Origin of the sequence: Ralstonia sp. ASV6, assembly GCF_016429285.1 — a bacterium.
In the GTDB taxonomy this organism is placed as follows: Bacteria; Pseudomonadota; Gammaproteobacteria; order Burkholderiales; family Burkholderiaceae; genus Ralstonia; species Ralstonia flaminis.
Genome location: NZ_JAELUI010000029.1, coordinates 1 through 46,452, shown reverse-complemented (window position 1 = coordinate 46,452; position 46,452 = coordinate 1). Strand labels below are relative to the sequence as shown.

The 46,452-nt window shown below is 63.5% G+C and carries 45 protein-coding genes and 1 tRNA gene; 22 read left to right on the top strand and 24 right to left on the bottom strand.

Annotation, left to right across the window (positions count from 1 at the left end; all coding sequences use genetic code 11):
* Nucleotides 1–1,348 (bottom strand): leucyl aminopeptidase (locus JHD73_RS07955; protein ID WP_199029492.1); only part of this gene is annotated, 1,348 nt, incomplete at its 3' end.
* Between the two features lie 136 nt (nucleotides 1,349–1,484).
* On the opposite strand from JHD73_RS07955, the gene lptF reads away from it, so the two are divergent.
* Genes lptF through JHD73_RS07940 form a run of 3 tightly spaced genes read left to right on the top strand, consistent with a single transcriptional unit; the run spans nucleotide 1,485 to nucleotide 4,188 of the window.
* Nucleotides 1,485–2,612: an LPS export ABC transporter permease LptF gene (gene lptF / locus JHD73_RS07950; RefSeq protein ID WP_199029490.1), complete on the top strand. Its 1,128-nt coding sequence runs from the start codon at nucleotides 1,485–1,487 to the stop codon at nucleotides 2,610–2,612.
* Nucleotides 2,612–3,808 (top strand): LPS export ABC transporter permease LptG, encoded by a 1,197-nt coding sequence (gene lptG, locus JHD73_RS07945; protein ID WP_199029502.1) that lies wholly within the window; start codon nucleotides 2,612–2,614, stop codon nucleotides 3,806–3,808. Before lptF ends, lptG begins: the two co-directional genes overlap by 1 nt.
* The gene (locus JHD73_RS07940; RefSeq protein WP_199029488.1) at nucleotides 3,808–4,188 is read left to right on the top strand and encodes a sirohydrochlorin chelatase; all 381 of its coding nucleotides are present in this window, start codon (nucleotides 3,808–3,810) and stop codon (nucleotides 4,186–4,188) included. The genes lptG and JHD73_RS07940 overlap by 1 nt, the downstream gene beginning before the upstream one ends.
* Before the next feature lie 31 nt (nucleotides 4,189–4,219).
* Here JHD73_RS07940 and JHD73_RS07935 read toward each other — a convergent pair whose 3' ends face one another.
* From JHD73_RS07935 to JHD73_RS07925, 3 genes are all read right to left on the bottom strand, one after another.
* Nucleotides 4,220–5,041, bottom strand: a complete 822-nt coding sequence (locus JHD73_RS07935) for a hypothetical protein (RefSeq protein ID WP_199029486.1) — start codon at nucleotides 5,039–5,041, stop codon at nucleotides 4,220–4,222.
* Between the two features lie 146 nt (nucleotides 5,042–5,187).
* Nucleotides 5,188–5,592, bottom strand: a complete 405-nt coding sequence (locus JHD73_RS07930; protein WP_199029484.1) for a 5-carboxymethyl-2-hydroxymuconate Delta-isomerase — start codon at nucleotides 5,590–5,592, stop codon at nucleotides 5,188–5,190.
* A 29-nt stretch (nucleotides 5,593–5,621) separates the two neighbouring features.
* Nucleotides 5,622–6,518, bottom strand: coding sequence for a LysR family transcriptional regulator (locus JHD73_RS07925; RefSeq protein WP_199029482.1), 897 nt, complete (start codon nucleotides 6,516–6,518; stop codon nucleotides 5,622–5,624).
* A gap of 125 nt (nucleotides 6,519–6,643) precedes the next feature.
* Between JHD73_RS07925 and JHD73_RS07920 the strand changes: the two genes are divergently transcribed.
* Nucleotides 6,644–7,660: an NAD(P)-dependent alcohol dehydrogenase gene (locus JHD73_RS07920; RefSeq protein WP_199029480.1), complete on the top strand. Its 1,017-nt coding sequence runs from the start codon at nucleotides 6,644–6,646 to the stop codon at nucleotides 7,658–7,660.
* Nucleotides 7,661–7,667: 7 nt separating this feature from the next.
* Here the strand turns inward: JHD73_RS07920 and cobA are convergent, their stop codons facing one another.
* The 7 genes from cobA to JHD73_RS07885 form a co-directional block, all read right to left on the bottom strand.
* Nucleotides 7,668–8,474 carry a uroporphyrinogen-III C-methyltransferase gene (cobA, locus tag JHD73_RS07915; RefSeq protein ID WP_199029478.1) on the bottom strand — a complete coding sequence of 269 codons (807 nt, stop codon included), beginning with the start codon at nucleotides 8,472–8,474 and terminating at the stop codon, nucleotides 7,668–7,670.
* Between the two features lie 56 nt (nucleotides 8,475–8,530).
* Complete coding sequence (locus tag JHD73_RS07910) at nucleotides 8,531–9,838, bottom strand: sulfate adenylyltransferase subunit 1 (protein WP_199029476.1); 1,308 nt, start codon at nucleotides 9,836–9,838, stop codon at nucleotides 8,531–8,533.
* A gap of 2 nt (nucleotides 9,839–9,840) precedes the next feature.
* Entirely contained in the window at nucleotides 9,841–10,800 is a 960-nt protein-coding gene (cysD, locus tag JHD73_RS07905) for a sulfate adenylyltransferase subunit CysD (protein ID WP_199029474.1), read from the bottom strand.
* Nucleotides 10,801–10,820: 20 nt separating this feature from the next.
* Nucleotides 10,821–11,636 (bottom strand): phosphoadenylyl-sulfate reductase, encoded by an 816-nt coding sequence (locus JHD73_RS07900; protein WP_199029472.1) that lies wholly within the window; start codon nucleotides 11,634–11,636, stop codon nucleotides 10,821–10,823.
* Nucleotides 11,633–12,181 (bottom strand): DUF934 domain-containing protein, encoded by a 549-nt coding sequence (locus JHD73_RS07895; RefSeq protein ID WP_199029470.1) that lies wholly within the window; start codon nucleotides 12,179–12,181, stop codon nucleotides 11,633–11,635. The genes JHD73_RS07900 and JHD73_RS07895 overlap by 4 nt, the downstream gene beginning before the upstream one ends.
* A 17-nt stretch (nucleotides 12,182–12,198) precedes the next feature.
* Nucleotides 12,199–13,860 carry a nitrite/sulfite reductase gene (locus JHD73_RS07890; RefSeq protein ID WP_199029468.1) on the bottom strand — a complete coding sequence of 554 codons (1,662 nt, stop codon included), beginning with the start codon at nucleotides 13,858–13,860 and terminating at the stop codon, nucleotides 12,199–12,201.
* A gap of 157 nt (nucleotides 13,861–14,017) precedes the next feature.
* The gene (locus JHD73_RS07885; RefSeq protein WP_199029500.1) at nucleotides 14,018–14,791 is read right to left on the bottom strand and encodes a sulfite exporter TauE/SafE family protein; all 774 of its coding nucleotides are present in this window, start codon (nucleotides 14,789–14,791) and stop codon (nucleotides 14,018–14,020) included.
* A 150-nt stretch (nucleotides 14,792–14,941) separates the two neighbouring features.
* On the opposite strand from JHD73_RS07885, the gene JHD73_RS07880 reads away from it, so the two are divergent.
* From JHD73_RS07880 to JHD73_RS07840, 9 genes are all read left to right on the top strand, one after another.
* Nucleotides 14,942–15,883, top strand: coding sequence for a CysB family HTH-type transcriptional regulator (locus tag JHD73_RS07880; RefSeq protein WP_199029466.1), 942 nt, complete (start codon nucleotides 14,942–14,944; stop codon nucleotides 15,881–15,883).
* A gap of 37 nt (nucleotides 15,884–15,920) precedes the next feature.
* Complete coding sequence (locus JHD73_RS07875) at nucleotides 15,921–17,090, top strand: ABC transporter substrate-binding protein (protein ID WP_199029464.1); 1,170 nt, start codon at nucleotides 15,921–15,923, stop codon at nucleotides 17,088–17,090.
* A gap of 21 nt (nucleotides 17,091–17,111) precedes the next feature.
* On the top strand, nucleotides 17,112–17,996 hold the full coding sequence (locus tag JHD73_RS07870) for an NAD(P)-dependent oxidoreductase (protein ID WP_199029462.1): 885 nt from the start codon (nucleotides 17,112–17,114) through the stop codon (nucleotides 17,994–17,996).
* 70 nt (nucleotides 17,997–18,066) lie between these two features.
* Nucleotides 18,067–18,151 (top strand) — tRNA-Leu (locus tag JHD73_RS07865).
* Nucleotides 18,152–18,334: 183 nt separating this feature from the next.
* The gene (locus JHD73_RS07860) at nucleotides 18,335–19,108 is read left to right on the top strand and encodes an AraC family transcriptional regulator (protein ID WP_233176839.1); all 774 of its coding nucleotides are present in this window, start codon (nucleotides 18,335–18,337) and stop codon (nucleotides 19,106–19,108) included.
* 71 nt (nucleotides 19,109–19,179) lie between these two features.
* Entirely contained in the window at nucleotides 19,180–19,827 is a 648-nt protein-coding gene (locus JHD73_RS07855; RefSeq protein ID WP_306663027.1) for a LysE family translocator, read from the top strand.
* A gap of 180 nt (nucleotides 19,828–20,007) precedes the next feature.
* Entirely contained in the window at nucleotides 20,008–21,867 is a 1,860-nt protein-coding gene (ilvD, locus tag JHD73_RS07850; RefSeq protein WP_199029459.1) for a dihydroxy-acid dehydratase, read from the top strand.
* 167 nt (nucleotides 21,868–22,034) lie between these two features.
* Nucleotides 22,035–22,844, top strand: a complete 810-nt coding sequence (locus JHD73_RS07845) for a TlpA disulfide reductase family protein (RefSeq protein ID WP_199029457.1) — start codon at nucleotides 22,035–22,037, stop codon at nucleotides 22,842–22,844.
* An 84-nt stretch (nucleotides 22,845–22,928) separates the two neighbouring features.
* Nucleotides 22,929–23,792 (top strand): ion transporter, encoded by an 864-nt coding sequence (locus JHD73_RS07840; RefSeq protein ID WP_199029455.1) that lies wholly within the window; start codon nucleotides 22,929–22,931, stop codon nucleotides 23,790–23,792.
* A 75-nt stretch (nucleotides 23,793–23,867) separates the two neighbouring features.
* Here JHD73_RS07840 and dkgB read toward each other — a convergent pair whose 3' ends face one another.
* On the bottom strand, nucleotides 23,868–24,674 hold the full coding sequence (gene dkgB, locus JHD73_RS07835; protein ID WP_199029453.1) for a 2,5-didehydrogluconate reductase DkgB: 807 nt from the start codon (nucleotides 24,672–24,674) through the stop codon (nucleotides 23,868–23,870).
* A 21-nt stretch (nucleotides 24,675–24,695) separates the two neighbouring features.
* Nucleotides 24,696–25,898 carry an MFS transporter gene (locus JHD73_RS07830; RefSeq protein WP_199029451.1) on the bottom strand — a complete coding sequence of 401 codons (1,203 nt, stop codon included), beginning with the start codon at nucleotides 25,896–25,898 and terminating at the stop codon, nucleotides 24,696–24,698.
* 238 nt (nucleotides 25,899–26,136) lie between these two features.
* On the opposite strand from JHD73_RS07830, the gene JHD73_RS07825 reads away from it, so the two are divergent.
* The gene (locus JHD73_RS07825; RefSeq protein WP_199029496.1) at nucleotides 26,137–26,568 is read left to right on the top strand and encodes a MarR family winged helix-turn-helix transcriptional regulator; all 432 of its coding nucleotides are present in this window, start codon (nucleotides 26,137–26,139) and stop codon (nucleotides 26,566–26,568) included.
* A gap of 4 nt (nucleotides 26,569–26,572) precedes the next feature.
* On the top strand, nucleotides 26,573–28,384 hold the full coding sequence (locus tag JHD73_RS07820; RefSeq protein ID WP_199029449.1) for a chloride channel protein: 1,812 nt from the start codon (nucleotides 26,573–26,575) through the stop codon (nucleotides 28,382–28,384).
* Between the two features lie 11 nt (nucleotides 28,385–28,395).
* On the opposite strand, the gene JHD73_RS07815 is transcribed toward JHD73_RS07820, so the two are convergent.
* The 3 genes from JHD73_RS07815 to JHD73_RS07805 form a co-directional block, all read right to left on the bottom strand.
* Entirely contained in the window at nucleotides 28,396–29,352 is a 957-nt protein-coding gene (locus tag JHD73_RS07815; RefSeq protein WP_233176837.1) for an OmpA family protein, read from the bottom strand.
* Between the two features lie 95 nt (nucleotides 29,353–29,447).
* Complete coding sequence (locus JHD73_RS07810) at nucleotides 29,448–31,127, bottom strand: diguanylate cyclase (protein WP_199029445.1); 1,680 nt, start codon at nucleotides 31,125–31,127, stop codon at nucleotides 29,448–29,450.
* Nucleotide 31,128: 1 nt separating this feature from the next.
* On the bottom strand, nucleotides 31,129–32,094 hold the full coding sequence (locus JHD73_RS07805; RefSeq protein ID WP_233176836.1) for an NAD-dependent epimerase/dehydratase family protein: 966 nt from the start codon (nucleotides 32,092–32,094) through the stop codon (nucleotides 31,129–31,131).
* Between the two features lie 92 nt (nucleotides 32,095–32,186).
* On the opposite strand from JHD73_RS07805, the gene JHD73_RS07800 reads away from it, so the two are divergent.
* The 3 genes from JHD73_RS07800 (at nucleotide 32,187) to JHD73_RS07790 (ending at nucleotide 35,279) form a co-directional block, all read left to right on the top strand.
* The gene (locus JHD73_RS07800; RefSeq protein WP_199029441.1) at nucleotides 32,187–33,236 is read left to right on the top strand and encodes a CDP-6-deoxy-delta-3,4-glucoseen reductase; all 1,050 of its coding nucleotides are present in this window, start codon (nucleotides 32,187–32,189) and stop codon (nucleotides 33,234–33,236) included.
* A gap of 287 nt (nucleotides 33,237–33,523) precedes the next feature.
* Nucleotides 33,524–34,711: an acetylornithine transaminase gene (locus JHD73_RS07795; protein ID WP_199029439.1), complete on the top strand. Its 1,188-nt coding sequence runs from the start codon at nucleotides 33,524–33,526 to the stop codon at nucleotides 34,709–34,711.
* A gap of 91 nt (nucleotides 34,712–34,802) precedes the next feature.
* Nucleotides 34,803–35,279, top strand: a complete 477-nt coding sequence (locus JHD73_RS07790) for a GNAT family N-acetyltransferase (RefSeq protein WP_199029437.1) — start codon at nucleotides 34,803–34,805, stop codon at nucleotides 35,277–35,279.
* Nucleotides 35,280–35,332: 53 nt separating this feature from the next.
* On the opposite strand, the gene JHD73_RS07785 is transcribed toward JHD73_RS07790, so the two are convergent.
* From JHD73_RS07785 to JHD73_RS07755, 7 genes are all read right to left on the bottom strand, one after another.
* Nucleotides 35,333–36,049 carry an ABC transporter ATP-binding protein gene (locus JHD73_RS07785; protein ID WP_199029435.1) on the bottom strand — a complete coding sequence of 239 codons (717 nt, stop codon included), beginning with the start codon at nucleotides 36,047–36,049 and terminating at the stop codon, nucleotides 35,333–35,335.
* 16 nt (nucleotides 36,050–36,065) lie between these two features.
* Nucleotides 36,066–36,842: an ABC transporter ATP-binding protein gene (locus JHD73_RS07780; RefSeq protein WP_199029432.1), complete on the bottom strand. Its 777-nt coding sequence runs from the start codon at nucleotides 36,840–36,842 to the stop codon at nucleotides 36,066–36,068.
* A 13-nt stretch (nucleotides 36,843–36,855) separates the two neighbouring features.
* Nucleotides 36,856–37,992 carry an ABC transporter ATP-binding protein gene (locus JHD73_RS07775; RefSeq protein WP_199029430.1) on the bottom strand — a complete coding sequence of 379 codons (1,137 nt, stop codon included), beginning with the start codon at nucleotides 37,990–37,992 and terminating at the stop codon, nucleotides 36,856–36,858.
* 13 nt (nucleotides 37,993–38,005) lie between these two features.
* Nucleotides 38,006–38,941, bottom strand: a complete 936-nt coding sequence (locus JHD73_RS07770) for a branched-chain amino acid ABC transporter permease (protein ID WP_048934552.1) — start codon at nucleotides 38,939–38,941, stop codon at nucleotides 38,006–38,008.
* A 231-nt stretch (nucleotides 38,942–39,172) separates the two neighbouring features.
* A complete protein-coding gene (locus tag JHD73_RS07765; RefSeq protein WP_199029428.1) occupies nucleotides 39,173–40,381 on the bottom strand; it encodes a branched-chain amino acid ABC transporter substrate-binding protein in 1,209 nt (402 codons plus the stop codon).
* A gap of 454 nt (nucleotides 40,382–40,835) precedes the next feature.
* A complete protein-coding gene (gene ispH / locus JHD73_RS07760; protein WP_199029426.1) occupies nucleotides 40,836–41,810 on the bottom strand; it encodes a 4-hydroxy-3-methylbut-2-enyl diphosphate reductase in 975 nt (324 codons plus the stop codon).
* Complete coding sequence (locus JHD73_RS07755; protein WP_064804675.1) at nucleotides 41,810–42,289, bottom strand: peptidylprolyl isomerase; 480 nt, start codon at nucleotides 42,287–42,289, stop codon at nucleotides 41,810–41,812. Before JHD73_RS07755 ends, ispH begins: the two co-directional genes overlap by 1 nt.
* Nucleotides 42,290–42,413: 124 nt before the next feature.
* Here JHD73_RS07755 and radC point away from each other — a divergent pair, with 124 nt between their 5' ends.
* The 4 genes from radC (at nucleotide 42,414) to nadB (ending at nucleotide 45,466) form a co-directional block, all read left to right on the top strand.
* Nucleotides 42,414–43,088, top strand: a complete 675-nt coding sequence (gene radC, locus JHD73_RS07750) for a DNA repair protein RadC (RefSeq protein WP_199029494.1) — start codon at nucleotides 42,414–42,416, stop codon at nucleotides 43,086–43,088.
* 180 nt (nucleotides 43,089–43,268) lie between these two features.
* Nucleotides 43,269–43,502 carry a 50S ribosomal protein L28 gene (gene rpmB, locus JHD73_RS07745; protein ID WP_004631999.1) on the top strand — a complete coding sequence of 78 codons (234 nt, stop codon included), beginning with the start codon at nucleotides 43,269–43,271 and terminating at the stop codon, nucleotides 43,500–43,502.
* 14 nt (nucleotides 43,503–43,516) lie between these two features.
* Entirely contained in the window at nucleotides 43,517–43,687 is a 171-nt protein-coding gene (rpmG, locus tag JHD73_RS07740) for a 50S ribosomal protein L33 (protein WP_003262397.1), read from the top strand.
* Nucleotides 43,688–43,864: 177 nt separating this feature from the next.
* A complete protein-coding gene (gene nadB / locus JHD73_RS07735) occupies nucleotides 43,865–45,466 on the top strand; it encodes an L-aspartate oxidase (protein ID WP_199029424.1) in 1,602 nt (533 codons plus the stop codon).
* Between the two features lie 30 nt (nucleotides 45,467–45,496).
* Here nadB and nadC read toward each other — a convergent pair whose 3' ends face one another.
* A complete protein-coding gene (nadC, locus tag JHD73_RS07730) occupies nucleotides 45,497–46,384 on the bottom strand; it encodes a carboxylating nicotinate-nucleotide diphosphorylase (RefSeq protein WP_199029422.1) in 888 nt (295 codons plus the stop codon).
* Between the last annotated feature and the right edge of the window lie 68 nt (nucleotides 46,385–46,452).

The following is a 46,452-nucleotide window of genomic DNA, read 5'->3' as shown; positions in this document are numbered from 1 at the left end:
CCGGGCGGCCACCGATGTTGCCCATGTCGGCAAAGTTGGACTTGAGCTGCTCCTGGTATTCCTCATCCAGCGGCATGCGCCAGGCGGTGTCGAGCGACTGCTTGCCCGCCGCGATCAGCGAATCCGCCAGCGCATCGCTGCGGGCGTACATGCCGGTGTTGATGTGGCCGAGCGCGATGATGCACGCGCCAGTCAACGTTGCCACGTCAATCACCACGGCTGGCTTGAAGCGCTCCACGTAGGTCAACGCATCGCACAGGATCAGGCGGCCTTCGGCGTCGGTATTGAGGATTTCGATGGTCTGGCCCGACATGCTGGTGACCACGTCGCCCGGCTTGGTGGCGATACCGCTGGGCATGTTCTCGCAGGTCGGCACCACGGCGATGACGTTCTGCTTAAGACCCATCTCGGCCACAGCGCGCAACGTGCCCAGCACCGAGGCGGCGCCACACATGTCGTACTTCATCTCGTCCATGCCCTCGCCCGGCTTGAGCGAGATGCCACCCGTATCAAACGTGATGCCCTTGCCGACCAGCACCACCGGTGCCTGCTTGGCGGGGCCGCCCTCGTAGCGCAGCACGATGAACTGCGGCGGCTCTTCGCTGCCCTTGGTCACGGCCAGGAAAGCGCCCATCTTCAGGGCCTCGATCTGCTTGCGGCCAAGCACTTCGACCTTGAGCTTGAATTCCTTGGCAATCTGGCGCGCGGTGTTGGCCAGGTACGTTGGCGTGCAGATGTTGGACGGCAGGTTGCCCAGATCACGCGTCAGATCCATGCCGTTGGCGATGGCGGTACCGCGTGCGGCGGCCACGCTGGCGGCCTTGGCATCGGCGGCCGGCACGGCCAGCACGACCTTGCGCAGGCTGGTGCCGCTCTTGTCGCCCTTGCTCTTGAGCGCCGGATGGCGCGCAATGAAGCGGTAGCTCGTTTCGCGGATGAGCGTGACGGCAGTCAGTACGGCCCAGGCGGAGTCCTTGTCGCGGGCCGTGTGCTCGGTGAGCGTCCACGTCACGTTGGCGGCCTTGGTGCTGGCCAGCGCGCGCAGCGCGGTGCGCACGGCTTCAGCGTAGGCGCGGTCGGTGAAATCGGCTTCCTTGCCCAGGCCGACCAGCAGCACGCGGGCGGCGCCCACGCCGGCCACCTCGTGCAGTAGCAGCGACGTGCCGCGCTTGCCTTCAAAGTCGCCCAATTTGATCAAGCGGCCGACCAGGCCCTTGGTCGCCACGTCCAGCGCCTTGGCGGCGCCCGCCAGGGTCTGCGACTCGAACAGACCGATCACGAGGCAATCGCTCTTGGCAGCCAGGGCGCCCGCTTTGGCCCAGTCCAGGGCTTTTGTGCTAAATTCCATCGCGCTTCTCTCTATGGGGCGAGTCAACGAAAGCCCACATTATCCGCGATTTTGCGCGGGGGCTCCGATGGAACCCTGATGGGGCGTGCATCGTCCCAACCATGGCCAAGACCTCGCCCTCCCTTCCCGCATCCGCATGATTTTCGAACAAGCCCTGCGACGCGAGCTGTCCTTTACCGCCGGCGCCGTCTTCCTCGTGCTGCTGACGTTCATGCTGACCACCCTGGTGATCCGCATTCTCGGCATGGCCGCCAATGGTGAAGCCAACCCGAACGACGTCCTGCTCCTCATCGGCCTGGCTACGCTGGGCTACTTGGCGATTCTGCTGTGCGCCACCCTCTTCATCTCGGTGCTGCTGGTGCTCACGCGCTGGTACAAGGATTCCGAGATGGTGGTGTGGTTCACCTCGGGCATCAGCCTGACCGATTTCATCCGCCCGGTGTTGCGCTTCTCAGCGCCGTTCATCGTGCTGGTGGCATTGCTGGCACTGTTCGGCTGGCCGTGGGCCAACCAGCAGAGCGCACTGTTCCGCGACCGTTTCGAGCAGCGCGACGTGCTCTCGATGATCTCCGCCGGCCGCTTCATCGAGCCCGCGCACGGCAACTACGTGCTCTTCATCGAAGGCGTGGACTCCGGCATGAAACACGCCCGCAACCTGTTCGTGGCGAATGCCGCGCAGGACAAGATCGGTGTGGCGCTGGCCAAGACCGGCGAATTCAAGACCATGCCCAACGGCGACCGCTACGTCGTGCTCGACAAGGGCCGCCGCTATGAGGGCACGCCCGGCAAGCTCGACTACCGCATCGTTGAATTCGACAAGTACGGCGTGAAGGTGGCCAACAAGCCGCCCCAAGCCGATGCTAACTTGCCGACCAAGAGCCGCTCCACGCAGGATCTGCTCGCCAACCCGACGCCCGAGAACCTGGGCGAGCTGGTCTGGCGCATCGGCCTGCCACTGCTGGCGCTGAACTTCGTGCTGATTGCCATTCCGCTGGCCTACGTCAACCCGCGCCTGGGCCGCTACACGCCGATGATCTTTGCCGTGCTGATCTACCTGACGTACTCCAACCTGCTGAACTTGTCGCAGGCATGGGTGGCGCAGGGCAAAATCAACGCAATGCTCGCCTGGTGGCCGCTCCACGTCATCGCATTCATCTGCGCGGTACTGCTGTTCCGCTTCCGCCACTACAGCTCCGCTGGCCTGAAGGGCATCTCTGCCCTGCTCGGCTTCGCGCCGAAAACCGCACCGAAGGCGGGGGCATGATGCTGAAGATGCCTGTCTACGAAAAATACTTCGCGCGCCAGATCTACGGCGTGTTCGTCTTCATCCTGTTTGCGGTGCTGGCGCTGTTCATCTTCTTCGACATGCTGGGCGAGCTAGGCTCGGTCATGGGGCGCTACACCACGCTCATCGCGTTCTTCCACGTGATGCTGCAAGCGCCGACGCGCGTGTATGAAGTGATTCCGGTGGCCGCGCTCATCAGTGCCATCTACGTGTTCTCCCAGATGGCGAGCCAGTCGGAGTTCACGATCTTCCGCGTGGCCGGACTGGATACGCGGCGTGCGCTGATGTCGCTGTTCAAGATTGCGCTGCCGCTGGCGCTGGTGACGTACATCTTCGGCGAGTTCATCGGCCCGAAGGCGGAGCAATACGCGCAGAAGGTGCGGCTCGAGGCGCTGGGCGCCACGGTATCGGCGGGCTTTCGCTCGGGCGTGTGGGTCAAGGACCGCGGCCCTGCCAAGCCGGATGGCAGTGGCGGCGAAGTGACACGCTTCATCAACGTGGGTGCACTGCAGGCAGACCAGTCCATCCAGGGCCTGCGCATCTATGAATTCGATTCAGACTACCGTCTGAGCACGATTCGCGTGGCGCAACAGGCGCGGTATGAAGGTCACCAGAGCTGGCAGTTGAGCAACGTGACCGAGACACGCTTCATTGAATTCCCGCGCAAGGCTGCTGCCGCTACGCCGCAGGACAACGTGCAGGCCGCACCCGGCGCACCCGATGCGCTGGCGCCGGATTTCCGTGGCGAACAGCTCACGGTACCGCAACAGGAGATGCGCTCGGAACTCACGCCGCAGCTCCTGTCGGTGCTGATGGTCACGCCCGACCGCATGGCCACGCTGGACCTGTTCCAGTACATCCGCCATCTGCGTGACAACAAACAGGATGCGCAACGCTACGAGATCGCGTTGTGGAAGAAGGTCGTCTACCCGTTCACCGTGCTGGTGATGATGGCGCTGGCTCTGCCCTTCGCCTACCTGCACGCACGCGCCGGAGCCGTCGGCCTGAAGGTGTTCGGTGGGATCATGCTTGGCCTGTCGTTCCAGTTGGTGAACAACCTGTTCTCGCACGTGGGCTTGCTCAATACCTGGCCGGCGATCTTCACGGCCATCGTGCCTGGTGCGCTATATCTGGCACTGGCGCTGGTGGCACTACGCTGGGTGGAACGTCACTGATGACCGCGCGTGCACTCGTGCTGTTTGCGCATGGTGCGCGCGACGCTCGCTGGCGCGAGCCGTTCGACCGTTTGCAGAAGCGCCTGGCGGCCCAGCAACCCGACGTTGATGTCCGCCTCGCCTTTCTTGAGCTGATGACGCCCGATCTGCCGGGCACGATCGACGAACTGACCACGGCCGGCACACAGCACATCACCGTCGTGCCCGTGTTCTTCGGCCAGGGCGGCCACTTGCGGCGAGATCTGCCCGCGCTGGTCGAACGCTGCGCACAGGCGCACCCCACCCTCTCCATCCGCTGCGCCGATGCCGTCGGCGAAGACGACGCTGTGCTCGATGCGATTGCCGGCTATTGCGTGCGGCAACTCGCCTCGCCAACCTGATCGGCCTGATCGACCATTCGCCGGCAAGCATTCAGAACGGCAGAGGAGCGCCCCCGCCGTTGCCGCAAACACCCTGCGGGGCGACCCTCCCAGTACTCGGTATCACCGAGGCCAGATCCACCACGGTGCGACCGAAATCGACGCGCGTCGCATATGTTGGCGTCGCGCCGCCTTGGCAGGTCATATACGGGAGCAGTTGCCCGACAATCGAGCCCTTCGTCGGCGCCACCTGCCTCAAGATGTCCGCGAAAATGCCCTTGGGCTGCGGCGCGGTCAGGTACGGCTGATGAATGGGGTTGTACGACGCGGCATTCTCGCCAGCGGCAGCAAGAATCGGCGCAAGTTGACTGTTCAGCCGCGCAATGGTGGCGTTGACGCTGATTGGTGTTACGCGCCGGGTCAACACCTGCGGCGCCCCCAGCGCAGCAGGATCTTCGTCTTCACTCAGTTCTGCCACCAGGGCCGACGTCATGATCGATACGTTCACAATCGCCTCGTCGTCATGGGTCGGTAGTTCGGGCAGCACCGAATAGAGCGTGGGATCATCCCCGCTGGCGTCGTCTGCGGTGACCAACAGCGGGGCGGTCAACCCGGCAAGCGGGATATCGTAGTGGCCCGTGCTGTCGGAAACCGTGCTGAGCGTCTTGCCCTGGGCGTCGGTCACCCTCACCTGCGCACCATGCAGGAGATCACCCATCGCCACCATGCCGCTCATGGTGCGCGGAGCTGATGCGGCGCTCGCACTGTCGTCGCCACCGCCGCAAGCAGCCAGCGAGGCGAGCACGGCAACAACAGGCACCCAAGCCCCGAGGTGCGCAGCAGAACGTGGAATGGACGATAGGGTGGCAGGCATGGCATGGGGCTGGAGATCCCGCACTCAGGCGGTGGCGGCCGGGATACTCCCATGGCAGCCATGCTGGCTCAAGCATGCAACCGCGTGATGAATGCGATTGGTGCGGGTGTCTCATCAAGCTTTCGCCGCGTCTCACACACCCCCTGCTAACCACCCTCTGCTTCGAGTTGCGCAAAGCGTGCGTGCACGTTGTTTTCGACGTGAAAGCCATGGGTGTCGAACTCCACCAACTCCAACGTCAACCCGAGATTGCGGCGTGCAAACACGTGGGCTAGATGCGTACGCAAAGCGGCGAACAATTCTGCGCAGATCGGCCCGGTCACAGCCTTGGGCCGACCCGCCTTGATGCGGAATACCACGTGGACGAAGGCGTCGTCCTCGGCGCCATCTGCCATGCAGTACTGGTCCAGACGCAGCGCACGCGTGCGGATACCACCGGTAGGAAACACATCCGCATGGCCGATCAGGACGCCGTTGAGCAGGCGCATCAGTTCGGGAATGCGCGCGTCGGCTTCAACATTGGCGGTGTACTCGATGATGACGTGCGGCATCGCAGGCATCCGAAAGAAGGGTTCAATGATTAACGCGCCGCTGCAGCCTCGGTGGACAGCGCCAGTTCGAGGGCATCCACTACCCGCGCCAGTCGCCCAAGCGAGGGTGCACGCTGCACACACACATCCCACTCGGACGGCGCGGACGCCAACTTGTGCACGGACAGCAAACCCTCTGCGATCTGCTGTCCAATCAGCCTCACAGGCGCAAAGCCAAGACCGAAACCCTCCGCCACCAGCGCATGCTGCAGCGGCACGGACTGCACCTCGGCGGCCACGTTCGGGGTTAGCCGATCCGCCTCGTAGCGGCCCAGCAACCACGCCCGCATCTCGCAGCCGGCCGGGTTCAGTACCCAGGCCTCATCAGTGACTTGCACCATCGACAACGTCGGCGGCAACTTGCGCGATGGCGCGGCAATCAGGCTGACGGGTTCGGTGCCAATCACGCGGATATCCGCATCGGCGTGATGGCCACGCGCGTTGGACGGCACCAGCCACAACGCGGCGTCCAGCTCGGCCCGCTTCAGGCGCTCGCGCAGCACGCCGCCCCACTCGCAGCTCAGGCGGAACGACACCCCCGGATAGCGCACCCGCAACCCCGACAGCAGGCGCGCAAACCGCGCATCACCTACCGCGTGGCTCACGCCAACACGCAGCACGCCCTCGGGCTCGCCGGTAGCACGCACGGCGCCACGCAGCGCCTCGAATTCACCGACGATGGTGCGGCAGCGCGCCAGTACCGCCTCGCCCTCGGCGGTGAGCCGGAACGGCTTGACGCGCCGATCGAACAGCACGGTATCGAGCGCGCGCTCCAGCCGCTGGATCTGCTTGGTGACGGCCGGCTGCGTGAGCGGCAGGTGCTCGGCCACTCGCGCAATCGACCCGGTCTGTGCCAGCAGCACGAACGTGCGCATTTCCTCGAGCATGACAACATTCCCAATCGTTATGTTCTTTCTGAACAAATTGAATTGGATTCATCTTAGGTGACGCGCCACAGTATCGCCAGACGCGCTTTTGCGTTGCTTTCCTCCACAGCCACCACGAGGACACCATGAAAGCCCTGGCACTGACCGACGGTTACGGCATCCACGCCCTGCGCCCCATCGAGCGCGACGACCCGACACCCGCACCCGACGAAATCATCGTGCGCACGCGCGCCGCCTCGCTCAACTATCGCGACCTGGAAATCGTCTCCGGCACATTCTTCACACGCTTTCCGCTGCCGCTGATCCCGCTCTCCGATGGCGTGGGCGAAGTGGTCGCCATCGGCAACAACGTGACGCGCGTGCGCCCGGGTGACCGTGTCGCCGGCACGTTCTGGCAGCGCTGGGACGGCGGCGACTTCCGCAACGCCGACACGCGCCGCATACTCGGCGGCCCGATCGACGGCTGGCTGGCCGACACCATCCGCCTGGATGCGGGCGGCGCAGTGGTGGTGCCGCCGCACCTGAGCGATACCGAAGCCGCCACCCTGCCCTGCGCCGGCCTCACCGCATGGCATTGCCTGATCGAAGCGGGCAACCTGCAGCCCGGCGAAACCGTGCTCGTGCAAGGCACGGGCGGTGTGTCGATGTTCGCGGTGCAATTCGCGTTGATGGCGGGTGCACGGCCCATCGTGCTGTCGAGCAGCGACGCGAAGCTCGAACGTGTGCAGACCTTGGGCGTGCCCGAATCTGACACGATCAACTACCGCACGACGCCCGAGTGGCATGAAGCGGTGCTCGCGTGCACGAACGGCCGTGGCGTCGATCACGTCATCGAAGTGGGCGGCGGAGGTACGCTGCAACGCTCACTGAAAGCGCTGCGGGTGGGTGGACAGATTCACCTTGTCGGCTACTTGGCCGGGCGCGAGGGTGGCGTGAGCCCGTTGGAAATCTTTGCGCGCAAAGCGCTGATCCGGCCAGCGTCGGTCGGCTCGCGGGCGTCGTTTGAGGCGATGAACCGGGCGCTGGCACTGCATGGCCTGCACCCAATCGTCGACCAGGTGCTGCCGTGGCAAGACGCTTCGGAGGCGTTCCGGCTGACGGAAGCCGGGAAAGTCTTTGGAAAGATCGCGCTGGCGTTCTGAGCGATGCTCAGGCTGCCAGGACGTGGGGCGCGCTGGAAAAGACTTCCGGCGCAGCGTTGGTTGCACGCGCGGCAAACGCGTCGCCAATCATCAGCAGGCTGGGGTGCTCCGGATTGATCCACGCAGCCGCAGCGCCATCGGCCATCTGCTGCAGCGTGAAGCACGCCGAGCGCTGCTCGGGCGTGGTAGCGGCCTCGACCACCCATGCGGGCGTCGATGGTGCGCGGCCACGGGCGATCAAGTCCGCCGCGATACCAGCGGCCTGGTCGCGGCCCATGTAGTAGACGAGCGAATCCGCTTGCGCAGCCGGTTCAGGCGTAATGCTCTCGGACTGCGGCGTGTCCGGATCAGCGGCCTTGGCCTGCGTGACGAACGCCACGCTGCGAGCCACGCCGCGCTTGGTCAGCGGCTGGCGAATGGCCGAAGCCGCTGCCAGGGCCGCCGTGATGCCGGGTACGACTTCGTAGTCGATACCGGCCTGCTCCAGGGCCTGCAACTCCTCATCGGCACGGCCGAACAGCATCGGATCGCCGCCTTTCAGGCGCACCACGCGCTGGTATTTGGTCGCCAAGTCGACGAGTTGGCGGTTGATGAAGCGCTGCGCGGTCGAGCGCTTGCCGCAGCGCTTGCCGACGGCAATCAGCACGGCCTGCGGGCAGTACTGGAAGACCTCGGGCGAGACCAATGCGTCGTGGAGTACGACCTCGGCTTCGCTCAACAAGCGTGCACCACGCACCGTGATGAGATCCGCAGCGCCGGGGCCCGCACCAATCAGGCTCACGCGGCCGAGTGTCTTGGGGGTCTTCGCTTCCATTTGCCTAGCTTCCTTTGCTTTTCCCTGCGGGGCGCAATGACTGCGCCCCTTTTTTATTAGGAAAACGCACGGATCATGCCAGCCGCCACCGTATGGTGCGTGGCTTCGTCCACCAGAATGAATGCGCCGGTGGCGGGGTTATCGCCATACGCATCGCACACGATCGGCTTCTGCAGGCTGATGTTGACCGTGCCGATATCGTTCAGCGCGATCTGCTTGCGACCGGTTTCATGCGACAGCGTGTGCACATCCAGCACGCGCTCGACTTCCGACACGCGGGCGAACACGGTGGCCGTGGTGTGCTTGAGCACGTACTTGCGGGCCGGGTTCAGTTCGTGTTCGTCAAACCAGCACAGATCGGCGTGCAGCTTCTTGACGGCGTTGGCAGCCGTAGTAGGTGTGGCGACGATGGTGTCGCCGCGCGAGATGTCCACGTCGTCGGCCAAGCGGACGGTGATGGTCTCGCCGGGGCCTGCGGAATCGGCGGCGCCATTGGGCGTCAGCACTTCGGCCACCGTGGTCTCGCGGTTGGCAGGCAGCACGCGCACGGCTTGGCCGACGCGCACGGTACCGGCTTCCACACGGCCCATGTAACCACGGAAGTCATCGGCCTGCGAGCCGTCTTGGCGCGCCACGAGCTGCACCGGGAAGCGCAACGCATCGTCGCCCACCGGGGCGGCCTCTTCCACCTTCAGGTCCTCAAGCAGCGCCAGCAGGGGCTCGCCCTGGTACCACGGCATGGCTTCAGACGCGTGCACGATGTTGTCGCCGCGCAAGGCCGACACCGGCACGTAGCGCACGTCCTTCAAACCCAGTTGCGCAGCCAGCGCGTCGTAGGCGGCGCGGATTTCGTTGAAGCGCGCTTCGCTGTAGTCGACCAGGTCCATCTTGTTGACGGCCACGATCACGTGCTGCAGTTCGAGCAGCTTGACGATGGCCGAATGGCGCTTGGTCTGGGCCAGCAATTCAGCCTTGCCATCAACGGTCGTCACACGGGTGACGTCGATCAGGATGATGGCGGCGTGCGCAGTCGAGGCGCCCGTCACCATGTTGCGCGTGTACTGCTCGTGGCCCGGTGTGTCCGCAATGATGAACTTGCGGCGCGCGGTCGAGAAATAGCGGTACGCCACATCAATCGTGATGCCCTGCTCACGCTCGGCTTCCAGGCCGTCGGTCAGCAGCGAGAAGTCGATCTGCTCCCCTGCGGTGCGCTTGTTCTTGGCGCGGGCCAGCGCTTGCAGCTGGTCGGTCAGCACGGCCTTGCTGTCGTACAGCAGACGGCCGATCAGCGTGCTCTTGCCGTCGTCGACGGAACCGGCAGTGATGAAGCGCAGCAGGCCTTGGTGCGATGTTTGATTGCCCATGATCAGAAATATCCTTCCTTCTTGCGCTTTTCCATCGAGGCTTCGCTCGTCTGGTCGTCCATGCGCGTGGCGCCGCGTTCAGTGATCTCGGTGATGGCCGTCTCGGCGATGATCTCGGCCGGCGTAGCGGCAGTACTCGCCACCGGGCACGTGCAGCTGATGTCACCCACGGTGCGGAAGCGCACCGACAGGACTTCGCTCTCGTCGCCATCGGCCTTGGGGGTGATCGGCGTGACCGGCACCAGCAGACCGTTCTTGCGCACGACTTCGCGCTCGTGCGCGTAGTAGATCGGCGGCAGGGCGAGGTTTTCGCGGGCAATGTACTGCCACACGTCGAGCTCCGTCCAGTTGGAGATCGGGAACACGCGCATCTGCTCGCCTTGCGACATGCGGGCGTTGTACAGGCTCCAGAGCTCCGGGCGCTGAGCCTTCGGGTCCCATTGGCCGAATTCGTCGCGGAACGAGAAGATGCGCTCCTTGGCGCGGGCCTTCTCTTCGTCGCGGCGGGCGCCGCCCATCAGGGCATCGAAGCCGTGCGATTCAATGGTTTCCAGCAGTGTGACGGCCTGTGCGGCGTTCCGCGAATCGGTCTCTTTGCGCAGACGAACCGTGCCGCGCTTGATGGAATCTTCCACATGCCCAACCACCAGGCGTGCGCCCAACTCAGCAACGCGCTGGTCGCGGAACTGGATCACTTCCGGGTAGTTGTGTCCCGTGTCGATGTGCACCAACGGGAACGGCAGTTCGATCTTGCGATCACCCAGGCGGAAGGCCTTGAGCGCCAGGTGCAGCATGACGATCGAATCCTTGCCGCCGGAGAACAGCAGCGCCGGGTTGCGGCACTCGGCCACCACCTCGCGGATGATGTAGATCGACTCGGCTTCCAGCCAGTCGAGGTGCTCGTTCTGCACGGGCTCAATGTTGAATGCTGCCGTGCCGGGGATCTCGCTCATCACTCCCATGATTCTTCCTTCGCTTTCGCTCAATTCTTTTGCGACAAGTTCGTCGCCGAATTTGTCACATGCAGACCGCATTCCTTGCTGTCGCGCGATTCCCACCACCAGCGGCCGGCGCGTACGTCTTCACCGGCGCGCACCGCACGCGTGCAGGGTTCGCAGCCGATGCTGGGATAGCCCTTGGCGTGCAGCGCATTGGTGGGCACGTTGTGCTGTTCAAGGTAGGCCCAGACTTCGGGCTCGGACCAGTCGAACAGCGGGTTGTACTTGGCGATGCCGCGAGCGACGTCGTCCTCAGCAAACGGCAGGTCGGCACGGGTGACAGCCTGCTCGCGGCGCTGGCCGGTCAGCCACGCATCCGCATCTTTCAGCGCTCGGTTCAGCGGCACCACCTTGCGAATATTGCAGCAGGCCTTGCGCAGCTCGATGCTGTCGTAGAACGCGTTCAGGCCGTGGTCGCGCACGTAGGCTTCCACTGCGCGGGCGTCTGGTGCGTACTGCTCGATCGCAACGCCGTAGTGCTCGCGGATACGGTCGAGCATCGCCAGCGTTTCGGCATGCAGGCGACCCGTCTGCAGCGTGAAGATCGGCAGGTGCACGCGCACAGCCTCAGGGCTGCGCAGAATGGCATCCGTCACGACCATGTCTTCGGCGGCCAGGCTCGTGGCGAACTTTGCCACGCCGTGCTTGGCGGCAATCTCGGCCAGGCACGCGAACAGCGCAGCTTCCTTGGCGGCCAGTGCTTCGGCGGTCCCGGTGTAGACGGGGCGCGTCCACAGCACCGGGCGCCCGATTGCGGACACCGGCACTTCGGACACAGCGGCTTCTTGCAGATCGCTCATGCTGCGTTCGCCTCGGTTGCGCGCTCGCGGCGGAACAGCGGACGCGGCTCATCGATGGCGCCTTGGTAGCGCACGCTGATCTCGCCAAAGCCGTTCAGCGCGTCGTCAATGTTCTTGTCAGCGCGCACGGCAAAGGCGTCGAAGCCGCAACGGCGCATGTAGTCGAGCTGATCGCGCAGCACGTCGCCAATGGCGCGCAGTTCACGCGTGAAACCGAGACGCTGGCGCAGCAGGAACGCCGTGCTGTAGCCCCGACCATCGCGGAAGACCGGAAAGTCCACCGCCACCAGCGGCAGGCTCGGCAGATCGGCTTCCAGGGCGAACGGCTCGTCGTCCGGGGCCAGCCACACAGCCAGCGTGCCGGCACGAGCGCGACCAAGCAGCGCGTCGCGGTTGGCTTGCCAGAAGGCCAGCGGCACGATGGCGTGCGCGGCGGCGTCCACGTCAGCCTGGGTCAGTTCGCCACCCTCGGGTGTTCGCAGCACAGTCCAGTCATCGGCCACGATTTGCGGGGCACCGTTTTGCAGCTTGATGATCTTGCTCATGTTCGTTCCCCTCGGCGTTAGGCTTCTTCACGGGCATACACGCGTTCCTTGAACGGGGCCATGCCGATGCGGTTGTAGGTATCGATGAACAGCTCGTCTTCCGTGCGGTTGGCGACGAAGGTGTCGATGATGCGTTCGATCACGTCGGGCATCTCTTCGGCCTTGAACGACGGGCCGATGATCTTGCCGATCGCCGAATCGTTGCCCTGCGCGCCACCCAGCGACACCTGGTACCACTCTTCGTCGTGCTTATCGACGCCCAGGATGCCGATGTTGCCCACGTGGTGGTGGCCGCACGAATTGATACAGCCCGAGATGTTGAGCGACAGATCGCCCAAGTCGTACACGTAATCGAGGTTGTCAAAGCGCGCTTGAATGGCCTGTGCAATGGGGATCGACTTGGCATTCGCCAGCGAGCAGAAATCACCGCCCGGGCAAGCGATCATGTCCGTCAGCAGGCCGATGTTGGCGGTGGCCATGCCGTGTTCCTTGGCCAGTTGCCACAGTTCAAACAGGTCGTGCTTCTTCACGTCCGGCAGGATCAGGTTCTGCTCGTGCGCCACGCGCAGCTCGCCAAAGCCGAAGCGCTCGGACCAGTCGGCCACCAGCGCCATCTGCTCGGCAGTGGCGTCACCCGGCGGCAGTGCCACGCCCGGCTTCAGCGACAGCGTGACCGACGCATAGCCCGGCACGCGGTGCGCATGCACGTTGCGGCTGACCCAGCGCGCAAACGCTTTGTTCTCCAGCAATGCCTTCTCGTAAGCAGCGTCGGTGTCGGCCAGCTTTTCATAGGCAGGCGGTGCGAAATCCTTGGCCACGCGGTCGAACTCGGCCTGCGGGATGGTCGACGGGCCGTCCTTGATGTGCTGCCACTCTTCTTCCACTTGGCGAGCGAACTCTTCCGCGCCGATCGCTTTCACGAGAATCTTGATGCGCGCCTTGTACTTGTTGTCGCGGCGGCCGTACCGGTTGTACACGCGTACGGCGGCTTCGATGTACGACAGCATGTGCTGCCACGGCAAGTCTTCCTTGATGACCGCGCCCAGGATCGGGGTGCGGCCCATGCCGCCGCCGGCCAGGATGCGCAGCAGCGTCTGGCCGTCCTTTTCATATGCGTACACGCCGATGTCGTGCAGTTGCGTCACGGCACGGTCTTCGCGCGTGGCCGAAATGGCGATCTTGAACTTGCGCGGCAGGAAGGCGAATTCAGGGATAAAGGTCGACCACTGGCGCAGGATCTCGCCCAGCGGACGCGGGTCGACAAACTCATCTGCCGCCACGCCGGCAAACTGGTCGGTCGTGATGTTGCGGATGCAGTTGCCGGACGTCTGGATCGCGTGCATTTCCACCGAGGCCAGCTTGGCCAGAATGTCCGGCACCTCTTCCAGCTTGATCCAGTTGAACTGGATGTTCTGGCGCGTGCTGAAGTGGCCATAGCCGCGATCATGCTCGGCGGCGATATGGCTGAGCATGCGCATCTGGTTGGCACGCAGGTGGCCGTACGGAATCGCCACACGCAGCATGTAGGCGTGACGCTGGTAGTACAGGCCGTTCTGCAAACGCAGCGGCAGGAACTCCTCTTCCGTCAGCTCACCCGAAATGCGGCGGCGCACCTGGTCACGGAACTGCGCAACGCGGTCGGCGACGAGGCGGTGATCGTAAGCGTCGTATTGGTACATGGCTTTGACTGTTCAGTCCGGGCCAGCGTGGCGCCCGGCGTGCAATTCAATTGGGGGAAAGCGTTCGTTGTGTTGCGGCTGGGGCCTTCTCAGCGAAGGCAGCGACGACGGCGGCAACACATCACAATCACAAGCGGCGCCTGCATGGTTTCACGCATCACGACACCAGCTTGATGGCCGTGACCGTCAGCGTGGCGGCAAGCGCGCCGCGCACCAGACGCTCCGGCAGATTCTTGGACAGGCGGGCGCCCAGCCAGATACCCGGGATGGAGCCCACCAGCAGCGACACCAGGAGATTCCAGTCGATCGTGCCCAGGTACATATGACCGAGGCCCGCCACGGCGGTCAGCGGCACGGCGTAGGCGATGTCGGTGCCGGCCACTTCGGCGCTCTTCAATTCGGGGTACAGGATCAGGATGAGCGTCGCGCCCACGGCACCAGCGCCAATGGACGACACCGTCACCAGAACGCCCAGCACCACGCCAACGACGATCGTCGCCACGGCCAACGCCGAACCCTGCAGGCGGTAACGCGGGTTGGCGGCCAACCAGCCCAGCACGCGCTGGCGGAACAGCAGCGAAATCACCGTCAGGATGACCGACACGCCGATCGTCAGGCGAATGAGGTGCATCCATTCGGCATCGAGGTTGCCAGCGTTCTTCAGCACGATCACCGTGACGAGCGCAGCAGGCAGGCTGCCCAGGCACAGGCGCTTGACGATGTCCCAGCGGATGTGACCGTGGCTGCGGTGCGCGATCGTGCCCACGCCCTTGGTCAGCGACGCAAACGCCAAGTCCGTGCCCACGGCGGTGGCCGGCGAAAAGCCGAACATCAGCGTCAGCAGCGGCGTCATCAGCGAACCGCCGCCAACGCCCGTCAGGCCGACCAACAGGCCGACCAGCAAACCGGAAACCGTATAGGCGAGCGTCATGGGGGACAGTGAGGGCGTGTTATCACGGAGTTCGAGCATCGTAATGACGCCGCCTCATATCCCAAACCAATAAAAAATTGTTTGTTTATATGGTCTCGGTTATAAGTAGCGATCAGATCGCTCTCGTTCTTCTATATCGACCGCGCAGCTATGAACCTCCACCAATTCCGCTTCGTGCGCGAAGCCGTGCGGCAGAAATTCAACCTGACCGAGGCCGCAAAAGCGCTCTATACGTCACAGCCAGGGGTTTCCAAGGCCATCATCGAGCTGGAAGAGGAACTGGGTGTCGACATCTTCACACGGCATGGCAAGCGCATCCGGGGTCTCACGGAGCCGGGCCGCCGGATCCTGGCCTCAGTCGAGCGCGTGCTGGAGGAAGTTGAAACCCTCAAGCGCGTCGGCAAGGACTACGCCGCCCAGGACCAAGGCAACTTCACAATCGCCACCACACATACGCAGGCGCGCTACGCCCTGCCCCGCGCGATTGCCGAGTTCACGCGCAAGTACCCAAAGGTGCGCCTCTCCATCCAGCAGGGCACACCCGCACAGATCGCCGAGATGGTGCTGCACGACCAGGCCGACATCGCCATCGCCACCGAGGGCATGTCGCATGTGAAGGACCTGATCTCGATTCCCGGCTACCAATGGCAACACGTGGTGGTCACGCCACCCGACCACCCACTGCTCTCGCGCCAGCACCTGACGCTGGAAGACCTGAAGGGCTATCCGCTCATCACGTACGACCAGCACTTTGCCGGCCGCCCCAAGATCGACCACGCCTTCGAACTACGCCAGATCAAGCCGGACATCGTGTTGGAGGCCATCGACGCCGACGTCATCAAGACCTACGTGGAAGTGGGCCTGGGCGTGGGCATCGTGGCCGGCGTCGCCTTTGACCCCGAGCGCGACCGCAACTTGCGTGCGATTCCCGCCGGCCACCTGTTCGGCACCAATGTCACGCACCTGGGCATCAAGCAGGGCGCGTACTTGCGTGGATTCGTCTACACCTTCATCGAGCTGTTTGCGCCGGCGCTCACTCGCAAGCTGGTCGAGCAACTGATGTCCGGTGAGCACGAAGCCTACGAACTCTGAATTGCCTGTCACACGGCCTGAATTTTCCGGAGATTCCATGACCACACGACGCCGTCTGCTGTGCGGCATGGCGCTCTTTGCGAGCGCTGCCGCCCTTGCCCTTCCTGCCCAAGCTGACATCCGTGTGGGTGTAGTGCTCTCGACCACCGGCCCGGCTGCGGCCATCGGCATCCCCAGCAAGAACACCGTGCAGATGTGGCCTGCCACCATTGGCGGGCAGCGCGCGCAGGTGATCGTGCTGGACGATGCGTCTGACCCGTCGATGGCGGTGCGCAACGTGCGCAAGCTGATCGCCGAAGACAAGGTGGACGTGATCGTCGGCCCGACGATTGTGCCGACGGCGCTAGCCGCGCTCGATGCCGTGGCTGAAGGACAGACGCCGATGATCACGCTGGCGGCCTCCGCCTCCATCGTCGAGCCGCAGGACGCCAAGCGCCGCTGGGCCTTCAAGATGCCGCAGAACGACTCGCAGATGGCAACGCTCGTCACGCAGCACATGGCCGACAGCGGCGTGCACACGGTGGGCTTTATCGGCTTTACCGATGCGTATGGCGAGAGCTGGTGGCGCGAGTTTTCCAAGCTGGCCGAGGTGCGCAAGCTGAAGGTGGTCGCCAACGAGCGCTTTGCCCGCACGGACGCCAGCGTCACCGGCCAGGCGCTCAAGCTGATGGCCGCCAAACCCGACGCCATCCTGATTGCCGGCGCCGGCACGCCGGCTGCCCTGCCTGAGCGCACGCTGGTCGAGCGTGGCTACAAGGGCCGCATCTATCAGACGCACGGCATTGCCAGCACGGAGTTCCTGAAGGTGGGCGGCAAGGATGTTGAAGGCACCCTCTTCCCGACCGGCCCGGTGGTCGTCGCCCGCGAACTGCCGGCCAGCCATCCGGTACGCAAGGTGGCGGTGGAATTTGCCGATCGCTACGAAGCCAAGTACGGCCCGAACAGCGTCACCCAGTTTGCGGGCGATGCCTGGGGCGCTTGGCAATTGCTCGACAACGCCACGGCCCGTGCGCTCAAGACCGGCGCACAACCCGGCACCCCAGCCTTCCGCGCCGCCCTGCGCGACGCGCTGGAAACCACGCGCGACCTGACCGTGCCCAATGGCGTGCTGAACCTGAATGCCCAGGATCACCAAGGCTTCGACCAACGCTCGCGCGTGATGGGCATCATCAAGAACAGCCGCTTCGCTTACGCGGGCCCGCGCTAGATCAACACGTAGAGATTCGCCATGACACGTATCGCCTTCATCGGCCTCGGCAACATGGGCACGCCGATGGTCCAGCACCTGATTGCCGCCGGCCACACCGTGCGCGCCTACGTGCGCCGCCCGGAAGCCGTCGACAACGCCCGCGCCATTGGCGCCGAACCGTGCAGCACACCCGCTGAGGCGGCCCGCGACACGGAGGTTATCTTTACCAACGTCACCTCCACCGCCGATGTGGAAGGCGTGCTGCTGGGGCCCGATGGCGTTGTCAACGGTGCGCCGCGCGGCGCGGTGTGTATCGACCACAGCACAATCTCCGCCGTGGCCACGCGCCGCATTGCGGCCGAGCTGGAAGCCGCAGGGCTGGAGTTCCTGGATGCGCCTGTTTCCGGCGGCACCGGTGGCGCGCAGAAGGCCACGCTGTCGATCATGGTGGGCGGCAAGCCGGAGGTGCTCGAACGCGTGCGCCCGTTGCTGCAACTGCTAGGCACCACCATCACCTACATCGGCGGCCATGGTTCGGGCCAGGTTGCCAAGGCGTGCAACCAGATCGTGCAGGTCATCAACATCCAGGGCATTGCCGAGGCCATGCTGTTTGCGCGCGCCCAGGGCACCGATCCGTCGCGCGTGCTGGCCGCCATTGGGCCAGGCTTTGCCGGCAGCCGCATGCTCGACATGGAAGGGCCGAAGATGGCGGAGCGCAACTTTGCCGCCGGCATCGAAGCGCGCCTGCACGACAAGGATTTCGGCCTCGTGCGTGAAATTGCCCAGGAACTGGGTCTGCAAATGCCAGCGATGGAGCTGGTGGCCTCGCAACTCAACACGCTGGTCGCTAACGGCTGGGGGTATGACGATACGGCATCGCTGCTGCGCGTGCTTGAGCTGCAGAACGCGCAAAAAGCGGGTTGACCGCGCCCTTCCCAGCCCGCCTTGTTTGGCTGGCCAGACTTCTGGCATAATTAGCGGCTCAGCTGTACCTGCCCGAGTGGTGAAATTGGTAGACGCAGGGGACTCAAAATCCCCCGCCGCAAGGCGTGCCGGTTCGATTCCGGCCTCGGGCACCAGATTCGAAGCCGCTTCTGTTCATTCAGAAGCGGCTTTTTCATTCTGAGCAGGGAGTCGCTGGGCCACACGCGCCGTTGTCACGAAACACGACCCACCTCGTCGAGGCCCCCGATATGCCAGCCAGCCCATTGCACACGAAGCCGAGTCGCGATTCGACCCAGGCATTCTGGCATGACCCTGCCATGCCATTCGTCGAAAGCCGCCGCGCCTGCCATAGCCGTGCCTGCTACAAGCCGCACTGCCATCCGACCTTCTCTATCGGGGCGGTCGATGACGGCAGCAGCATATTCACTGGCGCGGCCGATGGCCCAGTCGCGCTGCATCCCGGCACGCTGGTGTTCGTGCCCGCCGCTCGCGTACATGCCTGCAATCCGGCCCCCAACACGGCGTGGAGCTACCAGATGCTGCACCTGGATGCTGACTGGCTCAGCGCGCTCAGGCGAGAGTATGCCCAGGCCAACCCCGTCGACGCCGAGTCCGTGCACATCGTTACCGCGCCAACGGTCTATGCGCGCTTTTGTCAGCTCAACGCGTTGCTGTTCTCCAAAGCCAGCCCATGCGACAAGGAAGCGGCGCTAGTCGAGTTCATTGGCGACTGCGACACCGAGCAAGGCTTGCGCATCGAGACGCCCTGCATTCCCACGCACTTGGCTAAGCAGATCGAACCCGCACTGGACTGCCTACGGGCAGCGCCTGCTGCCAGCACGCCCCTGGAGACGCTGGCGCGCCTGGCAGATTTGAGCCGCTATCAAACAATTCGCGCCTTCCGCGCCGTCACGGGCATGACGCCGCATGCTTGGCAACTCAATCACAGAATTAACCTGGCCAGGGAGTCGATACGCGCCGGGAACAGCCTCTCCGACGTGGCTCAACACCTGGGTTTTGCCGATCAAGCGCACTTTCAACGGGTCTTCAAGGCGCATGCGGGCGCGACGCCAGGCAGCTTTCGCCCATAACGCCACGATTGCAATTTCCTTCAATACAGGAAACGCCGCGGTCGGCACACTGCGAAAAACGACTCGCACGTATGCCCCAGATGGAGCAGTTCCTGATCATTGCCGCAGTGCATTTTCTCGCGCTGCTATCTCCGGGACCGGATTTCTTCCTGATCGCCCGAACCTCACTATCAGCCGGATGGTGCGTGGCCAGTGGTACATGCATGGGTATTGCGCTGGCCAACGGCGTGTTCATCGTTGCCGCATTCACCGGCACGGCTGCGTTTCGGCCTGACTCAATGCTGTTCGTTGCGCTGCAAGTGACCGGATGTGTCTACCTGCTCTATCTCGGTGTGCAGTTCGTGCGCCATGCCGGTAACAGCACGCTGCAGGTGTCGGTCTCGGGCCGTCACGCAGCCCTCACGCAACCGCTTGTGGCGTGGCTGCGTGCGGCCAGCGCGGGTTTTCTCTCGGGCATTCTCAATCCGAAAAACGCGTTGTTCTACGCGAGCCTGGCCGCAATGCTGAGCGGGCCGCACGCCAGCGTTGGCTGGAAGCTAGTCTACGGCACGTGGATGTTCAGTGCAGTGCTGCTATGGGACATGCTGATCGCCATCCTGATCGGTAACCAGGCCGTATTGCGACGCTTCGCGCAGACGCTGCCTTGGCTGGAGCGTATTTCGGGAGTTGTTTTGATTCTGCTCGCGCTGGGCGTCATGATTGCCCTCCTCCGGCGCTAAGCCTCACGAAGCATTTTGCGCTGAGGCGCAAGAACCTTGGCTGGAGACAGCGCTCCCGATAGACGTGGGATAATGAGGCCCTTTGCCCCGGGCACGGCTCAAGAGGTTGATTGCACGGGCGCGCGAGGGCCTTTATCCGCGTGGCCCGCTCCCACAATCGATCCTTCTTCAGTACCCACAATGCCCGCATACCGTTCTAAAACCTCCACCGCCGGCCGCAACATGGCAGGTGCGCGCTCGCTGTGGCGCGCCACCGGCATGAAAGACGAAGACTTCCAGAAGCCGATCATCGCGGTGGTCAACTCGTTCACCCAGTTCGTGCCCGGCCACGTGCACCTGAAGGATCTGGGCCAGCTCGTCGCGCGTGAGATTGAAGCCGCGGGCGGCGTCGCCAAGGAATTCAACACGATCGCCGTGGATGACGGCATCGCAATGGGCCACGACGGCATGCTGTATTCGCTGCCTAGCCGCGACATCATTGCCGATTCGGTCGAGTACATGGTCAACGCGCACTGTGCAGATGCCATGGTCTGCATCTCCAACTGCGACAAGATCACCCCGGGCATGCTGATGGCCGCGATGCGCCTGAACATTCCGGTGATCTTCGTGTCGGGCGGCCCGATGGAAGCCGGCAAGACGCGACTGGCCAATCCGGTTACCAAGGCGATCGAGATCAAGAAGCTCGACCTGATCGACGCAATGGTCATCGCCGCCGACAGCAAGTACACCGACGAGGAAGTCGCAGAAGTCGAACGCTCGGCTTGCCCGACGTGCGGTTCGTGCTCGGGCATGTTCACCGCCAACTCGATGAACTGCCTGACCGAAGCGCTGGGCCTGTCGCTGCCGGGCAACGGCACCGTGGTTGCCACGCACGCAGACCGCGAACAGCTCTTCAAGCGCGCTGGCCACCGGATCGTGGAATTGGCCCGCCAGTACTACGAGCAGGAAGACGAACGTGTGCTGCCACGCTCGGTGGGCTTCAAGGCGTTCGAGAACGCGATGACGCTCGACATTGCCATGGGTGGCTCGACCAACACGATCCTGCACCTGCTGGCGATTGCGCAGGAAGCCGAGATCGACTTCTCGATGAAGGACATTGATCGCCTGTCGCGCGTCGTGCCGCAGCTGTGCAAGGTCGCACCGAACACGAACAAGTACCACATCGAAGACGTGCACCGCGCAGGCGGCATCATGGCCATCCTGGGCGAGCTGGACCGCGCCGGCAAGCTGCACACCGATGCACCGACCGTGCACGCGCCCACGCTGAAGGATGCCCTGGACCAGTGGGACATCGTTCGCACATCGGACGAGGCGGTGCAGACGTTCTACCGCGCAGGCCCTGCCGGCATCCCGACGCAGGTGGCGTTCAGCCAGAACACGCGCTGGCCGAGCCTGGACCTGGACCGCGCTGAGGGTTGCATTCGCTCGAACGAGCACGCTTTCTCGAAGGAAGGCGGCCTGGCCGTACTGACGGGCAACATTGCGCTCGACGGCTGCGTGGTGAAGACCGCGGGTGTGGACGAAAGCATCCTGGTGTTCGAGGGCACGGCTCACGTGACCGAATCGCAGGACGAAGCGGTCGAAAACATCCTCGCAGACAAGGTCAAGGCCGGCGACGTGGTGATTGTGCGCTACGAAGGCCCGAAGGGCGGCCCCGGCATGCAGGAAATGCTCTATCCGACGAGCTACATCAAGTCGAAGGGCCTCGGCAAGGCATGCGCGCTGCTGACGGACGGCCGTTTCTCGGGCGGTACGTCGGGCCTGTCGATCGGCCACTGCTCGCCGGAAGCGGCAGCGGGTGGCGCCATCGGCCTGGTGCGCGATGGCGACAAGATCCGCATCGACATCCCCAACCGCACGATCAACGTGCTGGTGAGCGATGAAGAACTGGCGCGTCGCCGCGAAGAGCAGAACGCGAAGGGCTGGAAGCCGGCCAAGGCACGTCCGCGCAAGGTGTCGGCGGCGCTCAAGGCGTACGCCAAGCTGGTCATGTCGGCCGACAAGGGCGCCGTGCGCGACCTGTCGCTGCTGGACGACTGATATGGCGACGGGCTCTGTGCCCGGTTTTCGAAGCCGCTCTACGGAGCGGCTTTTTCTTTGGACGTTGCCCGTTGCAGCATCCACAGGATGTCGCAAGTGCGCGCGCCGAACTCCCCGAGTCGGCCGTTGTCTAGCGTCTCATTCCCTACCTTGACCGCAGATTCCCCATGATGAGTATCGGCCCGTTCTCAGTGCACGTGATTGTGGTGGCGCTGGCAGCCTTGATCGCGTGGCTCGTTGCGCGATCGATGCAGCGCGCTGAACCGAATACCCCGCGCAAGACGGCAGCCAGCCTGTTGCTCGACGCCCTATTCGCTGGCCTGATTGCCGCGCGCCTCGGCTATGTCGCACGCTGGTGGCCAGAGTACCTTGCCACGCCCAGGTCCATCCTCGCGATCGGCGACGGCGGGTTCGACTGGTGGATCGGACTGCCGGCCGCCATCCTGTTCGTTCTCTGGAAGTCCCGCCATGTGCGCGCGCTGCGCCGGCCTGCCTTGATGGGTATTGCCGCCGGCATGCTGGCGTGGGCCGCTGCACAAGGCACGTCGTCGACGCTGCAACGCGCCACGCCATCATTGGCTGCGCTGCAGCTTGAAGGCATGGACGGATCTGCCGTGTCGTTCGACAAGCCCATCGGCAAACCCGTTGTGCTGAATCTGTGGGCCAGTTGGTGCCCGCCCTGCCGGCGCGAGATGCCGATCCTCGCCCAGGCGCAAACCGACTACCCTGGGGTCGTGTTCCTGATGGTCAATCAAGGCGAGCAGGCGTCCACCGTGCAGCAGTTCCTCGCGCAACAGGGGCTGTCGTTCAACCACGTGCTGCTCGACCCGCTATCAGAAGCAATGCAGACCTTCGGCTCGCGCGGGCTGCCGACCACGCTGTTCTTCGATGCCCGGGGCAAACTGGTTGATTCGCACATGGGCGAAATCACGGCCGCGCGTCTGAAGGAGGCGGTACAAGGTCATCTCACCCCTTGATACGGGCGCAGTCTGGAGCGTTCTCGCACCCGAATCGGACAAGTCCCATAGGATTCGATCAACGCGCCTCCTAGACTCAGGCGCATGCAAACCTCCATCCGACACTCCCTGAGCACGCTGCGCCACGCGGCGCGTGATGCCACCGGTTCTGCAAAATTCCAGCGCGCCCTCGATATCACGGCGCTGGTGCTGATCGTTGCGAGCGTGCTCGTGGTGATGGCCGACAGCGTGCAGGAACTGCATGCGCCGCATGGCCGTGCACTCTATATGGCCGAGTGGGCCTTCACGCTCATCTTCACGGCCGAATACCTGTTTCGCCTGCTCACCGCGCCCAAGCCTGCGGCCTATGCACGCAGCTTCTTCGGCATCGTGGATCTCGTCTCCGTGCTGCCCACCTACCTCGCCTTCTTCTTCCCAGGGCTGCACGCGCTGATCGATGTGCGGCTGCTGCGGCTGTTGCGCGTCTTTCGCATCCTGGGACTGGCGATCTATCTTGAGGAAGGGCATGCGCTCATTCGCGCGCTTAACCGGGCTCGGCGCAAGATCTTTGTCTTCATCGGTGTCATGTTCGTGCTCACTGTGATTCTCGGCACGGTGATCTATCTCGTGGAAGGGCCAGAGAATGGCATCACGAGCATCCCGGTGGGCGTGTACTGGGCAGCGGTGACGATGAGCACAACCGGCTACGGCGACCTCACGCCGCACACACCGTTGGGGCGGTTGATCACGTCATGCGCCATTCTGCTCGGCTACGGCATTATCGCGTTCCCGACTGGCATCATGGGCGCTGAGCTGATGGCCGGCGCGCTGGAGCGCCACCGACCGCAGCAACAGGCCACCAAGGCCGCCCCACCATGTTGCCCGCACTGTGGCGCAGTGGTCACCGCAACGGAAGCATCCGGCACAAGCGCGGCCGAAGATTTGATCGCTCGAAAGAACACAACCTGAGACGCCGATTCTCGACGCGCAAAGAAAAAGGCCAAGCAACTGCTTGGCCTTTTCATATCTCTCGCGATGCGAAGTTCAGTCCCACTGCGCTGCGAGCCCCTCGGGCGAGACTTCGCGGCCGTTGCATTCAAGCGCGGCAATCTGGGTCATGTCGTCGTCCGTCAGATGCAGCGTCTGCGCGAGCAGGTTGCTGGCGAGGTTCTCGCGCTTGGTCGACGATGGAATCACTGAGTAGCCAAGCTGCATCGCCCAGGCAAGCACGACCTGAGCCGGCGTCGCATGATGCCGCTGCGCGATCGCGCCGATCACCGGATCGCCCAGCACCTTGCCGTAGGCGAGCGTCATGTACGACGTGACGTGAATGCCCTCGCGCTGCAGGAATGCCACGAGCTTGCGGTTCTGCAGATACGGACTCAGCTCGATCTGGTTGGTAGCGATGGCGTCTTTGCCGACGGCGACAATCGCCTGCTGCGTCAGCGCGATGTTGAAGTTCGAGATACCGATCTGCCGGGTCAGGCCCTTGGCCTTGGCATCGGCCAGCGCGTTCATGAACACGTCGAGCGGCACGCCATTGTTGGGTGCAGGCCAGTGGATCAGCGTGAGATCGACATAGTCCGTGCGCAGCTTGGCGAGGCTGTCTTCCAGGCTCGGCACGAGCTTGTCTTTCGCGTAGTTATCAACCCAGATCTTGGTGGTCAGGAATAGATCTTCACGACGCACGCCCGAGCCGGCAATCGCCGCACCCACGTCGGCTTCATTGCCGTAGATCTGCGCGGTGTCGATCGCGCGATAGCCAAGCTCAAGGCCATTGCGGACCGAATCAATGACAACCTGGCCCTTCAGGCGAAACGTGCCGAGACCGAAAGCGGGAATCTTGTTCATCATGTGCTCCGTAGAATCAGACTAAGGGTTCACGACAACACGCGTCCGACGCTGCGTGACCTGCAAGCCGACAAGTGCGAGACCTGCCGCCGCGATCACCGCACCGACAACCGGCACCGCCGCGTAGCCGAAGCCTGCGGAGATGGCCGCACCGCCCGCCGCCGCACCCAGTGCATTGCCGAGGTTGAACGCGCCCACGTTGACCGACGATGCCAACCCAGGCGCCTCGGCCGCTGCACGCATCACGCGCATCTGCAGAGGAGGCACGACGGCAAAGGTGGCAATGCCCCACACCAGCAGCGCTGCGGCTGCACCAACGTGTGTTTTGGCCAGCATGGGGAAGGCGAGCATCGTCACGATCAACAGCACCAGGAAGCCGATCAGACTGCCGTCGAGCGAGCGATCAGCCAGGCGGCCACCTGCAATGTTGCCGATCGAAAAACCGATGCCGATCAGCACCAGCATCGCCGTCACGAATGCAGGCGTTGCGCCGGTCAGTTGCGCCAGGGTTGGCGCAACGTACGTGTAGAGCGTGAACATGGCACCGGCGCCGAGCACGGTGGTGGCGAGCGCACCCAGCACGACAGGCCGCGTCAGCACCGCAAATTCAGCACGCAAGTTGGGCATCTTGCCGGCCTCGCCCTTGGGCAGCGCGGCAAGCAGCCCCGCAATGGCGATCAGGCCCAGGCTGGCCGTAGCGGCAAACGACATGCGCCAGCCGATCATCTGGCCTAACCACGTTGCGGCCGGCACGCCGCCCACGTTGGCGATCGTCAGGCCCATGAACATGGTTGCCACCGCACTTGCCTGCTTCTCGCGCGGCACGAGGCTGGCCGCCACAACGGAACCCAACCCGAAGAACGCGCCGTGATTGAGGCTGGTGACGAGCCGCGCAAGCAGCAGCGTCATGTAGTCCGGAGCAACCGCCGACAGCAAGTTGCCGATCGTGAAGATGCTCATCAGCGCGATCAGTGCCTTCCGGCGGGGCCAGCGCGCAAGCAACAGCGTCATCACGGGCGCGCCAACCATCACGCCGATGGCGTAGGCGCTGATCAACATCCCGGCTTGCGGAATCGACACATGCACGCCGTCGGCAATCACGGGCAGCAAACCCATGGGTGAAAACTCGGTGGTGCCGATGCCGAAGGCACCGGCAGCGAGCGCAAGCAGCGGCAGCGCTGCGCTGCTGCGGGTGCGCTCGGTAGAAAGGGGGGTTGGGTTCATGTTGGTGCTCTCCTAAGACCAGCACGCGGACGGCGATAACCCCAGGGGTGACCGCTTGGCGTCGTGGGAATGGTGCGCAGTGTGCTGGCTTTGCCCGTGCGCATAAACCCGGTCTGACAAGAAAGACTCTTGAATCTCAATCAACAATCCAAGGGCACCGGCACGTTGCAATTGGCCTATCCTTCACTTTTTTATATATGTCATGCTGTGATATATTTCACCGAAAACGTACCGCCACATCATGTCGCCCGCCACACCACGCCCACTGTCCAAGCAGGATTTCGAAACCCTGTCCGACTTCCGCTATCACCTGCGCCGCTTCCTGCGCGCGTCCGAAGACCTGATCCAGTCCGAGGGGATCACGCCGCTGCAATATCAGTTGCTGCTGCACATCAAAGGCTATGCGAGACGCGAATGGGCGACCGTTGGTGAGCTGGCAGAGCGTCTGCAGGCCTCGCCGCACGGCACGGTGGCACTGGTCACCCGCTGCGAGGAAGCAGGCCTGGTCGAACGCCGCCCGAGTGACGCCGACGCGCGCCAGGTCGAGGTTCATCTCACCAAAAAGGGCGACCGCTTGGTCGCCCTGCTGGCCGCGCTGCACCAGAGCGAACTGAGCGCCTTCAGCCGCGCTTTCAAGATTCCTCAGATCGAACCATCCGCCGAGCTGTAACGTCATGCACATCCTCGCCCATGAACACGCGCATCGGCGTGACTTCGCGACCGACACGACACTCTTTCGGACCACCGCGCTGGCGGTTGTCATCGCCGCCTTCGCCACGCTGGCGGCGGTGGCGCTGCTCAACCTGATCCGCTTCTTCACCAACCTGTTCTTCTTCCAGACGCTGTCGCTGGCGGACCATTCGCCGGCGGCCAACACGCTGGGGCTGTGGGTAATCGTAGTGCCGGTCATTGGCGGGCTGATCGTCGGGCTCATGGCGCGCTTCGGCTCGGAGAAGATCCGCGGCCACGGCATTCCCGAAGCCATTGAGGCCATCCTGTTCGGCAAGAGCAAGATGTCGCCCAAGGTGGCCGTGCTCAAGCCACTATCGTCGGGCATCGTGATCGGCAGCGGCGGACCGTTCGGCGCAGAAGGCCCGATCATCATGACCGGCGGTGCAATCGGTTCGCTATTCGCGCAGTTCTTCAAGCTGACCGCCGCTGAGCGCAAGACGCTGCTGGTGGCCGGTGCCACGGCGGGCATGACGGCGGTGTTCGGCACGCCGGTGGCCGCGTTGCTGCTGGCGGTGGAGCTGCTGCTGTTTGAATGGCGCCCGCGCAGCATGCTGCCGGTGGCGGTGGCGTGTGCAGTCGCGGGTTTCCTGCGCATGCTGGTGCTGGAGACGGGTCCGCTCTTCCCGCTGGAGACGGCACCGGCAACGCTGCCCGCGCTGGGTTCATGCGTGGTCGCGGGGCTGCTGTGCGGTGCGCTGGCACGCTCGCTGTCGATGGCGCTCTACAAGGTAGAAGACCTGTTCGGCCGCCTGCCGATTCACTGGATGTGGTGGCCAGCCATCGGCGGGCTGGCGGTCGGCATTGGCGGATACCTTGAGCCGCGTGCGCTGGGGGTCGGCTACGACGTGATCGGCGATCTGCTGCACAACCATCTGGCCATCCGCGTAGCGCTGGCGCTGCTGGTGGTCAAGGCCATCATCTGGGTGATCGCGCTGGGCTCAGGCACCTCGGGCGGCGTGCTCGCCCCGCTGCTGATGATGGGCGCGGGCCTGGGCGTGCTGATCGGCCCCGTGCTGCCCGGCGGCGATCCGGGCCTGTGGCCACTCGTGTGCATGGCTGCCACGCTGGCCGGCGTGCTGGGCGCCCCACTCACGGCCATCGTCTTTGCCTTCGGACTTACGCAAGACGTCAACGCCTTGTTGCCGGTCCTGCTGGCGGTGGCGGTGTCCTACGGTTTTGTCGTGCTGACCATGCCTCGCTCAATCATGACCGAGAAGATCGCGCGGCGCGGTTTCCACATCTATCGCGAATACGCCGTCGACCCGCTCGAACGTCACGCCGTGAGCGAGGTGATGACGCGATCCGTGCAAACCATTGAAGCCACCGCTTCGATCACGGACGTACTGATGGCGCACTTTGGCGCGGCGCAGGCGCATCGCGCATTTCCCGTCGTTCGCGACGGCGCATTGATCGGCATGCTGGATCGCGATGCCCTGCTGGCCAGCCAGAAACGCGGTGCAACCGCCATTGCCGAACTGTTCGGCGCCAATGCACCTGTGATGGCACTGCCGGACGAAACCTGCCGCATCGTCGCCACGCGTTTGGCTGTGCACGGGCTGGAGCGGCTGCCCGTGGTGGCTGATTCACACGCGCGCAAGCTGGTGGGCATCGTGTCGCGCAGCGACCTGGTCAAGCCGTCACTGGCATTCTTTGATGAAGAGCAGCGCCGCGAGCGCTTTCGCCGTGCGCCACTGTCGGGCGCACGCACGCAGCTGGAGCTCAGGCGCCGGCGGGCCAGCCGGGCCCCACGATAGTGCCTTGCGGCTTACTGGAGGACGAGCTCGACGCGGCGGTTCTTCGCGCGTCCGGACTCGGCGTCGTTGCTGGCCACGGGCGCCAGCGATGCCACGCCCTTGCCCGACAAGCGCCCTGCCGCAATCCCATATTGCGATGACAGCGCCTTGACCACTGCATCCGCACGCTGCTGCGACAGATCCTGGTTGCGCGCAAACTGCCCCTGGTTGTCTGTGTGCCCCACGATGAACACCTTGAGCGCAGGCGCCGTCTTCAGCAACTGCGCCATCTGGTCGAGCTGCGCCTTCGACTCCGGCTTGAGCGTCGCCTTGTCGGTGTCGAAGTAGACGCCGTATAGCGCGACCTTGCCATCGCTCTGCAGGGCTTTCTGCAGCGCCGATGCGTCCAGCAGCTGCACCTGCCCGGTCTGCATGGCCTGCCCGTCAACCACCTGCTCGTAGACGTACGCGCCGCCATTGCCCGAGGTGCTGGCTTCCATCACATGCAGGAACACCGTGGTGGTGCCCTGTGCATTCGCACGCTGCGCCAGAATCGCCCGATGGGGCGGGCCGAACGAGGCGTCGCCAAACCCAGTCGGGGCGACTTTATTCATGTTGTGTACGTAGCCCGCGAAGCGCCTTCCGCAGTCATCGTTTGCACACTGGAACAGCACCTTGAATCCCGACTTGGCCAGGGCCTGCTCGTAGTTGCGCGTAATCTCCAGCGCGCTCTTGTCGCCGGGAATCCGGTAGCTGATGTAGGTGATCTTGCCTTCGGTCTTGAGCAGCTTCGGATTGCTGTCGTCTTCGATGGGCGCGTTGGGCAGTACCGCCTCGTCAAAGCTGGTCACCTTGTAGGCGGCGATGGTGGCACCGGCAAAGCGCCCCAGCGCCGGGTGGTCCTTGGACCCTTTGATATCAGCGGCATGCGCCAGCGCGGTGGCGACCAACAGCGGCAACACCGCCAATACAGACAGACGATTCGACAAGATTCCCTCCGGAGCACGATCGACAGGCGCCATCTGGCGCGTCGGCCGAGTATAGGAAGCTGTCTGCTGCGTTGTGTTACGCCGCCTTAACCTGCCTAACCTGCGATGTGCCGGTTGCGCCCGCTCTCCTTGGCACGGTACAGCGCCAGATCGGCACGTTTGAGCATCTCCGATGCGGTGTCGCCTGTGCGATAGCCCGTCATGCCCATGCTGACGGTCATGGTCAGGCCGGTGGGGAAGTTATCGTCGGGTTCAGCCACGGCGGCGCGCAGGCGCTCGGCCACCTCGGTGGCCTCCTCCAGCGTGGTACGGCCCATCACAACGGCAAACTCCTCGCCGCCCAGGCGGCCGACAAGATCGCTGCTGCGCAAGGCCCCCGTGGCCAGCGAAGCAAAGCGCTGGAGCGCCATGTCGCCCACCGCGTGGCCCCACGTATCGTTGATGCGCTTGAAATGATCCAGATCGGCCAGCACCAGCACGAGCGGCTCGCCGCGATTGTGCGCGCGCGTGAGCACGGTATCGAACAGCGCAAGGAAGCGGCGCCGCGTCAGTACACCGGTCAGGTGGTCGAAGTGCGCCTCGTTGGCGAGCGCGCTGTTGGTGCGCTGCAGCCGCTGGTTCAAGTGGCGTGTCAGGCGATGGTGCTGCCGCTCACGCACCAATGACCACACCACCAGCACAAAGCTCAGCAACACGCTCACGAACAGCGCGAAACCGATCGCGCGGTTGCGGTCATGGTTGGCCATCTGCTGAGACCACGCCAGCAGCGGCTCGGCCACCATGATCGTAAGGTCAGCGCTCGCGTTGCGCGACACGGTCAGCGAAGGCGTGGCAACGCCATCACGCCAGGTCAGTGCGTTGCGCACCTCGACCGGCACCCAGTTAGGCACGTCGCGATGCGCTTGCGCCGTCGGTCCGCTTGGGTGATACGGCCACACATCAAAATCGACACGCTGATACGCGTTGTAGCGCTCGCTTGCGCTCATATGCTGCAGGCGTGAGTCCGGCAGGATCTTGCCCACAAGCGAAGCATCGGTCGACAGAATGATGAGCCCGTTCGGATCCGTCAGCAGCGAGGTGGGATGCGACACCCAGTGCTGCAGGCGCGTAAGGCTCACCTTGGTGGCCACCGCCGCCACGAGATAGCCCGCATCGTCATACACCGGCGCGGCAAAGAACAAGCCCGGCACGGCCGTCACCATGCCAACGGTGAACTGCTCGCCCAGCCCACCCAGCATTGCCTCCTTCATGTAGGGCTGCATGGCCGACTGCACGCCGAGGAACGATTCCGCATGGCTCGCGTTGTTGGCCAGCACCACGTAGCCGCGCTGGTTGACGACCCACACGTAGTCCAGCCCAAGATCACCCGCGGCGGTGCCCAGGAACGCGCTGGTATCCGCGACTTCAGGATGCGCCAGCGCTTCCTTGGCGCGCGAGCCCTGGTCCATCAGGTTCCAGCGCCGCGTGTCGACGCGATCCACGGCACGCGGAACGGCATCGATCTGCGCGAGCGTCTGCGGAATGGCACGCAACAGCGCCACGTCAGCGGTGATCTGGTTCGACATGCCCTCGGCCACCTGGGCAGCCAACTGGCGGCGCGCATCCACCATCTGCTGTACATCGCGTGCGCCCATCGCATCGGCCACCATGTTGGCGGCAAATCCGCATAGCACCACGCCCACGGCCAAGCCCGCCACCACGAGTGCAACGCGCGCAATGCGGCGGCGCTCGGACGAGGCCAGTGCTGATGTCGGCGAAGGCGCGGGCCCAGCCATGTCAGGCCTCCGTTTGCAGGAAGTCGGCCACGGTCGGATAGCGCAGCGTCACACGCAGCTCGCGCATCAGCCGTGCATTGCGCAATCGGCGCGACTCGCTCATGAAGGACAGCAGCGACGGCTCGATCTGCGCAACGGCTTGGGCCCTGGAGATGCGCGGCGGCCGCTGCAAGCCGCGCGCGTCTGCCACAGCATCAAAGTAATCGCCCATGCGCAACTCGGAGGCATCGCTGGCGTGCACGACGCGCTGGGCGCGGCCGCGCACCAGTGCAGCAATCAGCGCGCGCGCCAGATCGTCAGCGTGGATGTGGTTGGTGTAGACGTCATCTTCTGCACGCAAGGCAGGTGTGCCACGCTGCAGACGTGCCACCGGAAGGCGGTCGGCGGCATAAATACCGGGAATGCGAAGAATCGACGTGCGCCAGCCGCCGCCCACGCCAAACCAGCGCACCCGGCGTTCTGCCGCCACACGGCGCTGGGCGCGCGCGGTGGTCGGCTTGACCGGGCGGGATTCATCCACCCATGCGCCGGCCGCATCACCGTAGACGCCACTGGTGCTCGCGTACACGAATGCGCGCGCTTGGAGGCGGGTTTTCAAGCGGCCCGTCAAGCCACCAAACCGACGCGCCCGGTCGGGTAAAATGCGTTGTTTTGTGCCTCGGGACATGGGGCCCGGACGGGCCAACGCGTGCACCAGTGCGGCGGTACGCGGGTCGTCATTGCCGGTGGACGGCGGCGGCGCCAAGTGCAGCACGCGCGGGCTCAAGCCCCGCAGGCGGCGCAGCGATGCGGCATCGTCCAGGTTGGCCAGGACCGGCACGGCGCCGGCCTCGCGCAGCGGTGTACGACCTTCTTGGCGCGAGGTGACGGCAAAGACGCGAAAGCGCTTGCGCAGCATCGTCAGGCAACGCTGGCCGACATCACCGCAGCCGACGATCAGCACGCTTGGTGCCCCCAGGCGGGACATGGATTTCGGTGACCGGGCTCTTGCCGGGGTCATGATTGGACGTGCCGCAGTAAGGCGACCAGACACTCTTTTCAACATATTCGGATTGTAGTATGGCTTATCAGATCAACGTGCTGCCCAGCGGCCGCCAGTTCCAGGCCGAAGACGGCGAGACCATCCTTGCAGCGGCGCTGCGCCAGGGCATCGGCCTGCCGTACGGCTGCAAAAACGGCGCGTGCGGCTCGTGCAAGGGCCATGTCCGCGAGGGCTCCATCGTGCAGGGCAACCACTCGCCCAACGCGCTCTCCGCCCAGGAAGCCACCGAAGGCCGCGCGCTGTTCTGCTGTGCCACGCCCGCAACTGACGTCACCATTGAAGTACGCGAAGTGCATGGCGCCGGCGATGTGCCCATCAAGAAGATCCCCTGCCGCGTGGCCTCGCTGGAAAAGGCTGCACCGGACGTCACTATCGTCAAACTGCAACTGCCAGCCACCGAGCGTATGCAATTTCTGGCCGGGCAGTACGTGGAATTCCTCCTGCGCGACGGCAAGCGCCGCAGCTACTCGATCGCCAACCCGCCGCACGAAGAAGGCCCGATCGAGCTGCACATCCGCCACATGCCGGGCGGCGCCTTCACCGACTACGTGTTCGGTGCCAAGGAGGGCGCCCCGGCCATGAAAGAACGCGACATCCTGCGCTTCGAAGGGCCGCTGGGCAGCTTCTTCCTGCGTGAAGAGTCCGACAAGCCGATCATCCTGCTGGCCTCGGGCACGGGTTTCGCGCCCATCAAGGCCATCGTCGAGCATGCGCAATTCATCGGCAGCAAGCGCCCGATGACGTTGTACTGGGGCGGCCGCCGCCCGCAAGACCTGTACATGCACGCCAAGGCGGAAGAATGGGCGCGCACGATCCCTGGATTCACGTACGTGCCGGTCGTCTCCAACGCCTTGCCCGAAGACGCCTGGACCGGCCGCACAGGCTTCGTCCACCAGGCCGTGATGGCCGATCACCCCGATCTGTCGAACCACGAGGTGTACGCTTGCGGCGCGCCGGTGGTGATCAACTCGGCCCGCACGGACTTTGCCGCCCAGTGCCAAATGCACCCGGATGCGTTCTTCGCCGACTCGTTCACCTCGGAGGCGGACCTGCATCCGGCCGGCTGACAATCGACTTGCCTACCGTTGCACAAATCCAAAGAACGTCGAAATTTCGTTTTGACTTGACTTGGCATCCGTCTTATTCTTGCGCCTTATGAACCAAACCCTGCACCTCCGACGCCGCCGTACGTTGCTCCCTCCGGGAAGCCGCGCGGCTGTCTGCTGATTGCATATCGGGTTCACAGGATTCGACGATCACAAGGCCACGGGGCAACCCCCGTGGCCTTTGTCTTTTTCCAACCAGCGCTTTTCCACTTTTTCATCTTCCTGCCGCCTTTTTCTGGAGCTTTGCCATGGCGTTTGCTGACTACCCCGTCCAGTCCCTGATGTACATCACCAACCGGCCCGAGATCGTCTTCACCGAAGGCAAGGGCTCGTGGCTGACGGATCACAACGGCAAGCGATACCTGGACTTCGTGCAGGGCTGGGCCGTCAACTGCCTCGGCCACTCGAACGACGGCATGATCGAGGCGCTCAACGCGCAGGCCAAGAAGCTGATCAACCCGAGCCCGGCCTTCTACAACGAGCCGATGGCCAAGTTGGCCGGCCTGCTGACCGCGCACAGCTGCTTCGACAAGGTGTTCTTCGCCAACAGCGGCGCTGAAGCCAACGAAGGCGCCATCAAGCTCGCCCGCAAGTGGGGCAAGAAGCATAAGAACGGCGCCTTCCAGATCATCACGTTCGACCACAGCTTCCACGGCCGCACGCTCGCCACGATGAGCGCGTCGGGCAAGGCCGGCTGGGACACCATCTTCGCGCCGCAGGTGCCGGGCTTCCCGAAGGCCATCCTGAACGACATCGCTTCGGTGGAAGCACTCATCACCGACGAGACCGTCGGCGTGATGCTCGAGCCGGTGCAGGGCGAAGGCGGCGTACTGCCCGCCACGCCGGAGTTCATGCAACAACTGCGCGCGCTGACCAAGAAGCACAAGATCCTGCTGATCGTTGATGAAGTGCAGGCAGGCTGCGGCCGTTGCGGCACCCTCTTCGCCTACCAGCTCTCGAACATCGAGCCGGACATCATGACGCTGGGCAAGGGCATCGGCGGCGGCGTGCCGCTGTCGGCTCTGCTGTGCACGGATGAAGTGGCCAGCTTCGAAGCCGGTGACCAGGGCGGCACCTACAACGGCAACCCGCTGATGACGGCTGTCGGCTGCTCGGTGATCGAGCAACTGCTGGCCCCGGGCTTCCTGGCCGGTGTGCAGGAGCGCGGCGCCTACCTGCGCAAGCAGCTGCTGCAACTGTCGGAAGAATTCGGCCTGGCCGGCGAGCGCGGTGACGGCCTGCTGCGCGCCCTGCTGCTCGGCAAGGACATCGGCGGCCAACTGGTCGAAGCCGCGCGTGAGATGAACCCGACGGGCCTGCTGCTGAACGCACCGCGTCCCAACATCCTGCGTTTCATGCCCGCACTGAACGTGACGACCGAAGAAATCGACACGATGATCGGCATGCTCCGTACGCTGCTCAAGGCACACGCCTAAAGCGAAACGCTTCACCCTGGGGCGGCGCGCAATGCGTCGCCCTGCATCGCTTCACCACCGCAGTTTCCATTTCGCCAATTCGAGGTTTGCCATGGCCGTGACGCTTGCTGTTCCGGCCACGGGGATCGTTTTGTCTGACGATTCCGCGTGGCTCCCGCTGGACCAGATCTACGATTTCCTCTCGCAGGAAACGCATTGGGCCCGCGGCCTGCCGCGCGCCGTGTTCGACCGATCGATCGCCAATTCGCTGTGCTTCGCCGCCTATCAGCAAAGCGATGACGGCTTGCACGGCGACCTCGTGGGCTTTGCACGTGCTATCACCGACCGCGCGACATTCGCCTATCTGTGCGACGTGTTTGTACTGCCCGAGTGGCGCGGCAAGGGTGTCTCGCACGCGCTGATGGATTTCCTGCGCGAGCACCCCGAACTGCAAAGTCTGCGCCGCACGGTGCTGGTCACCACGGGTGCGGACTGGCTCTATCGCAAGCATGGCTTTACCGATGTGCCTGGGGGCATTGGCTTCATGCAACTGCACCGGCCAAATATCTACACGGCAACATCTGCCTGACGCACAAAGAAAAAGCCCCGCAAGTGCGGGGCTCTTTTCATGACGCTTGATGCTTATTCGCCCAGATAGGCAGCACGCACCTTCGGATCGTCCAACATCAGCTTGGCATCGCCGCTCATGGTGATGAGACCGGAGTCCATCACGTAGCCGCGGTGCGCCGCCTGCAGCGCCAGGCGCGCGTTCTGCTCGACGAGCAGCACGGTTACGCCTTGCGCCGAGATGTCGCGCACGACCTCGAAGATCTTCTCCACCATGATCGGCGAGAGACCCATCGACGGTTCGTCCAGCAGCAGCAGCTTCGGTTGGCTCATCAGCGCACGCGCCATGGCCAGCATCTGCTGCTCGCCGCCCGACATTGTGCCGGCCAGCTGGTTTGCACGCTCTTTCAGGCGCGGGAAGATGCCGAACATGCGGTCGATGTCGGCCTTGATCTGCGCCTCGTCGTTGCGCGTGAAGGCACCCATCTGCAGGTTCTCGACGATGGTCATGCGCGCGAACACGCCGCGGCCTTCCGGCACCATCGCCAAGCCCTGCTTGAGCAGGTTGTAGCTCGGCACGCCCTTGATGGACTTGCCCAGATACTGCACGTCACCCGCAGCCCAGCCCTGCAGCCCGGTGATGGCCTTCATGGTGGTCGTCTTGCCGGCGCCGTTGGCACCGATCAGCGTGACCAGCTCACCTTCGCGAATCTCCAGATCCACGCCCTTGACCGCCTGGATGCCGCCGTAGGCAACCTTCAGGCCGTCGATCTTCAACATTACTGGTTTCATATTCCGTTCCTCCGCATCAATGCGTCGATGCGCCGAGGTAGGCCTCGATCACGGCCGGGTTGCTCTGCACTTCGTGCGGCAGGCCTTGCGCGATCACCTTGCCGTAGTCCAGCACGGTCAGGCGGTTGCACAGGCCCATCACCAGCTTCACGTCGTGTTCGATCAGCAGGATGGTCTTGCCGTCGGAACGGATCTTGTCGAGCAAGCCGCGGAGCTCGACCTTTTCCGTGGCGTTCATGCCGGCAGCCGGTTCGTCCAGGGCCAACAGCTTGGGCTGCGTGGCCAGGGCGCGCGCGATCTCCAGACGACGCTGGTGACCGTACGACAGGTTGCGCGCCGTGTAGTTGGCGTACTTGCCGATGCCGACGTACTCCAGCAGGTCGTAAGCCCAGTCTTCGATCGATTTTTCCTCTTCGCGGGCCGCCTTGGTGCGGAACACCGCGCCGATCAGGCCGGCCTTGGTGCGCACGTGACGGCCGACCATGACGTTTTCCGCCGCGGTCATGTCGCCAAACAAACGAATGTTCTGGAACGTGCGGGCGATACCGGCTTTGGCCACCTCGTGCACAGCGGTCGGCTGATACGGCACACCGCCCAGCACGAACTCGCCGGCATCCGGCGTGTACAGACCCGTAATGACGTTGAAGAACGTGGTCTTGCCGGCACCGTTCGGGCCGATCAGACCGTAGATTTCGCCTTCGCGAATTTCCAGACTCACGTCGGACAGCGCTTGCAGGCCGCCGAAACGCTTCTGCACTCCTCGGATCGAGAGGAGGACGTTGTTATTGCTCATGTGCGTGCCTCCATCAGATACGGGACAGTCCACCAGCCCGCGCTTTTTGCGGACGGTCTTCCTTGCGCGGCGAGGGCCACAGGCCCGAAGGGCGATACAGCATCACCACCACCATCGCCAGGCCGAACAGCAACTGACGCAGCACTTCCGCTTCCACAATCACATGGCCGAACAGCTTGTTCTGCACCGGCTCGGCCAGCGCACGCAGCAACTCCTGGAAGCCCACCAGCAGGATGCCGCCCAGGATCACGCCCGGGATATGGCCCATGCCGCCCAGCACCACGATGGCCAGGATGTAGATCGACTCCCACAGCACGAACGATTCCGGCGACACGAAGCCCTGGAACGACGCGAACATCGCCCCCGACACACCACCGAACGACGCGCCCATGGCAAAGGCCAGCAGCTTGATGTTGCGCGTGTTGATGCCCATCGCCTTGGCAGCGATTTCATCTTCACGCAGCGCCACCCATGCACGACCGATACGCGAGTTCTGCAACCGCAGGCACACGATGATGATGATCGCGGCCAGGAACACGAACAGGTAGTAGTACATGTAGACCGAGTCGAAGCGGATGCCAAAGAAGTCATGGCGCTTCGAGAAGTCGAACCCGAAGATCTTGACTGGCTCGATCAGGTTGATGCCCTTCGGACCGTTGGTGATGTTCACCGGACGGTCGAGGTTGTTCATGAAGATCCGGATGATTTCACCAAAGCCCAGCGTCACGATGGCGAGGTAGTCACCGCGCAGCTTCAGCACTGGCGTGCCCAGCAGAATGCCGAACAACGCAGCCAACCCGGCACCCAGTGGTATCACCCACCAGACGATAAGGTGCAGCCCATTCGGGAACAGCTGGTGGATCCACTCGAACTGGTTGGACAGGTGCGGCGAACCCAGCAACGCCATCATGTAGGCACCCACCGCGTAGAACGCGATGTAGCCCAGGTCGAGCAGGCCGGCAAAGCCCACCACGATGTTCAGGCCCAGGGCCAGCATGATGTACAGCAGCGCGAAGTCCAGCACGCGTACCCAGTAGTTACCACCTGCGGCACCCACGATGAACGGTGCGAACAGGGCGAGGATCAGGAAGCCGTAAAGCGCGGCACGCGTCTTCTTCGGTGCCTTGAATTCGGTTGCAGTTTCTGTCATGGCGCTCCCCTTCTTATGCACGGTCCGCAACGCGTTCGCCCATGATGCCGGACGGGCGGAACAGCAGCACGCCAATCAGCACGATGAACGCGAACACATCCTGGTAGTTCGAACCGAACACACCGCCAGTCAGGTCCCCGATGTAGCCGGCACCCAGTGCCTCGATCAGGCCCAGCAGCATGCCGCCCACCATGGCGCCTGCCAGGTTGCCGATGCCGCCCAGCACTGCGGCGGTGAACGCCTTCAGGCCCGGGATGAAGCCCATGTAGAAGTGGGCGTTGCCGTAGTTGGTCGCCATCATCACGCCTGCGACGGCTGCCAGGGCAGCACCGATCATGAAGGTGGCGGAGATCACGAAGTTCGGATTGACGCCCATCAGCCCTGCCACACGCTGGTTCTCGGCGGTAGCACGCATGGCGCGGCCGAGCTTGGTGCGGTTGACCAGCAGGATCAGCCCGATCATCACCAGGATAGCCACCACGATGATGACGATTTCCTTGCCGGTGATGGTCGCGCCCGTGGAGCCGATATCGATCGGGCTCGAAGGCAGCAGTTGCGGGAAGGTCAGCGGGTTACGCGACCAGATCATCATCGCCAGGGTCTGCAGCACGATCGACACGCCGATGGCGGTGATCAGCGGCGCCAGACGCGGCGCATTGCGCAGCGGCCGGTAGGCAACCCGTTCGATGGTGTACGCCACGATGGCACAGACCGGCATTGCAAACAGCAGCGCAATGACGAGCGTGAGCCAGTCAGGCAGATTGGGGAAGTACTTCTGGAGGAAGTTGATGGCAGTCAGCGCAGACATTGCACCGACCATCAGGACATCGCCGTGGGCGAAGTTGATGATGCCGAGAATACCGTAGACCATGGTGTAGCCAAGTGCGATCAGCGCGTAAATGCTGCCGAGCACCAGACCGTTCACGATCTGCTGGATAAAGATATCCATGAGAACAGCTCCTGCTATGCCTTGCTTTGTTGTAGGCGACGGGATGGCGCGCCCGCAAGGTATGCGATCAATCGGATGGGTAAGGTGAGGTTGCTGGTAAGCGGCCTGCCGAACGCGCCCATGGTGAGGGCCTTGTATGACTGGCTAGGCTATAAAAAACGGCACCGCAAGGGTATGCGCGGTGCCGTTTTTAAGGGCAAATCGTAATGAGAATCGCCCTTCGATTACTGATTACATCTTCACAACGTCAAGGACGGTCTTCTTCTTGTCCTTGTAGTTGTACAGGGTGATGGAGCCTTGCTTCAGGTCACCCTTCTCGTCAAACGAGATGTTGCCGATTACGCCGTTGTAGTTGGTTGCCGGCATGGCAGCCAGGATCTTGGCCGGATCGGTCGAGTTGGCACGCTTCATCGCGTCGATGATCACGTTGACAGCGTCATACGTGAACGGTGCGTAGATCTGCACCGGCGTGTGGAAACGGTCTTGGTACTTCTTGTCGAAGTCCGCGCCCTTTTCCATCTTCGACAGCGCCAAGCCTGCTTCCGAGCAGACGATGTTGTCGATGGCGTCGCCAGCCAGTTCGGCCACCTTGTCGGTACACACGCCATCGCCGCCAACGATCTTGGCCGTGATGCCAAGTTCCTTGGCTTGCTTGGCGAACGGACCGCCGGTGGCATCCATGCCGCCGTACATGATCACGTCCGGCTTCTTGCCCTTGATCTTGGTCAGAATGGCCTTGAAGTCGGTGGCCTTGTCGTTGGTGGCTTCACGTGCCACAACGCTCACGCCGTCAGCCTTCGCGGTCTTCTCGAACTCGTCGGCCAGGCCCTTACCGTAGGCGGTGGCATCATCAACGATGGCCACGGTCTTTGCGCCCAGGGTCTTGGCAGCATAGTTGGCCAGTGCCGGGCCCTGCTGCGCGTCGGTCGCAACCACGCGGTAGGTCGTCTTGAAGCCTTGCTTGGTGTAGTCGGGGTTCGTCGACGACGGCGAGATCTGCACGATGCCTGCATCGCTGTAGATCTTGGAAGCCGGAATCGAAACGCCCGAGTTCAGGTGGCCAACGACGGCAACAACGTGCTCGTCAACCAGCTTCTGCGCCACGGCGGTGCCAGTCTTCGGGTCGCCCGCATCGTCTTCACCGACCAATTCCAGCTTGATCTTCTTGCCGTCGATGGTCAGGCCTTCCTTGTTGGCTTCTTCAACGGCCAGGCGTGCACCGTTTTCGTTGTCTTTGCCAAGGTGAGCAATACCGCCCGTGAGCGGAGCCGCGTGACCGATCTTGACGACGGTCTCGCCGCCGCCAGCAGCAGCGGCCGGAGCCGACGTTGCTGCAGGTGCAGCAGCTTGGTCTGCGGGCTTTTCCTCGTTCTTACCGCAAGCTGCTACGAGTGCCACGGCAGCCGCAAGCGGCAGAACTTTGGCAAACTTGATTTGCATGAGTGATCTCCTAGATCTCGCAAGAGCAAGAAGAGCGTCCTGCCTCCCGGCCGCTCCCCCTGCGCCGATTGTTTCAATTTGAAACGCGCGAATTGTATCCCCTTTTTTTGCGGATGCAATACGCGTCGCAACAACGATTTTTACAGTAACTACGCCGCTTTACGGGCTTTCCCCAATGCCCAAACAGGCGTCATTTCGCGCAGGCATTCGCGAATGGCAGATAGGCATATCAAGAAGCATGCCAGAGTAGGGGAAACCCTGTATTTATGCGGCTTGGCGGGCGATCCGCACGGTAAATCAAGGCTTTGCAGGCGTTGAATCGATTTTTGCAATGCACAAAACAAAACGGCCACTCCTGTTAGAAGTGGCCGTCGGCATGTCGAAAGCGCTTTATGCACCGCATTAGGGCGCACTATTTTTGTGCGCTTTTAAGTGGGCATTTACATAATCGACTTCAATTGATTTGAAGTCCCCTCGGAAGGGGGAAGGACATGTTTTCTTGAATGCCCTCGAGCGGACGCACGGTGCGCGCACCCAGCGCCTTGAGTCGATCGACGATCGATTGCGCCAGTTCTTCCGGCGCCGAAGCGCCCGCCGTCAGGCCCACGCGGCGCTTGCCGGCCAGCCATTCGGGCTTCACCTGCTCGGGCGTATCCACCATATAGGCTGGCACGCCGAGCTTCTCGGCCAGTTCGCGCAGGCGATTCGAGTTGGAACTGTTCGGGCTGCCCACCACGATCACCACCTCCACCTGCGGCGCCATGAACTTCACGGCGTCCTGGCGGTTCTGCGTGGCATAGCAAATGTCCTGTTTCTTGGGTTCGTTCACGGCAGGGAAGCGCGCCTTGATGGCGGCCACAATCTCCTGCGTCTCGTCCACCGACAGCGTGGTCTGCGTGACATACGCCAGTCGCGTCGGGTCCTTCACCGCAAGATGCGCCACGTCGTCCACCGATTCGACGAGCAACATGCCGTCGTCGGCCTGGCCCATGGTGCCTTCCACTTCAGGGTGCCCCTTGTGGCCGATCATGATGATCTCGAAGCCCTGCGAGCGCATCTTCGAGACCTCGACGTGCACCTTGGTCACCAGCGGGCAGGTCGCATCGAACACGCGCAGGCCGCGCGCCTCAGCCGCCTCGCGCACCGCGCGGGACACACCATGCGCGCTGAAGATGACCGTGCCGCCCACCGGCACATCGTCGAGCTCCTGCACGAACACCGCCCCCTTGTTACGCAGGTCGCTCACCACAAAGGCGTTGTGCACGATCTCGTGGCGCACGTAGATAGGCGCGCCAAACAGTTGCAGTGCGCGCTCGACGATCTCGATGGCCCGGTCCACGCCGGCACAGAAGCCACGCGGCTGCGCGAGCAGAACCTCAGCGTCGATCTGGGTGACGGAGTCGACCGGGGTGTTCATGGTGGTGCTCATCACAGAATGCCAATCAGCTGGACTTCGAACAGGATGGTCTGCCCAGCCAGCGGGTGGTTGAAATCGAACAGCGCGGAGGTCTCACCGATCTCTTTCAGCACGCCGGCGTACTTGCCACCGCTCGGCGCGTTGAATTCGACAAGATCACCCGGCTGGTAGTCCTCTTCAAACGAGGAATTTTCACGCAGCGTGGCCAGCGACACGCGCTGCAGCAGCTCAGGATTGCGCGGGCCGAACGCATGCTCGGGCGCCAGGCGGAACGTCGTGCGCTCGCCCTCGCGCATACCGAACAGCGCCTGCTCCAGCGTCGGCGCCAATTGACCTTGACCGAGCAGCAGCGTCGCGGGCTTGTCACCAAAGGTGGTGACAACGTCCGTGTCGTTCTCCAGAGCGACGCGGTAGTGCAGCGTCAAATAGGAATCCGCCCCAACTACCTTGCCTGCGCCGCTTGCCGACGCCTGATTCGTCAAATCTTGCACGCTCAACCTGCTTGACCAAAAAGTAACCCGTTATTGTACGTCAGCCCTCCTCTCGGTCGCTGGCGCGGCGCCTGCTCCACACAGGCCGCACGTGGGCATCAACGCCCTCCCCTACAGTATCTATATGGCAATTGTCGACTGGCCCGCCCACGAGCGGCCGCGTGAAAAACTGCTCGCTCACGGTCCCGCTGCGCTGTCTGATGCGGAACTGCTGGCCATCTTCCTGCGCGTCGGCATGCCCGGCAAAAGCGCCGTCGACTTGGCGCGTGAACTGCTGGTGCATTTCGGCTCGCTCGGGCGGCTGTGCCACGCCTCGCAACAGGAGTTCTCGTCGATCAACGGCATGGGGCCGGCCAAATATGCACAATTGCATGCATTGCTGGAAGTTGCCCGGCGTGCACTCAAAGAAGACATCACCCACGGCCAGACTTTCGATTCTCCACAGAGCGTGAAGGATTTCCTGCGACTGTCGCTCGGCCACCGCCCACACGAAGTCTTCGCCTGTCTGTTTCTGGACGTGCGGCACCGGCTGATTGCGTGGGAGGAGCTTTTCCGTGGCACGCTGACCGAGGCACGCGTCTATCCCCGCGAGATCGCCAAGCGCGCCCTGCATCACAATGCGGCAGCCGTCATCCTGGCCCACAACCACCCCACCGGCCACGCCGAGCCCAGCGAATCCGATATCGTCCTGACCCGGGAGCTTTGCCGCGCGCTGGCGCTGCTGGATGTGATTGTTCTGGATCACATGATCGTCGGCCGCACCACGGTCTATGGCTTTCTGGAACACGGCAAGATGTAGCGCAGACGCCGCATCGCGCGTTGCTCAACGGCAATCGACTGATCTCGTTGATTTGCCAGCAGTTTTATGTGTATAATCCGCGTTTCGCTGAAGTCCCACCTCTACAGTGGCGCTGCGCTTGGTTTTGGTCCCAGCGCCCGGTCGCAAACTGTAGCCAACGTATTTAGTTAGGAGTGCTCCATGGCACGCGTCTGTCAAGTGACCGGGAAAGCGCCGATGGTCGGCAATAACGTTTCCCACGCAAACAACAAGACCAAGCGCCGTTTTCTGCCGAACCTGCAGAACCGCCGCTTCTGGGTCGAATCCGAAAACCGCTGGGTGAGCCTGCGCGTCTCGAACGCCGGTCTGCGCCTGATCGATAAAAAAGGCATCGACGAAGTGCTCGTGGATCTGCGCGCACGCGGCGAAGTCTAATTAGGAGTTAAATCATGGCCAGCAAAGGCGGACGCGACAAGATCAAGCTGGAATCGACCGCAGGTACGGGTCATTTCTACACGACCACCAAGAACAAGCGCACCAAGCCGGAAAAGATGGAGATCATGAAGTTCGATCCCGTCGCCCGCAAGCACGTCGCTTACAAGGAAACCAAGATCAAGTAATCCTCGCGATTGCATTGGCTTGCTTCCGTCGGCATGATCGACAGCAAAAACCCGCTTCAAGGCGGGTTTTTTGTTGCCCGCTGTTTGGCACGGCCGCGGTGTACACTGCTCCTCTTTCCGATTGACACGCGACTGTGCTAGTGGGCAGCCGCGTCTGCCCAGCGTCTCGCGTCTCCCATGAACTTCGATGTTGCCGTCGTCGGCAGCGGCCTGGCGGGCTTGACCGTCGCCCTGCACCTCGCCGATCACCGCCGCGTGGTCGTCATCAGCAAACGCAGCCTACCGGAAGGCGCCAGCGACTGGGCTCAGGGCGGCATTGCCGCTGTACTCGATTCGGGCGACAGCCATGACGAGCACGTCGACGACACGCTCATTGCCGGCGCCGGCTTGTGCGATGAAGCGGCCACGCGCTACATCGTCGAGAACGGGCGATCGGCCATCGAGTGGCTGATCGGACACGGTGTGCCGTTTACGCGCGACGAGCAGGCCGAACTCGGCTTCCACCTCACGCGCGAAGGCGGCCACCGCCATCGACGCATCATCCACGCAGCAGATGCCACCGGCCACGCCGTGGTGACAACACTGGTGGAAAAAGTACGCAATCACCCGAACATCACGCTGTTGGAAGACCACTTCGCGATCGACCTGATTACCGATGCGAAGCTGGGTCAGCCAGGCACCCGTTGCCATGGCCTGTACGTGCTCGACTGCAAGAGCGGCCGGGTCAAGACACTCACTGCCAGCCAGACCGTGATGGCTACTGGCGGCGCAGGCAAGGTCTACCTCTATACGACGAACCCGGATACGGCCAGTGGCGACGGCATTGCCATGGCGTGGCGTGCGGGCTGCCGCGTGGCGAACATGGAGTTCATCCAGTTCCACCCGACCTGCCTGTACCACCCGTTTGCCAAATCCTTCCTGATTACCGAGGCCGTGCGTGGTGAAGGCGGCAAGCTGATCCTGCCGGATGGCACGCGCTTCATGCCCGCGCACGATGAACGCGCCGAGCTGGCCCCACGCGACATCGTTGCCCGCGCCATCGACTTCGAGATGAAGAAGCGTGGTCTGGACTGCGTGTACCTGGACATCAGTCACCAGAGCCCCGAATTCCTCAAGGAGCATTTCCCGACGATCCTGGCACGCTGCCTGGAGTTGGGCATCGATATCACGCGCCAGCCGATTCCGGTGGTGCCTGCAGCGCACTACACATGCGGCGGCGTGGTGACAGATCACATCGGCCGCACCGACATCACTGGCCTGTACGCAGTGGGCGAGACGGCCTACACCGGCCTGCACGGCGCCAACCGGCTGGCAAGCAATTCGCTGCTGGAATGTATGGTGATCGGGCGCGGCGCAGCGGAAGACATCCTCGCCCAACCGCAATCGAAGCCGACTGCCACTCAGATACCGGCATGGGATGAAAGCCGCGTGACGGATGCCGACGAAGAAGTCGTCGTCTCGCACAACTGGGACGAGCTGCGCCGCATGATGTGGAACTACGTTGGTATCGTGCGCACGAACAAACGGCTCGAACGCGCGCAGCATCGCATTGCACTGCTGCGCGAAGAGATTGCCGAGTACTACAAGAATTTCCGTGTGAGCCACGATCTGCTGGAACTGCGCAACCTCGTCGAGGTGGCCTCGCTGATCGTCGATAGCGCGCTGTCACGGCACGAGAGCCGCGGCTTGCATTTCTCGCGCGACTACCCTGAAACGCTGCCCAAGGCTCTGCCGACGGTCGTGCAGCCGACCCATCGGCAGATCGCGCGCAAAAGCTAAGCCGGTTGATTCGACGGCTTATTCGACCGCCTATTCCACGATACGCAGGGAGTAGTCGGTTGCGCGCACGTCCTTCGTGAGCGCGCCGACGGAGATGCGGTCCACGCCTGTCTCGGCAAACGCGCGAATCGTGTCGATGTTCACACCGCCCGATACCTCCAGCAGCGCTCTGCCCGCCGTCACACGCACGGCCTCACGCATGGCAGGCGCATCGAAGTTGTCGAGCAGTACGGACGTGGCACCGGCCGCCAGCGCCTCATCCAGTTGCGCGAGTGTTTCCACCTCAACCTGAATCGACACGCCCGCATTCAGCGCCTGCGCCGCACGCAAGGCCGCCGTCACGCCACCCGCCGCAGCGATATGGTTTTCCTTGATGAGGATGCCGTCGTACAGTGCAAGGCGCTGATTCTCGCCACCACCAATGCGCACGGCGTACTTCTGCGCCAGGCGCAGACCGGGCATCGTCTTGCGTGTGTCGAGCACGCGAGCGCGCGTACCCGCAATGACATCGGCATAGCGCGCCGTTGCCGTGGCCACGCCGGAGAGCAACTGCAAGAAATTCAGCGACGGGCGCTCGGCGGTCAGCAGCGAGCGCGCGGGGCCTTCGATCTCGCACACCACCGAATCTGGCGCAATGCGGTCGCCCTCCTGCTGCCGCCACGTCACGCGCAGCGTCGGGTCCACCGCGCGCATGCAGGCATCGAACCAAGGCGTACCGCACAGCACGGCGTCTTCACGCACGATCACGCGTGCGCGTGCATGGCGATCGGCAGGGACAAGCAAGCCCGTACAGTCACCGGTGCCGACGTCCTCGGCAATCGCGGCGGCCACATTGGCAGCCAGCGCTTCACGCAGCGCCGGGCCAAAGCTATCGAAAATCGCCTGCGCGGCGTTCACGCTCATCTGAGTCGCTGTCATGCTGGGCCAATTCCTTGAAAGAGCTGTGCGTTGGCCGCCAGATCGCCTTGCGGCCGGACCGCGGCCTT

What these genes read in the sequence shown, in the direction of transcription:
- JHD73_RS07820 (WP_199029449.1), top strand. Translation starts at nt 26,573, where the DNA reads ATGCACATCCTCGCCCATGAACACGCGCATCGGCGTGACTTCGCGACC.
- ispH (WP_199029426.1), bottom strand. Translation starts at nt 41,810, where the DNA reads ATGAGCACCACCATGAACACCCCGGTCGACTCCGTCACCCAGATCGAC.
- JHD73_RS07895 (WP_199029470.1), bottom strand. Translation starts at nt 12,181, where the DNA reads ATGAGCAAGATCATCAAGCTGCAAAACGGTGCCCCGCAAATCGTGGCC.
- ilvD (WP_199029459.1), top strand. Translation starts at nt 20,008, where the DNA reads ATGCCCGCATACCGTTCTAAAACCTCCACCGCCGGCCGCAACATGGCA.
- JHD73_RS07810 (WP_199029445.1), bottom strand. Translation starts at nt 31,127, where the DNA reads ATGGCTGGGCCCGCGCCTTCGCCGACATCAGCACTGGCCTCGTCCGAG.
- JHD73_RS07770 (WP_048934552.1), bottom strand. Translation starts at nt 38,941, where the DNA reads ATGGATATCTTTATCCAGCAGATCGTGAACGGTCTGGTGCTCGGCAGC.
- JHD73_RS07855 (WP_306663027.1), top strand. Translation starts at nt 19,180, where the DNA reads ATGCCCCAGATGGAGCAGTTCCTGATCATTGCCGCAGTGCATTTTCTC.
- cobA (WP_199029478.1), bottom strand. Translation starts at nt 8,474, where the DNA reads ATGGAAGCGAAGACCCCCAAGACACTCGGCCGCGTGAGCCTGATTGGT.
- JHD73_RS07885 (WP_199029500.1), bottom strand. Translation starts at nt 14,791, where the DNA reads ATGACGCTCGCCTATACGGTTTCCGGTTTGCTGGTCGGCCTGTTGGTC.
- JHD73_RS07920 (WP_199029480.1), top strand. Translation starts at nt 6,644, where the DNA reads ATGAAAGCCCTGGCACTGACCGACGGTTACGGCATCCACGCCCTGCGC.
- rpmG (WP_003262397.1), top strand. Translation starts at nt 43,517, where the DNA reads ATGGCCAGCAAAGGCGGACGCGACAAGATCAAGCTGGAATCGACCGCA.
- JHD73_RS07940 (WP_199029488.1), top strand. Translation starts at nt 3,808, where the DNA reads ATGACCGCGCGTGCACTCGTGCTGTTTGCGCATGGTGCGCGCGACGCT.
- JHD73_RS07805 (WP_233176836.1), bottom strand. Translation starts at nt 32,094, where the DNA reads ATGTCCCGCCTGGGGGCACCAAGCGTGCTGATCGTCGGCTGCGGTGAT.
- JHD73_RS07795 (WP_199029439.1), top strand. Translation starts at nt 33,524, where the DNA reads ATGGCGTTTGCTGACTACCCCGTCCAGTCCCTGATGTACATCACCAAC.
- JHD73_RS07880 (WP_199029466.1), top strand. Translation starts at nt 14,942, where the DNA reads ATGAACCTCCACCAATTCCGCTTCGTGCGCGAAGCCGTGCGGCAGAAA.
- JHD73_RS07800 (WP_199029441.1), top strand. Translation starts at nt 32,187, where the DNA reads ATGGCTTATCAGATCAACGTGCTGCCCAGCGGCCGCCAGTTCCAGGCC.
- JHD73_RS07765 (WP_199029428.1), bottom strand. Translation starts at nt 40,381, where the DNA reads ATGCAAATCAAGTTTGCCAAAGTTCTGCCGCTTGCGGCTGCCGTGGCA.
- JHD73_RS07775 (WP_199029430.1), bottom strand. Translation starts at nt 37,992, where the DNA reads ATGACAGAAACTGCAACCGAATTCAAGGCACCGAAGAAGACGCGTGCC.
- JHD73_RS07890 (WP_199029468.1), bottom strand. Translation starts at nt 13,860, where the DNA reads ATGTACCAATACGACGCTTACGATCACCGCCTCGTCGCCGACCGCGTT.
- JHD73_RS07930 (WP_199029484.1), bottom strand. Translation starts at nt 5,592, where the DNA reads ATGCCGCACGTCATCATCGAGTACACCGCCAATGTTGAAGCCGACGCG.
- lptF (WP_199029490.1), top strand. Translation starts at nt 1,485, where the DNA reads ATGATTTTCGAACAAGCCCTGCGACGCGAGCTGTCCTTTACCGCCGGC.
- JHD73_RS07780 (WP_199029432.1), bottom strand. Translation starts at nt 36,842, where the DNA reads ATGAGCAATAACAACGTCCTCCTCTCGATCCGAGGAGTGCAGAAGCGT.
- JHD73_RS07785 (WP_199029435.1), bottom strand. Translation starts at nt 36,049, where the DNA reads ATGAAACCAGTAATGTTGAAGATCGACGGCCTGAAGGTTGCCTACGGC.
- JHD73_RS07925 (WP_199029482.1), bottom strand. Translation starts at nt 6,518, where the DNA reads ATGCTCGAGGAAATGCGCACGTTCGTGCTGCTGGCACAGACCGGGTCG.
- cysD (WP_199029474.1), bottom strand. Translation starts at nt 10,800, where the DNA reads ATGGGAGTGATGAGCGAGATCCCCGGCACGGCAGCATTCAACATTGAG.
- JHD73_RS07830 (WP_199029451.1), bottom strand. Translation starts at nt 25,898, where the DNA reads ATGAACCCAACCCCCCTTTCTACCGAGCGCACCCGCAGCAGCGCAGCG.
- JHD73_RS07935 (WP_199029486.1), bottom strand. Translation starts at nt 5,041, where the DNA reads ATGCCTGCCACCCTATCGTCCATTCCACGTTCTGCTGCGCACCTCGGG.
- JHD73_RS07875 (WP_199029464.1), top strand. Translation starts at nt 15,921, where the DNA reads ATGACCACACGACGCCGTCTGCTGTGCGGCATGGCGCTCTTTGCGAGC.
- rpmB (WP_004631999.1), top strand. Translation starts at nt 43,269, where the DNA reads ATGGCACGCGTCTGTCAAGTGACCGGGAAAGCGCCGATGGTCGGCAAT.
- JHD73_RS07790 (WP_199029437.1), top strand. Translation starts at nt 34,803, where the DNA reads ATGGCCGTGACGCTTGCTGTTCCGGCCACGGGGATCGTTTTGTCTGAC.
- JHD73_RS07900 (WP_199029472.1), bottom strand. Translation starts at nt 11,636, where the DNA reads ATGAGCGATCTGCAAGAAGCCGCTGTGTCCGAAGTGCCGGTGTCCGCA.
- JHD73_RS07845 (WP_199029457.1), top strand. Translation starts at nt 22,035, where the DNA reads ATGATGAGTATCGGCCCGTTCTCAGTGCACGTGATTGTGGTGGCGCTG.
- nadB (WP_199029424.1), top strand. Translation starts at nt 43,865, where the DNA reads ATGAACTTCGATGTTGCCGTCGTCGGCAGCGGCCTGGCGGGCTTGACC.
- JHD73_RS07840 (WP_199029455.1), top strand. Translation starts at nt 22,929, where the DNA reads ATGCAAACCTCCATCCGACACTCCCTGAGCACGCTGCGCCACGCGGCG.
- JHD73_RS07870 (WP_199029462.1), top strand. Translation starts at nt 17,112, where the DNA reads ATGACACGTATCGCCTTCATCGGCCTCGGCAACATGGGCACGCCGATG.
- radC (WP_199029494.1), top strand. Translation starts at nt 42,414, where the DNA reads ATGGCAATTGTCGACTGGCCCGCCCACGAGCGGCCGCGTGAAAAACTG.
- nadC (WP_199029422.1), bottom strand. Translation starts at nt 46,384, where the DNA reads ATGACAGCGACTCAGATGAGCGTGAACGCCGCGCAGGCGATTTTCGAT.
- lptG (WP_199029502.1), top strand. Translation starts at nt 2,612, where the DNA reads ATGCTGAAGATGCCTGTCTACGAAAAATACTTCGCGCGCCAGATCTAC.
- JHD73_RS07910 (WP_199029476.1), bottom strand. Translation starts at nt 9,838, where the DNA reads ATGGGCAATCAAACATCGCACCAAGGCCTGCTGCGCTTCATCACTGCC.
- JHD73_RS07860 (WP_233176839.1), top strand. Translation starts at nt 18,335, where the DNA reads ATGCCATTCGTCGAAAGCCGCCGCGCCTGCCATAGCCGTGCCTGCTAC.
- dkgB (WP_199029453.1), bottom strand. Translation starts at nt 24,674, where the DNA reads ATGAACAAGATTCCCGCTTTCGGTCTCGGCACGTTTCGCCTGAAGGGC.